Origin of the sequence: Pseudonocardia yunnanensis (assembly GCF_039534065.1) — a bacterium.
GTDB lineage: Bacteria > Actinomycetota > Actinomycetes > Mycobacteriales > Pseudonocardiaceae > Pseudonocardia > Pseudonocardia yunnanensis.
Genome location: NZ_BAAAUS010000034.1, coordinates 1 through 57,671, shown reverse-complemented (window position 1 = coordinate 57,671; position 57,671 = coordinate 1). Strand labels below are relative to the sequence as shown.

The following is a 57,671-nucleotide window of genomic DNA, read 5'->3' as shown; positions in this document are numbered from 1 at the left end:
GGACCTGTCCGTTTCCCTCCGGGCTGCCGGCAAACGCAGGCAGGGTCCGCACCAGATCGGGTGGCAGCCCGATGCCGTCCTCGCTCGTGGGGTTGACCGCCAGCCAGATGTCATCCGACGGCCAGTTCGCGGCGAGCTGCGCGATGGGCATACGAATCGCGGTGCCCACCTCCGCCCCCGCCGACCGCAGGGCCTCCTCCGAGGTGAAGACGGGGACGTAGCGTCTGCCGTCATGCTCGATGACGGGCAGCGAGATCGCTCCTTCGGGTGGCTCCTCGCCGTCGGGCGACGGCGCTTGCGGCAGCAGCCCGATGGTCGTCGCGAGGCCGCGCAGAATTTCGGTGGTATCCGCGGCCCGGCCGGCAGCGGTGTCGTTCGTCGCGGCATCATCCGGGGTCGACGTCATCGTCTCGTCCTTTCCTGAGAAGGCGCTTCACGTCGTGCAGCAGAGACGATTTGTGCGGTCACGTACGCAGAAAGAGAGTACCGCCGACGATCGCGGGCTCACCTGCAGGCGGAATACGCGTTGGCCGAGTTTCTTTACGCCGGACGGCCCAGTGGCCGCGTCGACGGGCTCCCGCCCGATAGCGGCGCGGGAAGCGCGCCAAGCGGTCGCCAGGGCCTCACAGGACCCCGGCGACCGCTGGGACAACGGGCCTAATGGCTCACGCCGCGACGGCTGTACGCCCCCACGGCGATCGCCACGCCGATCGCCGCCACGACGACCTGCAGAATGATCTGTATCCACGGGATGCCGCCGTTGGCGTTGCTGTAGCCGAATGCCTGGGCGATGAAGCCACCGATGAAGGCGGCGATGATGCCGATGACGATCGTCAGCCAGATCGGAATCGGCTGACGGCCAGGCACAACGAGGCGCCCGAGGGCGCCGATGATGAGCCCGACAATGATGGCAGAGATGATGCCGGTGATCGCCATTTTCACTCCTGTCGTTGGAACCGACGGGATACCCGATCCGCTGATTCCTACTCACGTTCACCGACCGGCACCGGCAATTCCGGGGACGAACGGGACAGATGTGCAGGAGGTGGGCGATGGTGGGGTCAGAGGTCAGACGGCGCGCCAACCCGTGAGCGGGAACGTCCCGCCGCCACCCACGACGACCGTGCCGGTGAACCGGTCGCCGTCGACCGCCCCCTCCACGGTGAGGTCGATCCGAATCGGCTCGGTCATCCGTGCGGAGAAGTCGAGGTGGCTGCCCTCCACGGTGCCGTCCACGATCGGGACGGTGGAGCCCTGTTGCTCGTTGGTCATCGATCCGGTGACCGTGCCGTCCGCCGTGTGCAGGCGCAGGACCACGGACTGGCTGCCGGCGGGGTGCTCGAAGGTGAGGTTCCAGGTGCCGTCGGCGCCGGTCCGGCCGCTGCTCTCGCGAGTCGGGCCGGTCGACGGAGTGGTCAGGTTCGGCCGCAGGCCGGCGTGCCGGCCGAGGGCAGGCATGCCCGCCCTCACCTGAACGCCGACGGAATTCAGGAAGCCGGCCATCATCCGGTAGTAGCCGATGACGAACAGGAGTTCGATGATCTCGGGGTACTCACGGGTGGCCGTGAGGTCCGCCCACGTTCCGTCGGAGACGAAGACGTCCGCGCAGACGTCGTCGACGGCCCGGAGCACAGCGTCGTCAGTGGGCGCCCAACCCGAGTCGGGGTCGGAGAGGGCGTCGATCTCCGCCTCGGTGGCCCCGGCACCGAGGGCTGCAGGCACGTGGTTGGCCCACTCGTAGGGCGCGTCGCACCTCAGCGCGACCCGCAGGATCGCCAGCTCCCGCGTCCGCGGATCCAGCAGCCCGTCGAAGAGCAGGAATCCTCCGAGAGGTTGGGAGGCCTTCAACAGCTGGGGATGGCGCGCGAGCACCTGAATCACGGTGTCGGCGCCGATCCGGGAGATGGCGCGCTGTTCGTCGTCCATGTGCTCGAGGTCGAGGGGTGGCACTCGAGGGTTTACGGCGTGGGGCATGCCAACTTCTTCCGTTGAGGTCCGGCGGGAGCGGGTCGGTGTGGTCGGGCCGTGTTCACGCGACCCTCACCCCCTATACACGCGTCCGGTTAGCTTCACCGACGGATAGCAGCCTACACAGGCGTGTAGTCAGGCGATACGGAAGCAAGGATGTTCCCGAAGCCATTTGCGGCCGAGCGTTGCGCGAGCACCGCGGCCTGGGCGGCCCGAGCTCAGCTCCCGAGAAGCTTCGCCTTGGCGGCCGCGAACTCCGCGTCGTCGAGCAGCCCGGCCGTCTTCATGTCGGCCAGGCGCTGCAGCTGCGACGTGAGATCGTCCCCACCTCCGGCCGGAGCGGGCGTGGGAGGCGCTGCAGGAGGTGCCGTGCGCGTACTCGCGAGCTCGGCCTGCGCGGAGGCCTGGTCGGCCGGGGTCGCCTGCTGGTCCTGTTCGGCCTGTGCCTTGGCGTCGGCCCGGCGTCGCACCCGTCCCGAAACCGCCGTGGCGGTGCCGGCGATGACGGCTGTTCTGGCCATGGTCCCCAGCAGCCCGGGGCGGCCGATCCGTCCACGCATGATCTCTCCTGAGGTGAAGTCGCTCGGTCGGGCGTCAGGGCTGGTCCGGGACCGTCGCGAGAACCTCCTCGACGACGGCTCCCGGGATCCGGAGGTTCGCGGCGAGGACACCCCCTGACGCAACCACGGCCTGGCGCAGCGGCAGGGCCCAGGTGTGCTCGAACGCCAGGATCGCGGCGGAGTCCCCAGGAGGCAGGGACTCGGTCAGCTCCGCGATGTCCTCGTCGGAGACCAGGCCCTCTGCGTGGTCCAAGATCTCGAGTAGCGGTGCAGCGTCGTTCGCTGCACCGAGCTCGGCGAACTCGGTGAAGGAAGTCTTGCCCTCGTCGTCCTTGCTCACCAGAAGGCCGTCGATGACAGTGATGGTTCGCGACTCCACGAGCCTGCGCAGCTCAGGCATGATTCCGCCGGTGAACCTGCTCCCGGGGAACTCGATCACGAGCAGTTCGATGGGGCCCATGCCTGCGAGCCTGCTGTCGGCCCGGTCCTGCCACATCCCTCGCCGCGGGTGACTGCGCCTCGTCAGCGGGGACCGCGTGGCGAGGCAGCGCTGCACGCGGTGATCAGCTCGACGAATCCGGGTGGGGCAGGTCGACGAGCTGGTCGACGAGCCGCCGGTACTGGCCGTCCAGGTGATGCTGGACCTCGTGCAGGTGGAGTCGGTCCACCTCGAGTGCGGCGCGCAGCGGCTCGGGCAGCAGCCGGGCGAACGCGGCGGAGACGGCATTGCGTACCGGCGTGCCGATGTCGACCCCAGCCTTGTGCCCGTCTTCGTGATGCCTGGTCGAGTAGGGAGCGGTGGCGGTGGACCAGTACAGCAGCCGGGTGGCCAGCTCGATCAGCTCGGGCACGGGCAGCGGCTGCCCGGCCAGGTAGGCCGCCACCGCGAGTCTCTGGGCCACACCGCGGACGTGATGCGGCACTCTCGCGTGCTTGTTCAGAGCCCGCTTGCCCCAGTAGTAGTCCAAGCCCCGCTCCAGGTCCCGGTGTGCCGTGCGGCGGTCCTTCCGGGACAGCCGCACGTCCTTGATGATCGTGTCGAGCTCCTCCTCGGCGGCCGTGATCACCGGCGCCAGCGCGTCCTTGGTGACCGTGGGTTGCGGAGCACGGGCCAGCGCGGCCAGGTAGTGCTGGTCGAGGTAGTGGGCCACCAGGCCCGCCCAGTCCGGCCGGTCGGTGAACATGCCCACGACGCGGGCCCGCTCGCGCTCGTGATCACCGATGAGCCGCCACCCTTCGTCCCAGTCGCGCTTGCCCAGCTCGTCGAGCACCCGAGTGGGCACCCAGCCACGAGCGATGTGTCGCTCCAGGAAATAGCTGCTTGCCGGTGGGCCGGCCGCGCGTTCGGCCAGCTCGGCGATCAACCAGCGCTGCTCGCCGGCGAAGCCGTCCCAGCCGGCGAACAGCGCCTCGGTGAGCACGTGCAACGCCCCGAACGGGTCACCGGCGTAGACCACCAGCGCCTCCGCCTCGGTGCGAGCGAGCGCGTCCACCTCCCGCCCCGCCGGGTCGAGGATCGGGGCTTGCAGCAGACGGAACCACACCGTCGGGACCGGCTGCTCGGTCGGTAGCGGCCGGCCGCGCAGCAGCGCGACGGTGTGCTCGACATAGCCGCGCAGCGTCGCGTACTGCTGGTCGAACCCGGCCGGTGCGGACACCTCCCTGCCCAACTGCTCGGCCCACTCGTCACGAGTGGGCTCGTTCAGCTCGCCGGTGTTGGGCAACTCGGCCTGCCGGTCGGTCGCCAGCGGTGAACCGAGCGGGATGCGGGCGGCGGCGAACAGGTGCGGGCGCAGTGCCCGGAAGGCCACCCACCCCACACCCGGCGCCGCCGGTTCAGCGCGCACGGTCGGCGCAGGCGGCTGTCGGTCGGAGGGCACCTCGACGCGAACCAGCCGCTGCGCACCGCCGTAAGGCGTCTCCGCCCGCAACAACGCGCTCAGCTCGGGCGACGCGGTGCCGACCACGGCGGCGGTGGCCAGCTCGCGGACCCGCGCCAGCTCCGGCGACTCGGTATGGCGGCCCCAGGTGACGTTGCGGACCGTGAGGTAGATCAGCTCGGTGTCGGTCGGCCACACCCCGGCCCGCTCAGTGGCGGCCCGCAGATAGCGCAGCTCGACCTCGATCTCCCAGCGGCGCGGGCCGCCCGCATCGCGTTCGGCCCGGCGCAACGCCTGCGACAGCGACCGACGCTCGTCCTCGGTCACCCCCTTCTCACCCGCGAGCAGTTGGTGCAGCCCGGCCAACGCGTTGTCGAACTCCGCGCGCAGGTCCGGCTCGGGCAACTCGGGAAGCCGCGCCTCGTCGATGGCAGCGGTGTGGAACTCCGCGGCGTAACGCAGCGCCAGCTCCCGCCACGCCGGCAGCTCGGCGAACCGCGCGATGATCTCGGCCTGAACGCGCTGGTAGTCCCACCCCAGAATCACCCGCGCGGACGGGTTGTGCACCGCCAGCTCACGCAGCTCGCTGCGGGCACGGGCGCTCAGCCAACCGGGCCGGTCCTTCCACGCCTCACCCGGATGATCCGGGCCGTCCACCATCCGCTCGGCCAGCACCGCGAGCACATGCGCCTGCGCCGGATCGAACCCGAGGGCCGGGGCCAGCGCCGACTTCACGACCTCGTGCAGCAGCCCGACCTCGTCGCTCGCGAAGACCTCACGCACCCCGTCACGCTCGGCGTGCCCGGCATCAGCGGCCAGCCCGAAAACCGGGTCGACCGACAACCCGGCGGCCACATCGGCCAGCCAGTGCAACCGCACCGGCCCGACCTCGCGCCACCGCTGCCCCAGCGGCCGCCCACGCAACAACCCGATCGTCGCCCGCACCATCTCCCCGAGCAGCGCGGCCTGCTCGGACGCCGACGCCGGCGCCGAGGTCTCGCTCAGCCGACGCTCCAACCGCTCGGCCAGCTCCCCACGGGCGACCATGGACATCTCATCACCGGTCAACAGCGCGCCGTGCCACCACGCCTCCAGCTCGCTGCCGTGCGGCTTGCGCAAGCCCGCGCCGGACCGCAGCGTGTCCGTCCAGCCGAGCCATTCCGCGGCGATCGGGGCGGCGTCCGCGTCGTGCCGGGCCCCGGCGTGCTCGGGGTGCTCACCGAGGTGGAACTCGACCTCGTGGGTCAGCAGCCGTTCCCACCACCGCTGCACGCTGTCGGGGTCCAGCGCGTAGCGCGCCGCGATCTGCTCCGCCACGGAACGGGTGATCACCACGACACCGCGCTCTGCCCAGCCGAACGCGACCACGCCCGCCACCGGGAACTCGCCGTCGCGGACCTGGACCCCGACCGACATCCCGGGCGGAGCGCGAGGCATCGCGAGGGTCAGCTCGTCCAGCGGCGTCATCCGGTCCTCGGACGCCCGCAACGCCTCGACCACGCGCTCCCGCGCCTCGTCGGTCAGCGGGTGCTCGGCCACCGCGCCGCCGCCCCGGCCCGCATCCGGAATGCCGGCGAGGAACGCGGCGATGAGTTCGGGGCTGAGGAAGTGGGCAGGGCCGGAGGCGCTGCCATAGCTCTGGATACCGGCCACCGCGCCGTCGGGGTCCAGGACCGGGCCGCCGGACAGCCCGGGAGGCCCTGCCATCGCCGCGGTCAGGTGCACGTCGTTCTCGGTGACCGGACCGTGGTTGAGCATCCACCGACCACCCGGGTAGCCGGCGGTCGTCAGTGGGGTGCCCGCCGCAACCGGGGTGTCGCGCAGCCGGGCGGCCGGGCGCCCGAGACCGGGCACCGTGAGCACCGACAGATCGACCAGCCCATCCTGCACCGGAACACCCGCCTGCAGGGTGTGGGCCAGCGACTGCTGGGCAAGCTCGGCGTGCACACCGAACTCGCTCGCCCGCAACGTCGCGACTGCGCTGACGGCCAGCCCGTCCACGCGCAACGTGGCCGGGTCCACGTCGAACACGGTGTGCGCCACGGACAACACGGTTTCCGGGGCGACCACCACGCCGCTGGCCACGGCGTCCAGCTCGGTGTCGCGAACCTGGCCGGTGACACGCACCACCGAGGCGAGCGCCTCGGCGATACGGTGCGGCGCCGGCTGGGTCGTAGTGGCCATCCCGCTGGGGTAGTAGTTGACCAACTCGCCGTGCGAGGTCACCAGCGTCAGCCCGTGTCCGGCCACGTCACCGCGGTAGACCCGCAGGTCGCCGATGTCGTGGACGGGGGCGCCGGATGCGTGCCAGGCCGTGGCGATCAGCTGGAACGTCGGGATCTCCCGCCATACCGCAGGCTCTTGGTCGCGGTGCAGCCGCCGCAGGTCGGGCAGGCGCCGCACGGCGTGCCCCAGCGGGTCGAGACCCGAGTCCCGGCTCGGCCCGATATGCAGCCCCATGATGAACAGCTCGGGGTCGCCACCCGCAGTGGCCCGCGTCAGGCTGATCACCGGGCGGCCGTCGCGAAGTGCCGGACGGAACCCGGCCTCGGCCGGGGCGGCGAGCACCGACGTCCATGGGACCAGGTGCGGGTGGGCCGCTATGGCGGCCGTCAGGGCCTCCGCGTCCACCCCCAGCCGGTCGACCATCTCGAACAGGCGGCCGCTCCAGCGTGGCTGGGTGGCCAGGTACTCCACGATCAACGCGCCCAGCTCTCCGGACGGACCCGCCACCGCGCCGGGTTCGACGACGCCGGGACGGTAAGGACGGGCCGTCAGCCGCAGCAGCTCGCGCCGCGCGGGCAACGGCATCGCCTGCACCGCCGCCTCGGGCAGCTCCGGGCTCACGATACGAACCAACTCCCGCTCCGCGATCAATCCACGGTCCGAGCGGGACAGTCGGCGCGCGGCGGCCAGGGTGGCGGGGTCGACGAACACCGCGCGAACCCCGTCCCGGTCCCGGGTGACGAAATACAACAGCGCCAGCTCACGGGCACCCGGAGCGCGGATCAGCTGGTCGAACCGGCGCCGCAGCCCGGGCAGCACATACACGCGCACCCCGTGTGCAGCCCAGCGACCGCGCGGGTCCGCCCGCCGGTAGTCACGATCGCCAGGGCTCAACGGGGCACCCGGGCGCTCGCGGTGCAACTCCCGCACCGCCTGCTCAGCCGCCACCAGCTCCCTCTCGTCCAGCGCGGTGGGCTCGGCTTCGTGCAACGTCACGGCAATCGCGCCGTCCCGGTGGGTGTTCGGCCCGGTGGCCGGGGGCAGGGCCTGCGCAGGCAACCGGAGGTCGGCAGGTATCGCGAAGCGGATCAGCCGCGTCGAATCGCTGTACTGCCGTTCCGGGCGCAACAAGAGACTCATCTCGGGCGACGCGGTGCCGATCAGCACCTTGGTGGCCTGCCAGCGGACCGCCGCCAGCTGCAGGGAGTCGGTGTGCAGGCCCCAGGTGACGTTGCGGACCGCCAGGTATACGAGCTCGGGGTCGGTGGGCCAGACCCCGGCCCGCTCGGTGATGACCCGCAGAGAACGCAGATCGACCTCGATCTCCCACCGGCGCGGACCGCCTGCTTCGCGTTCGGCCTTCCGAAGCGCCTGGGACAGCGAGCGACGCTGTCTCCAGGTCAGGCTCTTGTCCCCGGCGACCAACTGCTGCAGCCCGGTCAGCGCACTGTCGTACTCCGAGCGCAGGTCGGGTTCGGACAGCTCGGGAAGCCGCGCTTCCTCGATGGCGGCCGTGTGGAACTCCGCGGCGTAGCGCAGTGCCAGCTCGCGCCACTCCGGCAGCTCCGCGAACCGACTGCTGATCTCGGCACGGACCTGCTCGTACCTCCACACCAGCAACACCCGCGCCGGCGGGTTGCGCACCGCCAGCTCGCTCAGCTCGGCCTTGGCGCGGGCGGTCAGCCAGCCGGGCCGGGCCCTCCACCGTTCACCTCGATGGTCCGGACCGTCCACCAGCCGCTCGGCCAGCACTGCGAGCACGTGCGCCCGTGCCGGCCGGAACCCGGCGGCCGGGGCGAGCGCGGCCTTGACGACCTCGTGCAGCAGCCCCACCTCGTCACGCGCGAAGACCTCACGCACCCCGTCACGCTCGGCATGTCCGGCGTCGGCGGCCGACCCGAAGATCGTGTCGACCAGCCTCCCGGAAGGCGTGTCGGCCAACGAGTGCAGCCGCGTCGGCGCGACCTCGCGCCAGCGCTCACCCAGCGGCTCTCCGCGCAACAAGCGCAGGGTCGCCTGCACCATCTCGCGCAGTAGTCCGGCCTGCTCCACAGCCGACGCCGGTGGCGTGGTCCGGTTCAGCCGCCGCTCCAACCGATCGGCCAGCTCCCGGCGGGCGACCATGGTCATCTCGTCGCCGGTCAACAGCGAACCGTTGAACCACGCGTCGATCTCGCTGCCGTGCGGCTTGCGCAACCCTGCCGAAGGGCGCCGAGCCGTGACCGGCCGGGCGAACCATTCGGCGGCGATCGGGGCGGCGTCCGCGTCGTGCCGCGGCCCGGTGTGTTCGGGGTGCTGACCGAGGTGGAACTCGACCTCGTGGGTCAGCAGCCGCTCCCACCACCGCTGCACGCCGTCCGGGTCCACCGCGTACCGCGCCGCGATCGCCGCAGCCGTCGACCGGGTGATCACCACGACACCGCGTTCGGCCCAGCTGAACGCGACCACACCCGGTGCCGGCAGCTCTCCGTCCCGGACCTGAACCGACACGCCGGGCGGAGCACGAGGCATGGCCGAGGTCAGCTCCTCCAGGGGCGTCATCTGTTCGTCGGACGCCCGCAACGCCTCGACCACCTGCTCCCGTTGGGAATCGGTCAACGGGTGTCGCGCCACCGCCCCGCCGCCCTGACCGGCGGCGGGAACACCGGCTGCGCGCAGGAATGCCTCGATCGCGCCGGCGCCCACCGCGGCCTGGATCGGTGTCCGGATCCGCTTGTGGCGGATTCGAGCGTGGTAGAGCCCGGCCACCCGTTCGACGAGGACACCCTCGTCGTCCTGTGTGCGGGTGATCAGCGGACCACCCGAGTTGCCGGGGCCTGCCCACGGCCCGACGAAGAACAGATCGAGCTTGCGAGCGGGTCTCATCGGTACGGCAGGCGGCTTGGCCGTCAGACCTGCGCCGATCACCAGGTGCCCAGCCTCGGTGCGGAGGTTGTCGACACCACCGGCGGACGAGCGGACGGGAAGCTGCCGCCTCGGGAAACCGATCAACGTCACTCGTGCGTCCCGGCCGTCACGGTCGAGGTCCGGTGCCGTGAGCCGACGGGACTCAGCAATGTGGACGATCGCCAGGTCCAGCTCGTCGGCCGCCTGCACCAACTCCGGGTCGGTCAGGCCGCCTGCCGCGCTGCTCGCCCGCAGGTGGGCCGCGATCGTGTCGGCCGACGGACGGGGCGCCACGCTGCCGGGTGCGGACCGCACTCCGGCGGGCGTGGAGAGCTCGACCCACAGCTGCTCCGCGTCCGCGACGACATGCCGGTTCGTCAGCACGACACCGGTGCGGCCGTCAGAGGACCAGAGCAGCCCCGAGCCGACGTGCTCGTACCCGTCCGAGCCGTGGATCACGATCCGAACGACCCGCGACAGGATGCCCGGCGCCACCTCGAGTTCCGGCGCCAGCCACGCCGGCCGCCCGAACGCGTCGCCTACCGGCGTGAAGGCCGGTACCGGGAAGTCGGCGGAGTCGCCGTACAGGTGGCTCAGCGGAGTCAGGTCGGGCAAGGGCGAGGCGGCATGGATCTGCGATTCCGCCAGGCCGGGCATCGCGGCGTGCAACAACTCGTGGTCGAACAGGGCACGCCGGGCGTCGAGGTCCAGCACGTCGGCGCGCAGGGCGGCCAGTACCCGGGTGTCGGTGTAGAGCCAGCCGTCGCCCGAGGTCCAGACCACCAGACCGCCACGGATGCCCGAGGCGTGGGTGGCCTCGATCAGCCCGTCCAGCGCTCGCAGGCCGTTCGCCGGGTTCTGCGAGAAGTAGTTGCCGGTGAAGCCGCTGATCCGCACAAGATCCGGGTCTCCGGCCGCGAGCTCCTCGACCACCGGCAGACCGGCGATGCGATGTTCGACCGTCACGTGGTCGTCTGCGCCGAGGCTGCCGTGCGAGATCAGTGAGGGCCCGCCGGTCATCGTGCGGATCGGCAAGCGCGCTACGTCGTACTCGGCAGCCAGCGCAGCTGCGTGGGCGTCGTGGCGATGCCCGGTGTGCTCATCACCATCGATGTGGAAGCCCAGCTCGTGGCCCAGCAGCCGAGCCCACCAGTCGGCGAACGCCGGGTCGGCCGCGATCAGCTGTTCGACGATCCGCGCCACCCGGACCGGGACGACGATCACGCCCTCGGGGGCGTGCTCGCGGTGACGCCAGCCGAACGCGATCAGCGAACCACCGTCACCGAGGTCGTCCTCGGTGATCCGCACCAGAGCCGCACCCTGCGGCGGGCCGCGGGCCAGGTTCGGGAACTCCTCCCCCGACAGTGGACGGGCATCCCACAGCGCGGCCGGCAACCGCGCGATCACCTCACCGCGAACCCGGCCGTCCATCCCGCCTGCCGCGACCGGCCCGCCGCCACCGCGGCTGACGATCCGCTGCCCGGACCCCTCGGTGATCAGCTCCAGATCCCCGGCGCCCTCGACGGCGTCGTTGACCAGTGTCGGTCCGATACCCAGGGCGCCCAGCGCGGCACCGAACGGGATCGAGTCCTGGTCGCCGGCCGCGATCAACGCGCGCAGCTCGGCGGCGAGCTGGTCAAGGGCCGCGGCCCGGTCGGCCTCCGCCGTGGCGTGCAGCCGTTCGAGCTCGGCCCGGGCCGCATCGGCGCGTTCGGCGAATGCGGTGATCTGGGCGGTCCGCGGAGCCTCGGCCAACAACTCGAACACGTGATCCAGGAACTGGGTCAGATCACCGCCGAGGGTGTCCAGCACCGCCCACACCCTGGAGCGCAGCTCGCCGGAGAGCTCGTCGATCAAGCCCTCCACGTCGGCCAGGCTCTCCTCCAGGGCGCGCGCCACCACCGCCGGGGACGGGGTGGGCCTGCCGAAGTGCTGTCGCCGCCACTCCGGCGGCACCGCACGGCCAGCCTCGCTCCAGACCCGCTCACCGAACCGGACGGTCAGCTCCGGCCCGACCCCGTGCACCCGGCCTGCTCGCTCGGCGACGATGGTCATGACGACCCGGCCATGGGCGTCGAACCCCGGCCCGCCGGACGCGCCGCCACCGAGCATCGCGATCGTCTCGAGCAGCCCCCGCCGCGCCGACGCGACCGGGCCTCGGCTGACCAGACCGATGCCGCGGGGGAAACCGATGAACGTCAGCAACTCCCCCGGTGCTACCGGGCTCGCCCGCACCGGCACGGCCGGGCGATCCAGCCCCCACACCGTGAACTCCGCGACGTCGAGGGTCGGCAGCCGAGTGCTGCTCGGACCGAGATCGAGGTAGCTCTGAGCCGCCGTCGCCAGCTCGGCGAGATCACCGTAACCGGCCAACGGCACGCTGCGGACCTCGGCGATGGCCGACCGGCCGCCGGCAAGCCGGTCGACCGTGTAACCCGCGCTGATGAGCTCGCCGACGTGGTAGGCGGTGCGCAGCCTGGCCGGGCTGGACTCCGTGGCCGCTTCGACCACCCAGCCGGTGCCGACGATGTCGCCGTTCGCGTCGCGGATGGCGACCACGCCGCGCCGGGACGCGGCGAGCACATTCGGGTCCACCAAGCCGGCCGGGCTGTCCTGGGCGACCGGGTAGAACCCGACCAGCAGATGCCGGCCGGCGTCCGCCTGCCAGGTGACCAGCTCGACGTCTCTGGTCCGCACGCCGCCCTGCCACTGCAGCACCGCGACCGGTTCGTCGAACCTCACCCGGGCCACCCGCAACCCACCGGACTCCTGCAGCGCGATCGGTGCCGACCGGGTGGCGGTGGCCACCATCTCCAGCAACCGCGCCGGCCGATCGCTTTGAGGTAGCGCCGCAGGCAGCCACCACCGCGCGCTCGCCACCAGCGCGGCCACCGCGTTCGCGGCCGGGGACAGCACCACGTTCCCGTCCCGGCTCAGCTGCTCGCCGGTGATCACCACCGTGCCGAACGTCGTGTCCAACCGCCACACCGGCTGCCCGTCAGCAGCCCGGGCCGCGGTGAAGCCCACCTCGCCCGCAGCGGACAGGTCGGTGCCGAACCCGCGAGCGAACTCCAACCGCTCCACCAGCCGCTCGGCCGCCTCCGGGCGGGCCGCGCCGTCAAGTCCTGGCCAGAAGTCCTCCGCCAAGCGACCAGCAGCCAGATGATCCTCGATCTCGTCGAGCATCCCTTGGGTGACCACGAGCGCCCCGCGAGCCCGCCAACCGAAGACCACCAATCGGCCGAGGGCGTCACCGAGCCCGTCGAGCAACGCCCCCGCGGAGTCGACGTCCAGCACCAGCACCGGCCGCCGGGTCGCCCCGAACGGCCACAGCGGGTTCACCTCCGCCAGCGGCCGGAGGTGTCCCCGCTCCGCGAGCACCGGCAGCTGTGCCTCGACGACATGCCGCGTCGCCCTCGACATTCCGCCGACAGCCGCCACGAAGCTCCGCGCGTCGACGTACTCCGCGGCGAGATCAGCAGCGTGGCTGTCGTGGCGATGGCCGATGTGCTCATCGCCGTCGATGGGGAACTCGAGCTCATGGAGCAGCAGCCGCGCCCACCAGTCGGCGAACGCCGGATCGGCCCCGATCAGCTCCTCGACGCTGCGCGCCACCCGCGCCGGGACGACGATCACGCCATGGGGGGCGTGCTCGCGGTGGCGCCAGCCGAACGCGATCAGTGAGCCGTCACCGAGGTCGTCCTCGACGATCCGCACCAACCCCACGCCCTGCGGCGGGCCCCGCGCCAGGTTCGGGAACTCTTCCCCCGACAGCGGACGCCCACCCCGCAACGCGGCCGGCAACCGAGCGATCACCTCACGGCGCACCCGCTCGTCCAGCCCACCCACCGCGACCCACCCATCGCCGTGGCCGGAATCGGGAGCGATGGCGTTCCGGCGGGCGCGTTCGACGAGCTCGTCGTAGAGCCGGTCGTCCAGGCGAAGCAGGTTCACCCGGACCTCGTGCAGGTGCAGCCGGTCCAGCTCGAGGCTCTCGCGCAACGGCTCGGGCAGCAGCCTGGCGAACGCGACGGTCACCGCGTCCCGCACGGGTGCGCCGACGTCGACCGCAGGCCGGCGGACGTCCTCGGTGTGCCGGGACCGGTAGGGGGCGGTGGCGGTGGACCAGTGCAACAGCCGGGTGGCCAGCTCGATCAACTCGGGCTCGGGCAGCGGCCGACCGGCCGCATCGGCCGCCACGGCGAGACTCCGGACCAGGTTCCGCACGCCATAGGGCACGTGGACGTTCCTCAGCGTCAGACCCCGCCCACCCCAGTACTGGGCCGTGGCCTGCACCATGGCGCGGCGCGCCGCCCGGCGGTCGCGACCGGACATCGGCATCGCCCGGATGACCTTCTTCAGTTCGGCCTCGGCGTGACCGATCGCCGGCCCGAGCACCTCCTTGCCGACCTCGGGTTGCGGCCTCGGGGTCCACCGGCTCACCGGTGTCGTGGACGGGTGCCACACCAGCGCGGCCGCCAGGCCGGCGAAACCCACGCTGTAGAGCAGGTCGAGGACGTCGGGCGTCGTCTCCGGGAAGATCCGGTGGCCGAGAACCGCCAGTCCCCACCGGGTCTCCGTGACGGCGTTGACCGCGGTGGCGGCCGCAAACACGGCCGGGATCCACCGGCGATGGAACGAGCGCAGCTGTTCGCGGGTCAGATAGCCGCTGCCCGACCGGGCGATCTCCACGGCCCGCCTGGCGTAGACCGCTGCCACCGCGACGAACGCTCCGCCCTTGAGGTTCTTGGCGTGCGAGAAGAGATCGAACGGCTCCGGGAGGTGGCCACGCAGCTCAGGGACGTTGGTGACCAGCACTTCCAGTGCCAGCCACGCGGCGGTAACCGCCACGACCGCCCGCGGGCGGAGCTCGAAGCGCCCGCCGCCTCGTCTCGTGTCCTCGCGCACGGCGCGGATCGCCCGCACCACCGCCGCCACCCCGACAGCGGCGACGGCCGCGCCGACGGTGACCGCGAGCACCGGGGCCCACCCCGCGACCGGCTTGGCCGCCACCGTCGACGCCGCTGCCGCGGCCCCACCCAGCGGGCCGACCAACAGCATCAGGGCCGCCCCGGCACCGACGGTGATCGAGCGCAGGACATGAGGCACCGTCGTGGTGCGGGTGGCGCGCAGACCACGCAGGGGAAGACCTGACGGCGGGGCACGCGGTTGCGCGGAGTGCTCGCGGGTCCGCGGCGCCGCGGGACGGGACTCGGTGGTGCCCGTGGCGCCGACCCCCGCCAGGCCGCGCGCGTCGAGCAGTGCGGCGGCGAGATGGTCGGTGTGATCGGCGTGGCCGAGTCCGCGCAGCCGCGTGCGGCCGCTGATGTGGAACGCCATCTCGTGCGCCAGCAGTTCCCGCCACCAGGTCCTGGTGAGCTGGCCTTCGGCCAGATGACCAGCGATTTCGTCCAGCCGCGCCTTGGTCATCACGATCGCGCCCCGCTCGGCGCCCGAGCCCGCCGGGCCGTGCCAGCCGAACGCCACGAGCCGGGACAGCACCTCGTCCAGCCGGGCGAACTCGTCGCCGGTAAGAAGCGCCGGCAGTACCCGCCGCAACGCCTCGACGTCCAGGCCGAGGATCGGTGCGGTGCGCAGCGGGCCGCGCGGCAGCCGCACACCCAGCGCGCGCGGCGACGTCAGATGCGGGGCCAGCTTCGCCAGCACCGCCTCGATGAACAACGTGTCCGCGTCGCTCCAGTGCGAGGTGGCGACCGGTCCGTTCGGGCCTGCGGTGGCCGGGCCCGCAGGCCCGAGGGGGACGGTCAGGCTCGGCAGCGCTGCGACCGTGAGGTCGTCGAGGCCGCCGGCGGCGATGACGCCGGCGACGCCCTTCGGGTTGTCGAGGCCGGCGACGGCACCGTCGACGAGCCGGGTGACGACCGTTTTGGCGTCGGTGAAGGCGGCGGCGTCGAGCTTCTTGGCGAGGTCCTCCGGCTCGGGCATGTACCGCCAGAGGCCGTCGGTCGCGAGTACCAGCAGCCCCGGCATGTCGGGCCGGAACGTCGTGATGGTGGGTTCGGGCCGGTAGTCGCCGGCCGCCCAGCGGGTCATGATCCCGCCCTCGGCGAGGGATCCGCCCCGGCTGTCGTCGGTGGTCATCCGCGCGCCGCGCGGCGTGGCGGCGTCCCGCTTGAGGTAGTAGGCGCGGGCGGTGCCGACGTGGATGATCGTGATCGTGCCGTCGGTGCTGTAGTAGGCGGCCGCGTAGGCGACGGCCCCGTGCCCGGTCTGCGGGGTGTAGTGCTGCACGAGCGCGGCGATGCCGGCGTCGTGCGCGTCGCGCAGGGCTTGTGTGGGGGTGCGGCCGAGCCCGCCAGGGCGGGTGATCTCGTTGTGGAAAGCGGTGGCGAAGCGGTTGGCGGCCAGACTCGAGTTGGGGTAGCTGAACACGCCGTCGACCACGGCGGCGACCCGGTCACCGCCCGGCAGCGTGACGAGGGTGGCCGCGTCCTGGTTGGTGGGGTTGCCCCGGCCACGTCGGGTGGCCGCGGCCAGCATGTGACCGCCACGGACCTCGTCGCCGTAGGGGTGCTCGAGCCGCTCGTGGTGCGGGATGACCGGGGAGAACGCAGGGTCGGGCAGGGTGACGGTGGCGAACACGTCCTGGTGCTGGGCACGCAGGTTCTTGGCCGCCACCCGCGCGTCCTCCATGACGTTCCAGCCGCCGATGGTGCGGTAGAGCTTTCTGCGCCACGCGTACTCGCGGTCGATGGCGTAGCGCGCCAGGGCCAGCCTGGCCTTGGCCAGCACCTCGTCGCGCGCGGAACCGGACAGCCGTTCGAGCTGCCCACGGAAGCCGTCGAGTTCCTTGGTGATCTCGCGCAGCCAGTACTCGGCGGTCGGCGGGAACCGGTCCGCACCCGGGGCGTATTGCCGGGCAGCGATGGCGGCGCTCAGCGTGCGGTCGATCTGGTGCAGGTACGCCCCGACCTCGGTGAGCCGGGCGGCGGCGTTCTCGCGGGCCACGGCAAGCGCGGCGTGCGCCTCGACCTGCACGGCGCGGGCGGTGTGCAGGAACTCGGCCGCCTCGTCCGGCAGCCGACCATCCACGCGCTGGGCGGCAAGCAGCTCGCCGGCGCGCAGAGCCCGGTAGTAGAGCCGGTCGGCACGGTCGGCCGCCCGAAGCAGCACCAGCAACCGGCGGCGCTCCACACCCGGGACCACCGCGTGCCGCCAACGCGCCACCACCAGGTCACGAACGCCGGCGGCGAAGCGGACCGGGGCCGCGGGGTGGTCGGCGGGCAACGGCCAATCCCGACGACCGGCGGAGTGCCGCAGCTGGTAACCCAGCCCCGTCAGGCGCCGCCACGTGATGCCGGCGTCGTCGATCCACCCGTCGCGCCAATGCCGGAACGCCAGGTCCCCGTTGCGCAGAACCTCGCGCAGCGCGGCGTAGGCGTCCTTTGCCTTCGCCTTGGCCTTCTTCTCGGCCTGGGTGTCCCCGCCCGACGGAAGCTGCCCGACGGTGAGCGCGGCCAGCTCCGCACCACCGGGCAGCACCTCGGGGTTGGCGCGCACCGCGTGGCGCAACCGCGGGCCGGCCGCCCGCCACAACTCAGCCAGCTTCTTCTCGGCACGGTAGCCACCCGCCGCGTCACCGCTCAGCGCACCCAGCTCGGCCAGCGCAGCCAACGCCGTGTCCCAGCCGGTGCCGCCGTACTGCGCGGCCAACCGCTCAGCGGTGACCGGACCCTTGCGGCCGGCGATCACCAGCAGCCGCTGCAGCAGGGTAGCCGGCGCAGCGTTCGGAGCAGTCCGAGTGGCGGTGGCTATCGCATCGGCCCAACGCCGCTGGTTCCACTCCCGCTGGATGGCGCTCAGCTCCACCTCGATGCTGAGAAGGCCCGCGGCCTGCAACAGCTTCATGGCAGCAGCCAGCTGCCGCTGCTCCTGAACGCGCTGCTGGGTAGCACCACGCTGACCGGCCGCAAGCGCCCGCTCCTCCTCAGCCGCGACATCAGCCGCGCTGCGGGCGCGCTGTTCAGCGAGCTGGGCAACCGCCTCCAGCGGCTCGCTGCGAGGCTTGCTCATGCCCTCCACCTCGAACTCCAGCGAGCGCAACGCAGCCCGCGCCCGCCGCAGGTTCGGGTGTCTGAGCTCCTTCTTCTCCAGGTGGTACTGCTTGATCTCCTCCAGCAGCGCGCGTCGCGGGCCCTCCAGGTACTCCTTGCGCAGCGTGTTGCGCTCCTTGAGCGCCTTGGCCAACCGATCCGTCCAGACCCGGCTCGCCGCCGCGTGCTCCGGCGCCGGATCCGCCTTCGCCCACAGCGCCAGGCTGAGCATGCGCTGGAACTCCACGACCTCGGCGTCGGTGGTCTTGCCGACATCGCGCAGGTGCTTCGCGACCCGGGTCAGCGCGTCGGGATCGGCGGCCAGCACCGGAACGACCAGCTTGATCGTCCCCACGTGGTCGGCCCGCCGGTCCCTGGCCGCCGCCCGCTCACGGGCCAGGGGCAGGTCGATCTCCTGGGGCAGCGGCTCCCACTCACCCAGCGGTTCGCGGATCTCCGCCGACATCCGCGCCCACAGCCGCGCCGCAACCTGCTCCGCGAGGTTCTGGTTCAGGCGGCCCTTCAGCTCGAACTGATCGAGCAGTGCGTCCAGGTCCTTGCGATAATCCATGACCCGGCGGTGCAGCCGGTCGCCGATCCAGAACCACCGGGACGGGCGGGCCGGGGACCGCAGCGCGCGCTGACCCCGGTAGCCGTAGTAGCCGTTGCGGTGCTCGTCGGGGTCACGGAGCAGCCTCCCGATCAGCCACACCGACACGGCCGCGACCCCGAACCGGGTCAGCATCGCAGTCAGCGAGTCGTTCGCCTCCACCCAGGGCCGGGCCACCCAGGCCAGGTTGATCGCGAGCGAGGCCAGCCCGGCCAGGACCGGGTCGACCGACTTGCGCCACAGCAGCCGCGTGTCGACCGGGGAGAAGTTCTTGTAGTCCAGCCAGGCGATGAGCCGGTTGCGCTGCCGCTTCGCCCTGTCCTTCGCGTTCGGGTCGGCGGCGTGCTTCTGCTCCTGCTTCGCCTTGCGCTTCGAGTACGGGGCCATGATCCGCCCGACCCAGACGTTGACGTACTCCGCAATCACCGTCGGCATCGCGTAGACGATCACGGCCACCACCACCGCGTTGGCCAGATCACGCACCGCGGCCGGGGCCACTCCGCCGGCCAGCGTGCTGATCACCAAGGCCACCCCGGCCGACAGCAGTCCGGACACGAACGCCTTGTTCGTCCTGGTGCGCGCGAGGTCCTTCTGCTGCGCAGCCGCACCGGCGATCCCGGCCCCGATGGCCACGATCCCCGGAACCAGCCATACGGGCGACGTGGGATAGAGCACGCGCAGCAGCCCGAGCCCGGCCGCGAAGAAGTAGGCGAACCCGGCCGAGAGCACAGCCGCCCGCCGCGGGCGGGTCTGCATGCCCGACTCCTGGTTGGCGTGCTGCCGCCGCAGCACGTACCGGTAGACCAGCCCGGCCGAGACCAGCGGCACCATCACCGCCTTGAGCCCACGCAGACCCGGCCGCGTCAACCACGGCCACACGGTCGTCGTCCAGAGCTGGAGCAGCGGGCCCACCACCACCGGGCCGCCGAGCCCGGCCGCGAGGCCAACGGCCGACCAGATCCCGATCCGCACGCCCTGAGCGCGCAGCCCACGGGCGATCGCGCCCCACGGCGGACCGCGGGTCTGCCGCGGCGTCCACACCGCCCGCGCCGCCGCGACCAGCCCCGCCGCGGCCACGACCGCTCCGATCGGGCCGGTCACGACGCCCGCCCCGACAAACCCCAGCTGCGCACCTCCGAACAGCCCCACACCCACACCGACGCCGAACCCGGCCATCCGGGCCAGAACCGTCCGGTTCCGCTCGGCGACCGGGACATCCAGACCCGCCCGAGCCTTGAGCCGCAGGCGGTACCCGGCCAGGCCCCGGCCCCGCGCGGCCCGGTCCAGTCGGCCGGCCGCCCGCGCCGCCGCCACGCCCGCGTCCGCCGTGATCCGCGTCGCCTCCGCCCGCCCGGCGGCCAGCGCCTGCGCGGCGGCCCCGTGCGCGGCCACCGCAGCGGCCAGGCCGGGGAACGCCTGGGCGAACGTCGCCCGCACCGCGGTGACGGCCTGCCCGAACGTCAGACCCGCGGCAGGAATGCCACCCGGCGGCATCGTCTGGGTCGGGTCGAGCCGGGCCGCCCGAGCCATCAACCGGCGCGCGGTGTTCTCGGGCAGCCCCAACGCCTCCCCGACCCGCTGGTCCAGCTGTTCGCCGGACAACCGCGCGCCCGCCGGTGCGGCCGAGTTCACCACCGACAGCCACCCGACCCAGCCGAGCTGCTCGTCGGTCACCCGCCGCGCCGCGGCCCGCTGCTCGCGGCCCATCAGCCGCGCAGCGCTCCCGACCGCGGCACGCAGCCGCGCCACCGCGCGGACCTGCGCGCGCAGCGCCTTCGCGGCCCGCCACCGCTCGACGACCGACTGCCGCGCGGTGCCGACGGCGCCGCGAACGGCCTGCCACCGGTTCACCACCCACTGCCGCGCCGTGCCAATGGCGCCGGCCACGGTGTCCCGCGCCGTACGCAGGGCGTCCCGGACGGCCCGGAGACCGTCGGCGATCCGCTGCCAGACCGCGCGCAGCGCATCGCGCACCGTGGGCGGCGTGGCGGGCAGCCCCTTGACGTCGAGCTTCGACAGGCCGGTCGCACGGCGCACCGGCCCGGTCCGCACGCCCGCGTTCCGGGCGGCCACCGCCGCCTCCCGGACCTGCTGGTCGCGCTGCGCGCGCGTCGCGGCCACCTGTTGGGCCGCGCCGTCCAGCGGCACCAGGGCCTGGCCCAGCGCCATGGACCGCACGGTCACCGCGGCGCGGGCGGCGTCGAGCAGCTCGTCGGCCGAGACGCCGGTATCGGCCACAGCCTGGCCGAGCGTCGCAGGCAGGGCCACCGACCCGGCCAGCGCGGGGTCGGCCAGCCGCGCGCGTACCCGCTGCGGGTTCACGCCCAGTGCGTCCGCCAGCCCGTCGGCGATCTCATCGTCGGTGCGGCCCAGCTCACGCAGGCGCTCCGCGACCGCAGGCACCCAGCCCAGCCGCTCGCCGAGACCCTGCTCGTGCCGGCGGACCGCCTCCCGCAGGAGGTCCTCCGCTGCCAGCGCGCCGGTGAGCGGCTCGTTCGCCTCCGCGACCTTCTCGCGCAGCTGCCTCGCAGCCTTGCGCTGACCCGGCCACCAGACCATGCCTGCGGCCAGCACGCCCGGCTCGGCCACGCCGTAGCGGACGGCGGCGAGGCTCGCCACCAGGCCGCCCGTCAGCAGCACGACCGTCCACACGGTCGTCCGGTCGGAGGGGAAGCGCATCCACCACGGCGGGCCACGCGGCTGCTGCCGCGGTTCGATCCTGCGCGGCCCCGACGCCCGCGACTCCGCGACACCACTGGAACCGGCCGGCGGAGTTGGCCGCCGCTCGGGTCCACCGGCGGCCGGCTGCGGCCCGCCGCCACCGGAGCCCGGCCCACCACCGGACGCCGAGGGACCCGACCCACCCGGGGTGTTGTCGAGGATCTCCTGCACCTGCTCGCGGCCCAGCCCCGTGGCCGCGGCGATCCGGTCGACCGGCACCCCGCCCCGGGCCGCCGCGCGGACCGCGGCCTCCAGCGTCGCCTGCCGCTCCGCCTGGCGGTCGACCAGCGTGCGGCCGGCCTGCCGGATGTTCCCGGCCGCGTCCCGCAGCCGCCCGTCCAGCGCGGCCAGGGCGGCGACCAGCCGGTCCTGCCGCTCCTGGAACGTGCCCGTCGGCTCACCCAACCCGGCCGGGGCCGGACCGCCGGCGTCACCGGCGAAGAGCCGCACCTCCGCCGGGTCGACCCCCAGCGCCCGCGCCACCGCACCGTCACGGGCAGCGGCCGCCCGCGGGTCGGCGAGCGTCGAGTCCGATCCACTGTAGAGCCAGGCCACACCGGTGCGCTGCAGCCCTGCCAGCTCGGTGTCGGCCGCGGCCACCCCGCCGCGCGCTGCGGCCAGGTCCGTCCGGGCCGTCGCGACAGGCCCGTCCAGCCCGGCGACGACCGACCGCAGCACCCGACCCGCCGACCGCCGCCGGCCGACAGCCGCCAGCGCCTCCCGCCGCTCGTTCACGACGCCGGTGACCCGGTCTCGGGCCGCCCGCAGCCCGCCCGGTACAGAGGCCGCCCAGGCCCGCGGGCGGCTCGCCGCCCAGTGGGCCTTCAGTGCCGCGGGCCAGCCCCGGACCGCACCGGTCGCCGCGTCCCGCCGGGCCCCCACGAAGTCACGCGCATTCCGCAGGCCCACCGGCACCTGCCCCAGCCACGCCTTCGGCCGGCTCGCCTGCCACGCCGCCGTCAACCCTGCCGGCCAACCGCGCACCGCGTCCCACCGGGCACGCAGGAAGTCGCCGGTTCGGCCGCGTGCACCGCGCAGCCCGTCCGGCACCTGGCCCAGCCAGGCCCGCACCCCACTCGCCTGCCAGCGGGCCGTCGTGGCTGCCGGCAGGCCACGGATCGATGTCCAGTGCTTGTTCACCCCGCGAACGGCCGCCCGCATGCCGAAGAATGCGGCGACGGCGCCGAGCGCGATCAGTCCGCCGACGCCCAACCTCGACCACGGGAGACCCGGCCCAGGCTGCGGCGCCGGCGGCGTCGCCGTGGGAGTCGTGCTGGGCGTGGGCGTCACACTCGGCGTCGGCGTCTGGCTGGGTGCGGGTTTCGGCGTCTGGGCCGGCCGGCCGGAGTCGCCGGGCTCGGGGGTGCCCGGTGTGCCAGGAGTACCGGACCTGCCCGGCGTGACGAACCGCTCGCCCACGTCGATCTGGTCGCGGCTGCTCACCGTCGGGAACCGGTCGCCCTGCGCGCGCGCCAGCCGGTCCGGGTCGATACCCAGGCGCGCCGCGATCTCGTTGAAGGTGTCACCGGTCTGCACGCGGTAGGCGCCGTCCCAGCCCGCCGGGACCCTCAACCGCTCGCCGACGTCGATCCGGTCTCGGCTCGCCGTGGTGGGGAACCGGCCCGGGTTCGCATCGACCAGCGCCTGAACCGACACACCGAGAGCGCGCGCCAGGCGGGTCAGGTTGTCGCCCGCCTGCACCCTCACCTGCTGCACCGGCGCCTGCACCGCGACGACCGTGCTCGGGGCGCGTTCTGCCGCCTCCGCCTGGTGGGCCAGACCGCCCATGAGGGACAGACCCAGCACGCCGAGCAACGTGACGGTCGCCGCGCCCACGCCGACCCTGCGGGCGCGGCCGTTCGGCACGGTCGGGCCCCTCGGGGCTCCCTGCCGCAGGAACCGGTGCACCGCCGCGGCCGTGATCGCCGCGAGCGTCGCGCCGGCCAGCACCAGAGCGCCGACGGTGAGCGGGCCCGCACCAGGCACCCCGAACGTCAGGAGCTGCGAACCGAGCACGCTCGCGCCGATCAGCGCGACCAGCGCCCGGCCGCGAGTGACGAGGGTCGTCAGCAGCGGTGCGCCGATGACCACTCGGTCCATCCACCGCCGCGCGGCCAAGCCGGTGGCGGTGGGTTCAGTGGCGTTCGCGACGGCCGGCGGGCCGCGGTTCCGGACCAGGCGGCTCACTGCGACGGCTGCGCCACCCAGCGCGGCGCCGGCGACAGTGAGCACCGCGACTCCCGGCGCGGACGCTCCGCCGAGGACGGCCAGCGCGCCGCCGGCAGCTCCGGCGATCGGCGCGGCGACGGCGAACATGCGAACCGGGAACCCGCGCGGAGCGGGGGCGGCCGGGTCCACAGGCGGATCGCCGTGCGTGGCCCGGACGTGCGCGTCGAGCATGAGCAGCGCTACCTGCTGGGCGAACCGGCCCGCGGACCCCGGCGTCCGCAGCGCACCGGAGCCGTGCGCGACGAGCGTCGCCAGATCGCGCTCGGTGAGCCCGCCTGCGCGCGCCCGGACCAGCAGGTCGAGCGCCCCGACGGGCAGCAGCGCGCGCTCGGCAGCCGTGAGCGTCCCGGCCTGGGCTCGGGCGATCAGCACGTCGGCGGACACGGCGAGCCGGTCGATCCCGGTGATCGTCCGCAGCTCCTCGATACGGCCGAAGGTCGCTGTCGCGCCCGGGTCCCGGGGCAGCCCGGCGGCGATACGCAGTGCCGCGAACAGGTCGTCGTGGGTCCAGTCGGTGGTGCGGGCCAGCTCGGCGGCCACGTCCCGGTCCAGGGTGTCGACGCGCACCGGCACGGTGACGTCGGCGAGCGCCGCGCGCACCGCACGGGTCGCCCCGGCCGGCATCCCGAGGTCGGCGAGCCGGTCGACGGACAGCGCGGCAAGCTGGGCGAGCGAGGTGACGCCGGCCTGCCGCAGCGTTCGGTACACGGGCTCGCGGTGCCGGCTCGGCAGCCGGTCGACGAACTCCTCGATGCGGTCGGCCCGCTGCCACAGCGCGGCCCGCTCGGCAGGGTGCACGCCGTGGAACTCGACGGCCCTCAGCGCGTCGCGGACCTGTTCCCACGACGCGTCCGGCGCCGAGGCGAGGATCCGGTCCCGCTCGGCCACCTCGGTCCGCACGTCCCGCCCGGCCGGCTCCCGGGTGCCCAGCAGCGCGTTGTTCTGGGACGCCCGGGTCAGCTTGTCGAGCACCGTGCCGGGGTTCGCCTCGTCCATGCGTAGGAACCAGTCGAGACCGGCGGGCCCCTCGACCGGAACGCCCAGCCGCTCGGCGATCTGCTCGCGCGGCAGGCCGGCGGCGTAGTCGAGGAACGCCTGGAGCTGGCGGTCGCTCAGGCCGGCCAGGCGCAGCCGCTCGGCCGGGTCGGCCCGGACCGCCTGCACCGATCCGGCCTGCCGCCGCTCGGCCAGCACCTGCGTCGCCACCGCCACGGTCGCGGCGAACGTCTCGTGGTCCATACCCAGCCGCGCGCGCAGCTCGTTGCCGCGTTCGAAGGAGTTCGCCTGAGTGGCGAGCGCCTGGAACTGCGCGGTCGCGTTCGCCAGGTCGGCGGCGGTGTACTGGTACGGCTGGAAGGAACGAGCCGGGATGAGCGCCGCGACGGCGCGAGCGGTGCGCTCGGCCTTGCGCGACTGAGGAGCGTGCTCGACACCCCGCGGCGCAAGAATCTGCAGCGCCGCGTTCTCCCGGTCGGTCAGCCCGGGGATTGCGTCACCACGCCGGGCGGCGGCGAGCTGGGCCAGGTCGATACCGGCCGGGTTGGTGGGCAGCGCCAGGTCGATCCCCGCGCGCTTGCCGAGCACGCTGCGGGCCGGCGGGCCGCTCTGGCGGTTGCGGCTCGAGCCGGACCGCTCGGTGGCGACCCGGGCCGGACCACCCGCACCCCGCTCCTGGCGGGCGACGAGCTCGGCCTCGTGACGGGCCATGCTGAACAGCGCGTCCACAGCGGTGCCGTCCAGCGTGACGTCCAAGGCCTCGGCCCTGCGCGTCGTCGCGGCGTACTCGCCGCGCCCTGGCTGCTGCAGGATCGGGTCCTCGAGCGAGCGGTGCAGCGTCGAGGTGCCTTCGTCGGTCTGCCGCCCGGCCCGGCCCCGTGCCTGCATCTCGATCCGCAAGGACGCCGGGAACTCGGTGAGCACGACGTGCAGGCCGCCGGCCTCGTTGAGCGCGGCGTGCTCCGCATCGACCTGGGTCCGGGCCTTGACGCGGGCCTCGTCGAGCCGGGTTCGGTAGGCGGCGCCGTCCCGGGCGGAAAGGCCGGGGTGCTCGCGCCCCAGGATCCGGTGGGCGAGGGCCTCCACGTCGCCGCCGAGCTTGATGTCGACGCCCCGGCCGACCCGGTTCGTGGCCACCGTGACCTGGCCCCGCTTGCCGGCTCGGCCGATGTACTCGTCCTCGACCTTGACCGGGGTCTTGGCGGTGATCAGGTTGTGCTCGATCCCGGCGGCGGCGAGGCGCAGGGAGAACAGCTCCGCCTCGCGGATCGACCCGGCCATCACCAGGATCGGACGGTCGGGCTGGTTCCGCATGGTGTCGACGACGTCCTGGAAGACGCCGTCCCACTTCTCCTTCGCGGTCCGGTAGCCCACGGTCGCGTCGATCCGCTTCTCGCTCCGGGCCCGGATCTCGACGACGTTCTTGCCGTAGTTCTCGAGGAACGCGGCACGACCCGCGGCACCACCGGCCGTGCCGGTCATCCCGGCGAACGGGCGGTCACCGAGGAAGTCGGCGATGGTGATCGAGTCGGACATCCGGGACGGGCTGCCCACCATGGAGGGGCCACCCTCGGCGAACTCGATCGCCTCCTGGAGCCCGTCGTTCCAGCGCCGGCCGTCCAGCCGCTGACCGTGCTCGTCGACGATGACGATCTCGTCGCCCTCGCGGATGTAGTGGACGTCCTTCTTGAGGATCAGGTCGTGCATGAGGGCGTTCTCGACGCGCCGGACCAGCGGTCGGTTGCGCCACGAACGCAGGTTCCGGCCATCGTCCATGGACCGGATGACGTCGAGGCCGGCGTCGTTCAGCCGCACGCCCTTGCGGCCCACGGTGTAGTGCTCCGGCTCCAGCACCGAGGCGACCCGGGCCGACCACGCCAGGTCCGCCAGCGGCGCCTTGCGCCCCCTGCCCGCCGTCGCCAGCACGTGCGGAGTCAGCGCCTCGTCGAGCAGGACGAGGTCGACCTCGTCGATCAGTCGGAACCCGCCGCGGTCCTGGTGGATCGGCCGGCCGAAGCCCCGCCGGCTGCGCAGCGCGTCGAACAGGTACTCGCTGACCATGCCGACGGAGATGTCGGCGTTGTAGGCGTCCCGCTTGCCCAGCAACGACCGCTCCGGCAGCACCTCGCCGACCGTCAGGCCGAGCCGGTCGGCGATCGGCTTGAGCTCCTCGACCACCTCGCGGACGAGCCTGCGGTTCAGCGTCATCCACTGCACGCCCTTGCCCTCGACCGGCCGGCCCAGGGCGTCGCGCGCGTCCAGGCTGCGGACGACGGATGCGAGGGACCCGGTGAGTGACTTGCCCTCACCGGTGATCATCTGCAGGAAGTCCCCGCGGACGATCGCGAGGGCACCGGCTATCTGCTCGTCATGAGGCGACTTCCCGTTCCGTCGAGAGGCTTCACACGCGATCGCCGTGCACTCGGTGACGACCTCGCCGATCTTGCGCTCGTCCGTACGCACCTGGCGTGCGAGCTCGTCGTACCGCGCCCGCAGACCGTCGTCCGTGAGGGACCGGAGCCCGTCCCAGAAGGAGCGGACTTCGGCGACCGCCGACGCGGACGCGTCCTGCGTCCGGGCCGGTGTCCCCGTGCCCTCACCCGCACCCGTGGTCCGGACCGGCTCGCCGTGCGGCGTGCCTTGACCGGCGCGTGCGGGATCCGTCCGGGTGGGCTGCTCGGACGCCGTGGCGCCGCGCGTGCCCGTGGGACCGGAGGTGCTCCTGACCGTGCCGGCGGTGCTACCGGCCGTGTCCGGTGTCGTCGCGCTCGTGGCTCCCGTGCCCTGAGTGCGGTTCGTGTTGATCGTGTCGTTGCCTGCTCCTGGCTGTGGCTCCTCTCGGCTCGTCGAGCGGGTGACGTCGTTCGGTCGGGTCTCGCCCAGGCCGGTCCGCGGACCGCCCTGCGGCGTGCCCTGCGCGGCAGGGCCCTGATCCGTGCGGCCGGCATGATCACCGGTCCGGACGGAGGTCGCCGCGTTCTCCGGAGGCGACAGGCCGAGGTGGTCCGCGGCCGGGTCGAGGTCGGTCCGATGCCCGTTTCGTGTCGGCTCTGGTGCCGACTCGTCCATGTGCGGGCGCGGCCCGCCGCTCGTTCCGGGTCGGCCCGGGAGCGGATCGGCCCCACCCGAGCCCTTCGGCCGCGCCCCGTTACCGATCCGCTCGCCGGTGGGCACCTGTGCCGGGGGCGCCGGCTGGCTCGGGTTCGGCGCGGGCCGGCCCGGAGCGGTTCCGCCTCCGGGCCCCTGGCCCGACGGCGCCGAGCCGGGCTGCTCGGCGGTCTGCCCGGCCCGCGCCCCGCCGCGGGGTGCAGCCCCGACGTCGCCGGTCGCCGGGGCCCTGGCACCACCGCCGTTGACGGTCGGGGCGTCGCCGAGCAGGGGGTTCACCGCACCAGTCGGGTTGACCTCGCCCGTCAGCGGTTCGCGCGCACCGACCGAGCCGACCTCACCCGCCACCGGACCCCGCGCACCGACCGAGTTGACCTCACCGGGCAGCGAGTTACGCGCAGCGATCGAAGTGGTCTCGCCCATCAACGGATCGCGCGCACCGACCAGGCCGACCTCACCGAGCAGCGGGTCCCGCGCACCGATCGCATTGACCTCACCTGCCACCGGACCCCGCGCAGCGATCGAAGTGGTCTCGCCCATCAACGGATCCCGCGCACCAACCAAGCCGACCTCACCGAGCAGCGGGTCCCGGCCACCAACCGAGCCGACCTCACCCGCCACCGGACCCCGCGCACCACCCGGGTTGACCTCACCCGTCAACGGATCCCGCGCGCCGACCGGGTTGACCTCACCCGTCAGCGAGTTGCGCGCAGCGATCGAATTCGTCTCACCCGCCCACGGATCCCGCGGACCAACCGAGCGGACCTCACCGAGCAGCGGGTCCCGACCACCAACCGAGTTGACCTCACCCGCCAACGGACCCCGCGCAGCGATCGAAGTGGTTTCCCCCGCCAACGGGTCCCGCGGACCAACCGAGTTGACCTGGCCGACCAGCGGGTCGCGCGACCCGCCCTGGTAGTTGGCGACGTCGTCGGCCAGCGGGGAGCGGCCGGGAAGCGGGTCCTGCTCCGCGCGGCCGCCGCGGTTCAACTCGCCGAGCTGAGCAGGCGTCAGCTCCTCGATCGGGGTGCCACGAGTGACGACCTGCTCGCTGCCGGACCGCTGTGCCGGGGTGACGTCCGCGCCAGGCGCGAGGGCGGGCCTGACGGGAGCGATCCCGCCGCGCAGGACCTGGTCGGCGAGGACCACGTCGTATGCCTTCGCGACGCGGTTCTGCCGAACGGCGTTGGCGGTCTCGTGGCCCAGGTAGCCGAGTGGGGTCAGTCGGCCGGGCGAGGTGGGGAGGTCGATGCCCCAGGCCCGGACCGACGCGCCCTGGCGGGCCGCCTCGAGCCCCTCGGCGCTGACGGTCCGGCCGAAGGGCAGGTCCAGCGTGCGGTAGGCGCGCGCCGTGTTCAGCAGGCCGGAGAGGCGCACGGGATGGGCGGCGGTGAGACGCTCCGGGAGGGAGCCGACGTGGATCGTGCGACCGAAGATCCCGCCCTGCTGGATCACGCGGCCGGCGTAGGCCGAGGTCTCGAGCGCGCTCCCGACGCGGCCGAGCGTGCTCGCCCCGGCCATGTGGTAGATCCCGGCGGCGGGCCGGCCGTTCTCGACGGCCGCCACGCCGCGGTTGCGCAGGGCGGCGGAACCGGCGGACGCGGCCCGTGCAGCCGGTGCGACCACGCCCTTCGAGACTCCGCCGACGACGGCCCGCCCGACGGCGAAGTTCAGCTTGTAGGGGGCGAAGGCGACGTTGCCCGTCGCGTTGGCGACCCGGAACGTCCTGGCGGCAGCGACGTCCAGCTTGGGCACGGCGCGCTCGGCCATCCGGCCCGCGGAGGTCAGCGCGCCACGGAGCCCGGTGGTCGCGGCCGAGTCCGCGGCCAGCGCACCAGCCGCCTTGGCCCCCAACGAGACGCCCTTGATGATCGCCCCGGACCCCGCCGCGACGAGCGCCACCGTGCCCACGTCTTCGAGGAGCGTCGACACCGGCGCGAAGTAGTAGTCGTCCCCGGCCTTGCCCGGGTCCCCCCCACCGCTCCAGCGGTCCCAGAAGTTGACCGCACCCTGGGCGATCCCACCGGTGAACGGCCGTTTCTCTGCATACCCGCCGAGTCCGTCACCCAGTCCCTCCGCGGTGACCCAGCTCTTCAGCTCGGTCCCGACCGAGGTGACCAGCCCGGGCACCGCGTGCACGACGACCGATCCGGCGTCACGGCCCAGGTTCTTGAAGAACCCTCCGGGGGACTTCTTCGTCTCGACGTCGAGGACGGAGTACTTGCCGCCCAGCTCCTCGACCCACGCCTCGCCGCACGGGGATGCCTTCGAGCACTGCGTGTTCTCCTCCCGGCCCGGCGCCTTGGAGTGCAGGTAGAGGGTGCCGCCGTCCTCGACCTCGCCCCCGGATCGGGCCGTCTTCGGGGTGGCGAACCCGAAGCACAACCCGCTGCCGGATGAGTGGCAGTCCGCGAGGGTGTCGCGGTTGGAGTCGACGTGTGTGCGGAACTCCCCGGAGCAGGAGTTGTTCGAGTCCTCGCAGAATCCGGAGGCAACGGCCTGACCCTGCCGCTCCTGATCCCCACCCGCGGCGAAGGCGCTCACGCTCAACGAGCAACTACCGGCACTCGCCTGCCCGCAGCTCTTGCCCGACGCGGCGTTGCTCTTGCCCGACTCGTGATCCGCCGACGCCTTCCCCGAGTACGAGCAGCTGATGCCCTCGCTGCCCTGGCACCAGGTCACCACATCGACCTTGTGCTGCTCGGCGTTGACCTTCACGCTCGCCGCCACCGAGCACGCGCCGGATCCAGTCGAACCGGAGTCGGAGCAGTTGGCCCCGGCGGCGCCGCTCAACCTGCCGTCGTCGCCGGTGGCCTCCCGCTTCCCGGTGGCCGAGAAGGTGTAGCTGCACGCTGCGGCACCACCATCGGCACCACTTGCCTCGCAGCCGGCGCCGGACGCCACCTGCTCCGGAACGGTCGTCGGGGGCGCCTGGAAACATCCGTTCGGGCTGGTGCACTTCGGGGGGTACTTCGTGTACTCCGCCTGGTACTTGGCCACCGACACCGACGAGCAGCTCCCGCCCCCGCCCGGCTGCACGCAGTCGGACTTGCCGGTCCCGGTCACCTTGCCGTCCGGCGACTGCGCCCATGCCTCGGTGTGGGTCTCCGAACGCGAGCACACCGCGCCGTCCGCAACGGAGCAGTCGGTGAATGCCTCGACCCGCCCGGTCTCGGCGTTGTAGGCCACCGACCCGGTCAGCGCGCACGTCCCACCGGCGCCGGCGCAATCGGCGATGGCGCGCCCGGTGTGCTTCGCGTCCTTGCTCTGTTGCGTCACCTCGCCGGAGACGTGCGCCTCCTGGCTGCACCCCGCACCCTTCGGGTAGCAGCTGGTCTGCACGTTCACCCGGGCCGGGACGAGAACCTGCTTGCCGTCCTTGTCCTTCTCATAGCCCGCCGGGACGTACTTGAACTCCCCGGAGACCGAGCACACCCCCGAGGTCTTCACACAGTCGGCGCGGCCGTCACCCGACACCGTGCCGTTCGTCGGGCCGTCCGGCGTGGCCTGCCCCGGCCCGGACACCTGACCCGTGAAGTGCGTCTCGGACTTCGAGCACTTGCCGGCGCCGCCCCCCGTGCAGTCGGCGTAGGCGTCGATCCGCCCGGCCTCCTGGTCGAACCCGCCGCCGACGACCGTGGAGCACCAGCCGGTGGTGCCGGCGCACTGGGACGTCGCGGTGCCGGTGATCTTGCCGTCCGGGGAGGCGATCTTCGCGTCCGCGCGCGAGGTCTGCGTACACGACCCGCCGCCCGTGGTCTCGCAGCCGGTGCCGATCACCAACGTCGGCGGGACCGGGTTGCCCTTCGCGTCCTTGCCCGCCGGCTCGTACTTCGCCACCCCCGCGATGCCGCACGAGCCGACCCCGCCCGAGCAGCGCACCTGACCCTTGCCGGTCAGCTCCCCGTTCGGCGACGCCGCGTCGATGTCCAGGTTCGCGTAGCGGCTGCAGGAGCCGCCCTTGGTCGCGCAGTACGACGTCAGCTCGAGCTTGCCGGTCTTCGGGTCGTAGTGCGCCGTCGAACCGGTGCCACAGAACCCACCCGACGCACCGCCGCCCGAACAGTTCCCGCCCGAGTTGCCACTGATTCCCGGGCCGGCCGCAGACGACGCCGACCGCGTCGCGTAGTGCGTGGAGCACGCCCCGGTACCCGAACACCCGGCCTGGGCCGTCGCGTGCTCGGCGTCGACCTCCACCGTGGCATACGAGCCACACGACCCGCCCGAACCGCCACCCGAGCAGTTCGCCCACGCCTCACCGTGCTGCCCACCCACCGTCTTCGACGCCTCGGCGTGGCTGGAGTAGGACACCGCACAGTTCGCCGCGCCCGAACAGCCCGCCGACGCGTTCGCGTACCCCTTCCCGGCGCGGGCCTGCGCCCACACCGACAGCCCGCCGCCACCCGGGCCCGAGCCCCCGCCCGAACCGCTCGCCGAGGCGTGCGCCCAGCTGCGGTGCGTGCCGTCGTCATAGGACGCCGAGCCCGACGCACTGGCCGAGTACGAGTAGCGGCAGTTCGCCGCGCCCGAACAGGACGCGCCCGCCGACGCGTAACCGGGGCCCGCCGACGCCTGCGCCGACACCGATACCCCGCCGCCGCCCTGGCCCCCGCCCCCGGAGCCCGACGCGTTGGCATACGCGCGGTTGCTTCCGTAGGCGGCCGACGCGGACGCCCGCGCACTGTAGGAATGGCGGCAGTTCGCCGCACCCGAACACGACGCGCCCGCCGTCGCATACCCCGGACCAGCCGACGCGTGCGCCGACACCGCCACGCCACCGCCGCCCTGGCCCCCGCCCCCGGAGCCCGACGCGTTCGCGTACGCACGGTTGCTTCCGTAGGCGGCCGATGCGGACGCCCGCGCACTGTAGGAATGGCCGCAGTTGGCCGCACCCGAACAGGACGCGCTCGCCGTCGCATACCCCGGACCGGCCGACGCGTGCGCCGACACCGCCACCCCACCGGCGCCCGTGCCGCCGCCGCCCGAGCCGGACGCACTCGCGCTCGCCCGGTTGCCGCCGTACGCGGCCGACGCGGACGCCCGCGCACTGTAGGAGTGGCTGCAGCTGACGCCGGCGCTGCCGGTGCAGGACGCCGAGGCCTGCGCGCTGCCGGGCCGCACCGACACCGCAGCGCTGGTCGCGACGTACCCGCCGCCGACCGTTCCCGAGCCCGACCCGGACGCGTGCGCACGGGCACTCGCGCCGCCCGCCGCGCCGGAGGCAGAGCTGCTCGCCCGGTAGCTATAAGTGCAGTTCGAACCCGCGCTGCCCTGACACGCCGCCGCGGCGATCGCCCCGCCGGAGTCGGTCTGTGCCGACGCACTCGTGGCGCACCATCCGCTGCCGGCCCCGCCCGTGCCTCCGCATCGGGCGTTCGCCGCGGCGCGGTTCCCGGCGGTTCGGCTGCTCGCGCTGCTCGTCGAGGAGTAGCTCTGCCGACAGGTCGAGCCATCGCCGCCCTGGCACGCGGCGGACGCCTCCGACCCGTCAGCGGTGGCGCCCACCCCGCTGGCGCCGGTGCACCGGCCGCCTGCCCCGGCCGTGCAGTCGGTGCGGGAGGTGGCCGTGGTGGTGCCGCCCGGCGCGGCCGCCTGTGCGCTGCCCTCGGTGTGGGTGCGGCACGCGATGCCGGTGCAGTCGGCACTGACCTGGGCGACGCGGTCCGCGGCGTACCCGCTGGTGCCGACCTGGCAGACGCCGGCCGCCGCGCAGGTCGCGCTGGAGTTCGCGCGCACCGCCGGGCCGCCGACGGCCGTGGTCTCGCTCGACGCGCGGGTCGCACAGCCGGTCGCGGTGCCGTCGTCGCAGGCCGCGGTGACCGAGGCGGACGTGACGGCGAACCGCTCGCCGGCCTTCGCGCCCGGCGCGGTGGTCGAGGTCTCGGTGGTTGCGAGGATCTGCGCCTGGCACGCGGTGGTGCCGACGCAGCGGGTCTCGCCGGTGGCGCTGCTCCGGCTCTGCCGCCCGTTCGGCCCGGAGGCGACTGCCGTGGTCCCGGTCGCGAAGCCGGTGCAGCCGGCTTCCGGGCAGACGATCTGCGAAGCGGCCTGACCGGCACCCGAGACGCCCGGGATCGGCTTCGCGTTCTTGCCCGTGCCGGTGCTCTGGCCGGAGTCGCGCTGGGCGGACGCGGTCGCGTCACTGCTCACCAGACAGCCGCTCTCGGCGGCCGCGCAGCCCGCGGTCGTCTGCGCACGTCCCGGCGTGCCGTCCGTGCCGCCGGTCGTGACGGCAGCACACCCGATACCGGCGCACTGCGCGCTCGCGCCCGACTGCGACAGGGTCGCCGGCGCGTCCGTGACCGGCCGTGCGGCCAGGTCGGCGGCGTCGGTGGCGGCCTGGCGTGCCTGTATCGCTGCCTGGGCAGCGTCGGTGGCGGCCTTCTTCTGCTCGTCGGTGGCATCCGCTCGCCTGACGACACGCGCGGCGTCGGCGGCTGCCTGCTCCGCCTGCTCGGCCTGGGTGGCCAGCTGCTCGGCGGTGGTGTTCTGCTTCTCCGCGATGATGTCGGCCACGACCTGGCCGGACCCCGCAGAGGAGTCGGTCTGGACATGGCAGCCGCTCTGGTCACTCGTGCAGCTGCCGCTGGAGCTGGAGGTGCCGGTCGCCGGAGGACCGCGCGCCCCGCCGGCCCCGTTCAGCGTGTTCGGGCCATCGGTACCCGACGCGGACGTCCGTGCGGTGCCGGTGCAGGTGATCCCGCCACCGGCGCAGTCCATGGTGGCCGAGGCCATCGTCCAGCTCGACGCACCCGGCACGGTCGGACCACCGGAGTTCGCGCTCGACCCCGGCGCCACCGGTGCCGGCAGCGTCGCCGGCTGGTCCTGTCCCTCCGGGGCACCCTGCTGCGGGTCATCCTGCTGCTGGTCACCAGACCGGCTCGACTCGTCGGACGGCCCGATGCTGCCCTCGCTGACCGTGGCGTTCGCGGTCGAGCGGGCATGCACCAGCGGCGCAATGATGTTCGCGTCCGGGCCGGATGAGGCGCCCGAGTTCGTCACCGCCTGGCAGACGCCGCCGGCGACGCCCTCGCAGGTGCCCTCGCTGTGCGAACCGCGGGGATCCGGCGACACCGACGGATCGGTCGCGGTGGCCTTGCTGGTTACCTTCCCGTCGCAGCGGGTCTCACCCTCACAGGCCAGAGCCCCACCGGCGGCCGAGGCCGCGGACGGTCCCGGGGTCAGCCTCGACGTGTTGACGGGCTTCGGGTCGCCCTTCGCGTCCACCTGCGGTTGGTCACCGGCCAGCGCCAGCGCGGCACCGGACCCGGTCGAGGCGGTCGACACGGACCGCACGTCGCAGCCGCCGGTGCCGCCATCGCAGGTCGCGCTACCGGTCGAGACACGCGGCGCTCCCCCGTTGACGGCGCCGTCCCAGGCCTCGGTGCTGGTGTTCACCGCACCCGAGCAACCCGCGTCCGCACACTGCAGGCTCGCGCTCGACGACGCCGTCGAGCTCGGGCCGCTGGTCGGCTGGCCCGCGACCGGCAGCCCGGTCTCGGGGTCGGTGACCACGAAGTCCGGGGCGGAGGACGCGGCCGAGGTGGCCTCACCGGCACACCCACCGTCCGTGACGGTGCAGTTCGTGGTCGCGCGGGTGCCGCGAGCCTGCGGCGACACCGCCGTGTCCCGGGCGCTCGTCTCGGCCACCGCCGTGCCACCGCAGGTGCCGTCCGCGCCGTCGCAGCGCACCTGCGCCGAGGCGTGGGAGACGCTCACCGGTCCGGACACCGCGGTCACACCCTCGGCGGCATCGGCGGGGTCCCGGTCGGCGACCGTCGTGTCCGTAGCAGTGGAGCAGTTCCCGCCCGCGCCGTGCACCGTGCAGTTCGTGGTGGCCGTGCTGTCCCGCACGCCGACCACGTCACCCGAGGCGGCCCCGGTCGTCGTGCTGGCGGCGGCACCGCGGCACTCCGCGGCGGCGCAGTCGGCCTGCGCCCCGGCCGTGCTGGACGCCGCCAGCTCCCGCCCGGGCGCGCCATCCACAGCGGCCCGCAAGCCCTCGGTACGGGCGGCGGTGTCACTGACCTCGGAGACCGACTCGGCACCACAGGTACCGGCCGCGGTCTCACACGTCGAGGAGCCGCTCGTGGTCCGCACCGCCGGCTTGGCACCGGCAGCCACCGCACCGGTGACCTTGCCGTTGGTCTTCGTAGCCGCCTTGCCCGTGCACGCCGCGCCATCCCCGCAGTCGACATTCGCACTCGCCGTGCTGGCAGCGAAACCGTCACCGTCGGTCGTGACACCCGGCGCGCCGTCATCGAAAGAGGCCGACCGGACGGCGGCCCGCTCATCGGTGGCGCTGCCGACCCGGGTGCCGCTCTCAGCCCCGCAGTCCCCGCCGGCCGCCGCACAGGTGGCCTCACCGTTGCTCGTGCGCTCGGCGCCGGCCGCAAGGCCCGTCGCGGTGCCGGTGGTGGCGGCCCGCCCGTTCCCGGTGCAACCCGCGCCATCGCAGTCGAGCGCGACGGCCGCAGTGCTCGCGCCACCGGCATCCCGGTTCCGGGCGGTGCCGCCGTGGCCCGAGCCGGACTCCGACGAGCAACCCCCGCCCGTCACCGTGCAGTTCGCGCTGCCGGTCGTGGTCGCCTCCGGCGCGGCCGGCTTGGCAGCAGCCGCCGCGGTGCCGGTCGCGGCACGCTCGGTGTCGGCCCGATCGGTCGCACTGGTGGTGGAGGCCGCGCGGCCGGTGCAGCCCGTCGCCCCCTCGACGCACCGGGTCTCAGCGCGCGCCTGCGCACCGTCGTCCGACCGACGGTCGCCGACGTCCACGGAGCTGGACGTCCCGCACCCCCCAGCAGCCGCCTCGCAGTGCGCGGTGGCGCTCGCCCGACGGGTGTCCTCGCCCTTCACCTCGTTGCTCGGTGCCTCCACGGCGTCCTGCGCCCCGGTGGTCTCCCGTGCCGCGGTGGTGGAGGCGAGCCGGACATCCGCCCGGTCGGTCGCCGCACCCGAGCTGGAGGTGTCACACACCCCAGCGCCGGTCGCACACCCTGCCTCGGCCCCACCGGAGTCGGCATAGGTGTTCATGTCGCACCGACCGGTGCACGAGGCCGCCGACGCGGTCTTCTCCCGTTTCACCGTCGCCGGCGCGTCCACGTCCTCCCGGGACGGGCCGCTGCTGTCCCCCTGGCAGGCCCCGGCGCCGGTCCGGCAGGCGGTCGCCGACCCCTCCGGCGTCGCGCGGCTGCTCTGCCCACACCCGGACACATCACCCGTGCAACGCGCGGACGCGGTGTTGACAGTGCCGTCCTCCGCACGGCTCGACGTGCTGCTGCCACAGCCCTGCCCAGCCCCGGTCAGAGTGCAGGACGCCGAACCCTTGGACTCACCCGACGAGGTCTGCACCCCACACCCGGACGACACCCCGGCCAACGCCACACACCGATCAGAGTCCTTCGCACCATCGGCGCTCTTACTCACCGAGCCGCACTCGACGAACGCCCCACTCGACCCACACCCCGCCGCCGAGCCCTCACCACGAACACGGCTCGGCACCGAACCCGACACATCGTTATCGGTCGCCGCCATCAACTCATCGGTGGCCTCATACACCTCAGCACGCTGCGCCTCGAACTTCGCAACGTTCTGCGCATGCGCCTTCTTCGTCACCGTCCCCGCGGCGACCTTCTTCTCCTCCGCCGCCAACCGCTTCTCCCCAGCAGTCAGCGCACGATGCCCATCAACAACCTCATCAACCAGCTCAACCCGATCCGGCGACAGCTCCGCGCGATCCGCAGCGACCTGCTTCACCAAATCCTGATGCTTCTTCTCATCCTTCGCATACGCGGCCTTGGTCACCTCACCCGAAGCAACCTTCTTCTTCTCCGCCGCCAACGCCGCCTTGCTCTGATCCACCCTGATCCGGCCCTCGAGCACCTGCTCGGTCTGCTCCGCCGAATCCTCGTACTCCCGCTCACCGAGCCGACCTGAATACCGGTCGTCGGCCTCACCCGACGGCGGAGCACGCGACCCCACCACCGAAGACACACCCGACCGCAACAACGCCGCCTCGGTGCAACCCCGAGCACTCCCAGCCGCACACTCCGCCGGCGACGACTCGGCACCCCGCACCACACCCGCGGCCTTCCCCGCCGTAGCCGTCTTGGCCATCGCGGCCGTCTTCCCCGCCGCCGCGGTCTTCGCCGCCGCGGTCTTCGCCGCCGCAGCCGTCTTGGTCGCCGCCGCGGTCTTCGCCGCCGCCGCGGTCTTAGTCGCCGCGGCCGTCTTAGCCGCCGCGGCCGTCTTCGCCGCCACGGTCTTCGCCGCAGCCGACTTCGCCGCAGCCGTCGTCTTAGCCGCAGCGGTCGTACCCGCGGCGACCGTCGTCGCCCCCGCGACCGTCTTACCCGTCGCCGCAGCACCGGCCGCGACACGATCCGCCGCCGCACCCTTGACAGCCTTGGCAGTCGCCCCCACGGCACCGACTCGAGTCAGCTCCGCGGCCGCCCCCGTCACCGGCTTGGCCGCGGCCCGACCGTCAACCGCCTTACCCGCCCCCGCAGTCCCGACACGCTTCGCCAGACCCTCAATTTCTTGCCGCGCGGCAGCCGAGCCCTTTTCACCCGGCTGCACAGAAGCCTTTCCACCCTGCGTGGCCGAAGTCGTACCCGCCGGCTTCCCGACGGCCGTCGTCTCCACCGCCTTCTTCGGCGTGACCTTCCCCGCCGCTGCGATCGCCGGCGCTGCCTTCTCAGCCGCTGCCTTTGTCGACGTTGCCTGCTTAGGCGCTCCCGGCTTGGGCACCGCTTTCCCGGTGGCAGCGGCGTTCTCGACCCGCTGATTCGTCCCTCGGGGAGCATCGCTCGAACCCGAGACACCATCCTGCCCACCAGACGTCTTCTCCGACTGAGAGTTCGACTTCGGGGCTGACTTCGACTTGGGAGCCGGCTTCGAATCCGACTTCGACGTGGGAGCCGACTTCGGCTCAACCTTCTCCCCGCCGGACTTCGCCTCCACCTTCGGCGCCGACTTCGAGTCCGACTTCGCCTTCGGGGCCGGCTTCGACTTCGGGGCCGACTTCTCGCCGCCGGACTCCTTCTCCGACTTCGGCGCCGGCTTCGAATCCGACTTCGACTTGGGAGCCGGCTTCGACTCAGTCTTCACCTTAGGGGCCGGCTTCGAGTCCGGCGTCGACTTGGGAGCCGACTTCGGCTCAGCCTTCGTCTTGGGCTCAGCCTTCGTTTTCGGCTCAGCCTTCGTCTTCGGAGCCGGCTTCGACTCGACCTTCTTGGTACTGGACTTTTCCGCCGTCGACCCGGACTTCGAACTCGACGACTTCGCGCTCGACGACTTCGCACCGGACTGCTTCTCGGACTTGCTCTCCGACTTCCCCGTCGACTTCCCAGAACCAGAGGAGCCCGAAGAACCAGAAGAACCCGAACCACTACCACCCGCAGATTTGCTTTGACCTCCCTTCGACACAACCTGCTGAGCAGCTACCGGAACAACCACCGCCGCAGACGCAGGCGACGCCGCCAAGAACGCCGCCCCCACCCACAGCACCACCACCGCACCAGCCAGACCCACCAGCCAACGCAGCACCCACAACAACCGCTCCACCGGCGAAAGCCGCAACCGCACAGGCGCAGCAGCACGCACAGCAGGGCCCACGGCCCCACCATCGCGCACCGACACCACACCCATGACCAACGACTCCTGACGTCACCGACGAGACAGCCACACAGACACCCGCACCAGCAGGCACATGGCAGAAAAAGGGGAAGACACACAGAAAACCCGCACCGAGGGGACCGCACGTCGCGCCCGAGGCAGCGACCCGCGAACAACCCCTCACCACCACTTCCACGCTGGGTCCGGCCCGTCGCGACACGTCAGCAACCGGCACGAACCCCGTGAAGTGATCGACAAGGACGATGTCGTCCCAAGGTGAACAACAGGGGACGTCCCGGCTGCCATCGCGGTGACACGACGATGACCATTCGGTACCGGCACCACCGGACGCAGTGCCCGACCGACCGATCGTCCACGCAACATGGATGGCGACAGGTCGCCCGGCCGGCCCACTGCGGACCACGGTGGGCGCGGTCAGCCGGGTCGTGCAGCTGCGTGATGAGCTATGGAAGCCATCCGAGTAGGAGCCGTAGTGAGCGGAGGCTGAGGCCTCGGTCTTCATCGCCGCACAAAAGGTTTCCGAGGGTCGGCGTGCGTTCCGGTCGAGCTCTTGCTCAGCAGGATCCGACGCCGGTCACATCCCCGTTCGGCATTCTCTGCCGCGCTCGGAGTTCCCCGACTCCGGCCTCGGCAAGGCGCCTCGATGCGTTGCGCCGACAACCGGCGAGCGCGTGGACGAATGCGGCGACGACCGACGGCCACGCATCGCGACCGTTCGACAGCGACTCGACAGCAGCCGCGAAACCGACGTCGCCGACCAGTCCCGCACCGATGCGGACCGGACACAGGAGCGCGAAAAAATGGCCCGACTCGTTGTCGCCCGAGTTCCCGATCATCTCGCCGAGGGTCGCCGGGGGGCCGGCGCCGCCCGCGCTGAACTCCGCAGTCATCTCCGAAGGAAACCGACGCTGAACGCCCCGCCGCGCCACCCCTCGTCGCCTGCCCGGGCGTTACCCGGTGCGCACGTTCGTCCGCCACCAATTATCCGGCAGGCTCATCCGTCCTGAATCCGTAGGCCACCGGCCCAGGCGCAAGTTGAGCCGGCCCTCATCGCTCGTCCGCTCCGCGTCCCGAGACTCGACGTGGCCCATTCGACGAACGTGGCGGCCTCGATCTCGGTGATCTCGACATGATCCTCGTCGTTGTGGCCGAGATCGTGCAACGCGAGATATTCGGTCGGCTCCCAGCGGAGATTGCAAGGTGATCTCGCGTCCAGTGCGTCCAGTGCGTCCAGTGCGTCGAGGGTCGTGGGACGGAGCGTGAGGAATGGCGTGGCGGAGGCATTGCTCTCCACGTCTCCCAGCCGGATCATCACGCCGTTGAGATCGACGAACTCCTCGATGTAAACCCGCCGCCTCGTTCGTAGAGGATGACCAGCGTTCGTAGGGGTCCGGCAGATCGTCCTCGTCCCTGGCCGGGAGCGCCGCCCAGCGCACAGCCGCCCGGCACGTCCTCGCGACGGAGGAGGGGCTGACCTCCTGGACGAACTCGTCGAGTTCGGCGGCGACGTCGTCGGGCGGCCTTAGCGTCGGGTCGACTTGCTCCGCGATGTCGAAGAACGGCCACGCGACCTCCACCCCACAGCGCCGTGCCCAGAGCGCCGCCCGGCGGAGGTACTCCCGCATCAGCAGCCCGCGCGAGTTCGCGTGATCGAAGGCCATATCCACATCGGACGAGTCGACGGCACGCAGCCGATCGAGCACCACACGCGAGGGAGACGTCACCAGAGGCCCAGCCGTCGAGTCACCGGTACGGACCCGTGCGGCCCGGATCCGGACGTGGCCGAGCCTATCCGGTGGCGGCTGCGGGCTCCGCCTGGTCGGCGGTCACGGCCGCGATCAGTCGGCGCTTCAGCCAGGACGTCGAACCACCATGACCGCCTGAGGCTGCGGCCGATAGAACGACTCGATCTCCGCCAACTCATCGTCCGTGCAGTCCATGACGATTGTGAGCTCCGAATTGCGCTTGACCGGATCGAACGTGCACAACACGGCCGTCACGCCACGGCGATGAGCGGCTCCTCGCCAGACATCAATCCCCGACCCGTCGCCGCAATTCGTGTCCTCCACGGTCAGCTGAGCCGGGCCAGATAGTCGTCCTCGGCGGGGTAGTCGAAACAACCGGTGAAGGAAGCCGCGTCGAGCCCTGGGGGCAATTGGGCGTCACCGTCCATGTGGGACTCCTCAACCAGCCAGTGCACCGAGTCGGCGACGCTGGTCGCGTAGTCCCCGACCGGCTGATAGCCCAGCGCGTATGCGGCGCCCATGTCCAGGACGATCGGCGGCAGTGTGTGCCAGGGGTGCTCGCCGAGGCCACGTGGCGCGGCCTCGTCGAGCAACACCTCCCGCCACTCGTGGCCGACGAGGCCGGCGACCGCGCGGGAGATGGCGAGCCCATCAGGTGCGTCCGGGTCCGCGGCGTTGAGGATCCGTCGCCCGGGTCGTACGGCCACCGCCTGCACGAGCGCCGCGAGGTTCGTCGCCGCCGAGGTGTGGTCCGTGCCGGCGCCACCAGCCGCCAGCAACACGACGGGCCGCCGGTCCAGGGCGCGCTTGACGAAGTACCACTCGCGCGGCATCCGACTCCCCTGGCCGTGGATCTTCGACGGCCGCAGCACGGTGACCGGCAACCCGCTGTCGAGCAGCACATGCTCGGCGGCGACCTTGTTCGCGCCGTACCCCTCGCGGGAGTTGTAGTCCATGCAGCCCGGCGCCATGGTGGGCTGCTGCTCGGTCACCGGCCCGGTGAACCGGGGCGGCATGTCCGAATTGGTGTGACGGCCGGCGCCGTCGACGTACACCGCCTTGGTGGAGATCATCACCGTCGAGGTCGCCTGACGCGCCAGCGGGACGAGCAGCTCGGCCTGCGCGGCGGTGTAGCAGATGCAGTCCACGAGCAGGTCCGCCCCGTCGCCGGCCGCCGCCGCGAGCGCGTCGGCGTCGTCACGGTCGGCCGCGACGAAACGCGCTCCCGCCGCGGCGAGGTCGGATGGGAGGTGGCACGGATCGCGACCCGTGACGCTGACCGTCCACCCGTCGGCGAGCAACCGTCGCGCCACCGCCCGACCCACCAGACCGGTCCCACCGACGATCAGAGCCTCCGGCATCCGATCAACTTATCCAGCCGGCGGGACGGCCCACGCCTCTCGTCATCCGAACTGGCCGGGCTGGTAGTCGCCGGCGGGCTGCTGGACGATGACGTTGAACCGGTTGAAGGCGTTGATGACGGCGATGATGGACACCAGAGCGGCGAGCTGGTCCTCGTCGTAGTACTTGGCGGCATTCGCCCAGACCTCGTCGGTGACACCCCCCGCCGCGTCGGCGATGCGAGTGCCCTGCTCCGCCAGCTCGAGGGCAGCGCGCTCGGCATCGGTGAACACGGTGGCCTCTCGCCAGGTCGCCACCAGGTTGAGGCGCACCGAGGTCTCCCCGGCCTGCGCGGCGTCTTTGGTGTGCATGTCGGTGCAGAAGCCGCAGCCGTTGATCTGGCTGGCACGGATCTTCACCAGTTCCTGCGTAGCGGCCGGCAGCGTCGAGCCCTCGACCGCCCTACCTGCTGAGGTGATGTGCCTCAGGACCTTGGCTGCGACCGGGTTGCCGAAGAGGTTCAAACGAGCGTCCATGGTGCACTCCTGTGCCGTTGCTGCTGGTTACACCTCCATGACAGGGCAGCTCGGCGACTTGTGACGGGAGCTGGCGTGACGTGCGTCTCCCCCGTCGCAGAGCGTCTATTCGCGCAGACGGTGGCTGTGGAGCAGACGCTGAACGGCCGCCCGAGACAGCAACAGCGCGAGGATCAACAGCGTCACAGAGAAGAAGCCGCCGAGGCTGACGCTGTCGCCGAAGACGAGGTCGACGGCCTCGAGGACGAGGAATTTGCTCCCGAAGAGGACGACCCAGAGCAGGACCGCCGCGATCACCTTGCCGCTCAGAGTGGACGCTGCCCGCAACCGTGCCTTGACCCGGTTCTTCGCGGCGACGACGACCTCGAGAACCCCCTTGAGAAGGACGGCCGTGAGCAAGGACAGGGTGAACGTCTCGGTGAGCACCTGGGGGAAGTACTCCACGAAGAGGTTCAGGACCACCACGTAGACGAGGACGTCGACCACTGCCGCCGCAACGCGTGGCTCCAGAGGTGTCGCTGCGTCCTCATCCTGGACAAACACCGGAGCACACTAGCCGTCCGGCAACTGGCAGGCAGGCGAGCGCGAGACGGAAGACTCGTGTCAGATGCTGCGCAACACCGAGACGATGACGCCCAGCACAACGGACTCGTCACCGTCGATGACGTCGTAAGCCGGGTTGCGGGGCTCGAGGTAGACGTGTCCGTTGCGTCGGCGGTACACCTTGACCGTGGCCTCGCCGTCGATCATTGCGGCGACGATCTGGCCCGAATGGGCCTCGGCCTGCTGACGCACCACGACGGTATCGCCGTCGCAGATCGCAGCGTCGATCATCGAGTCTCCGCGGACGCGCAGAGCGAAGACGTTGCCGCGCCCGGCGAGTGCGCGAGGCAGCGTCAGATAGTCATCGACATGCTCCTCGGCCATGATGGGGGTCCCCGCCGCGATATCGCCCACCACGGGCACCGGCACGGAGTCGTCGCCGCTCCTGCGCTCCTCGGGCTCCTGCAGGAAGATGCGCACGTCGATCGGTCGGCACAGCGCCGCACCACGCCGGAGGAAGCCCTTTTCCTCCAAGCTCGCCACGTGCTTCGACACCGACGACTGTGACCGCAGCCCGACGGCATCGCCGATCTCGCGCGTGCTCGGCGAGTACCCGTACCGGACCACCCAATCCCGGATCGCGACCAGGATCCGCTGCTGGCGCGGCGGCAGCGTCGAGGTGTCCAGGTGCTCGAACGCATCAAGATCATCGGAGACGGGCATCTGCGGATGGTAGAGGCGGGCATTCGACGCAGCGGACACCAGGCGCGCCGCTCGTAGTCGGACCGGCCGTGCACCTTTGTCCAGTGGTCTGCTGACCGATGACTAATGCCGCCATGCGGGGTCTTCAGCACAGTGAAACCAGTCCGGATCGAGACCGCAGGAGATCGAAGTGCCGGCTTCAGTGCTGTACATGTCGATGTCGCTCGACGGATACATCGCGGCTCCGAACGACGAGCCGGGCAATCCCGGGGGCGACGGCTTCGGCCGGCTGCACGAGTGGGGCGTCACACCCGACGGGGAGGGTTTCCGGACGGACGGGCCCGCCGGAGAGTTGATGGATGAGATGAACGCGACCGGCGCGATTGTCGCGGGACGACGAACTGCGGAGCAGGTCGATCACTGGGGCGGTGATCATCACGGCAGAGGTGTCCCGATCTTCGTGCCCAGTCACCGGCCGCCCGGCACGACCGTCGCGGACTATCCGCTGGTGACGTACGTGACCGACGGGATCGAAAGCGCGATGGCACAGGCGAAGACCGCAGCCGGGAACCGGAACGTGATGGTACATGGCGCGTACACGGCGCAACGGGCGCTCGAGGCCGGAGTCCTGGACGAGTTGCAGATCCATCAGATCCCAGTGCTGTTCGGCGCCGGCCGCCGCGTGTTCGACGTGCTGCCATCGCGCGTGGAACTGAAGATCGTCCGGGTGATCGACACGCGGGAGGCCACCCACATCCGCTATCAGATCCGCCGCTGACGGCGAGCCGCATCGTGATCGTCAGTGGTTGTCCCTCCGGTGGTCGAATCACCGGCTCCATCGAATGATTCTGCTACGGGCAAGGAAGATCGTGTGCGCACAGTTCTCGCGGATGTGTGCGTAGAGCTGATCGCGGAGGCGCTCGCCGCCTACACGACTCCTTGACATGGGACGGTCCTTGATGCGCGTTCGTGGATTCCTGGCTACGACGGTTGTAGTGGGCGGCGTACTCGTGGGTGCTCCCGCGACCGCATTCGCACAGACTCTCGTGCCGTGCAACGGGCCCGCGCTGCAAAGCGCGGTCGCCGCCGCCAACACGGCCGGTGGGGGCACACTGAATCTCACCGCCGGCTGCACCTACACGCTCACCACACCGGACGACGGCGAGAACGGTCTGGCGGTCATCACCACCCCGGTCCGGATCAACGGCAACCGCGCCACGATCGCCCGTTCGTCGGCCACGAACTTCCGATTCTTCCAGGTCGAGGGATCAGGCAACCTCACCCTGGACACCCTGACGCTGAGCAACGGCCGCGCCCGCGAGGGTGGCGCGATCCACATCTCGGACTCTGCTCGGTTGACCCTCTCGGCCAGCACTCTCACCGGCAACACCGCCCGACTCGAGGGCGGCGGCGCGATCATCATCACCTCGAGTGAGGCGACGGCGATGATCAGCAACAGCACCCTGAGCAACAACACCGCTACCGATAGTGGAGGTGGCGGTCTCTCCAATGTCGGCGGCACAGTGACCTTCAGCGGCGGTGCCGTGACCGGCAATCATGCGGGCGTGGGCGGTGGAATCAGCAACTCCCGAGGCTCCGTCACCCTGAACAGCACCCGCATCCAGGGCAACGATGCGACTTCCGATTTCGGGACCACGTTCGGCGGCGGCGTGGTGAACGAGGACGGCACCATGACCTTGATCGGCAGCCACGTGCTGAACAACACCGCCAGCGGCCTGGACGCCGCGCTCGGCGGCGGCGTGTGGAGCGCCGGATTCTTCGCGAAGCTCAACATCAGCAACAGTGTCATATTGGGCAATTCCGCGACCGGTGGGGACTCTTTCGGAGGCGGTATCTACTCGGATGGCACCACCGCCCTGAACGGCACCGTGGTGCTCTCAAACCGAGTAGTGGGCAGCGACCTCGCCGACGCCGGTGGCATCTACCGGCTCGATGGCACAGTCACGCTCACCGCCACCGCCGTGGCCAACAACCAGCCCAGCAACTGTGGCAACCCCAGCACAGTTGCCGGCTGTTCCTGAGAGCGGGTCGGGGCAGCGCGTCGTGCTCAACCGCGGATCGCCTCGATCGCGCTGAGTGCAGCAAGGACGATCAGGACGGCTGCCGCCACGCGGATCACCCAGCGCACCGGCACCACCCGCTGCAGGCGGTGGCCGCCGAACACCGCGAGCGCGGACACCGCCCACAACGCGAGGAGGGCGCCGAGCCCGACGGCGAGCGGGTCGTCGTACCGCGCGGCGAGCGTGGCGATGATGATGTGCGACGGGTCGCCCAGTTCCGAGAGCAGGGTGACCCCGAAGCTGGTGGCCACCACGCGCCAGCGCGTCCCCCGAGTCTCCCCGAGGGTCGCGGCGTCATCATCGTCATCGTCGTCCTCGCGGAGCAGCAGTACCGCGCCGACGAGGAAGGTCACGGCGACCGTGGCTTCGAGGACTCTCTCGGGCAGCAGCGCAACGAGGCTCCCGGCTGCGACCGCGATCCCCACCTGCACGGCAAAGGCCGCGGCGACGCCCAGCAGCACCAGTCGTGCCGGGTATCGGCTCGCGAGGACGAGCGTCACCAGACCGCTGGTGTCTGCCAGCTCGGCAAGGGCGACGATGCCGAAGGTGATAGCGATCACAAGCACGGTATTCAGCTACTCCCTGCGCGCGGGGACCACAACCGGGCTCGCCACCGTGGCCCAGCCGGGGGCCGGTGGTGACACACCTCCCCTACCGGGGACTGCGCAGGCTAGCCGCCGTTGTCGGCCGGCGGGGCGACCGGGATGGCCGGGGCCGGTGCGTCGTCGTCCGGCGCACCCGGCACCGCCGGTGCCTCGATACCCGGCTGCTGCGCGTCATCGTCGGCACCTGGGGCGTCGTCGACCGGAACCAGCCCGAACACCGAGAAGCTGACGACCCAGTAGGCGATGTACCCCGCCAGCAGCACCACTCCGTGCCAGCGCCGGAGGTGCCCGGTGAAGAGTACGTACGCTGCGAACCCGTTGATCACCACGAGAGCCGGCAGATGCCAGGTGAAGATCTCCGGGGTGATCAGGAGCGCGCCGCCGGCCAGGGCGATGATGCCCACCTTCGCGGTCACCGAGAACACGACGCTCCCGATGACGTTGCCGACACCGATCGCGGGGGCGCCCCGCCGGGCCGGCTCCGCGGTCAGGAAGATGTCCTCCAGGGAAAGCACCACAGTCGCGATCGTCGCCCCGAACACAGTGCCGCTGATCGCGAAGTTCTCCAGGATGCCCGCGGTGCCCTCGGACATGGCCCAGGCACCCACCACGAGGCCGATGAGCGCGAGCAGCGCCAGCAAGAGCAGCATCCACCCAGGCCGGTTGACCGCCTTGGCCTTGCCTACGTCGCCGGTCTCGTAGAGATCACCGGCGCCATGGCCCCCGGTATGTCCGCCACCCCCGGACTTCCCACTGACGCCGGCGCCGACGAGCTCGGGGCTGTCCACCGCCTCGAGCACTTCCGAGCTTCGGAACGTGGGCACCGCCCGCCGGGACTCGCGGTAGCCGATGTAGGCAACGAAAGCCACGAACAGCAGGATGAGAACGATCGCAGAGCCGACCCCCAGGCCTCCCAGCAGTGCAGGCCCGATCAGCACCAAGGGAGCGATCGCGAACAACACGATGTAGTCCTTCGGGATCTCCACCCTGCTGGGCGCGACGATGGCTGCGATCGCGAGCACCAGGCCGGTCATCGAGATGACGGTTCCGAAGACGACGCCGAGCGCAACGTCTTCGAGGCCATCCAGATTGAGCACCACACCGAAGGCGAGGTCGTCGAACTCGATCCCGGTGAACAGGATGGCGAGCAGGAAGAGCGAGATCGCCAAGCCGCGTGCAGCGCCGACCAGGTAGGTGATCAGCTTCTCGGCACTGTAGATCAGCAGCGCCGCCCCGGCGGCGAAGATCAGGATGGACGTCATCCGGTTGCTCCCCCTTGAGCGAACGGACAGGCCGGTCCCCCGTGCCCCGGCCTGTGACAGTCAGTTGTCGATCATCTCGTCACCGGGAGTGAGCAAAGTTCCGGCGCCGCATCTTCGATCGTCGCAAAGCATGATCCGCCGAGCGACCGCCATTCGAGGTGTCGGAACGGCCCGTTCGTGGACTTGCGTTCTCGGTTTTGCAGGCCACTTCGCGGCCTCGTTTCAAGGTTCGAGCGCCGTGCTGCCGGCCAGGTCAGCGGCCTGTCGCACGGAGGGCAACGGCCGCGAATCCGGACCCTGGATCAGATCGGCATCTCCGGTTGGAGGCCGAGCCGGATGCGCCCGACATTCTCCCACGTGCGCTCGTACTGAAGTGTGACGTGGGTGCGGATCATGTTGAGGTCGCGGAAGTAGCGCTCGATCCGTTGGCCCTTCTTCGAGGCGCTCGATCCACTGGTGCGGAAGACCGTCTCGACCGCCTTGGACGCGAGCTCGACGATCTGCTGCTCGATCATGACGAGACGGCGGTCGTCCTCGTCGCTCACGAGTTCACCGGTCTCCATCGAGCGTCGCGCCAACTCCGTCCACTTCTGTCCGACCTGGTGCAACGTCGCCTCTGCGGTGTCGGCGTACGCCGTCGCCTCTCCCAGCAGCCGCTGGAACACCGGGAGCTCGGAACGCCGTGGCGACATCGGACCCCACTGGTGCCTCGTAGTGAGGTTCTCGATGTACTCGTCGATCGCCGCCTGTGCGATGCCGACGCAGACCGCGGTCGGCTCGGAAATGAGCAGGGACGCGAGCGACCCGTAGAACGATGGGCTGGAGTGCAGGCCGCGCCCGGGGAACGCGGCGACGGGGTGGAAGGCGTTCGGCCGCGGGGCCGTGTGGCGCTCGGGGACGAAGAGGTCCTCGACGACGACCCGCCGCGAACCCGTGCCGCGCATGCCGAGCGTGTCCCAGTTGTCGATGATCTGGTACTGGTCCCGACGTATGGCGGCGGAACGCGTCTCCACGACCTTGCCGCCCGGCTCCGTCACGACGGCCACGTGCCCGTTGAAGTGGGTCGCCACGTCACAGCCGGACGCATAGTCCCACCAGCCGGTGATCCTGTACCCGCCGTCGACCTTCAACGCTGAGGTCGGGATCGCGGAGCCCGGGCAGCGGACGTCGCCGTCCCCGAACAGCTCGATCTGACCCAGCTCCTCCAACGAACCGATGAGGACGGTGTGCGTGGCCGTGAGTGCGTAGACCCAACCGCTCGAGGGGCAGCCGCGCGACAGCTCGACCGCGACATGCAGGAAGGTGTCGAGATCGAACTCGTAGCCGCCGAATCGTCGCGGCTGCATGACGCGGTAGAAGCCGGCGTCGAGGTAGTCCTGCAGCGTCGAGTCGGGAAGCCGCCCGAGTCGCTCGCACTTGTCCTGGCGCTCGCGCAGCTTCCCGCGCATCGCCGCCGCCCTGGCGATCAGCTCACCCGGCGTGAGGTGGGGCTCCGGCGGATCGATGGAACGACGATCGGCGTCCTGCAGCGTCATCAGCTTCTCCAAGGTCGGTCATCGCAGGCCAAATTCGCTACCGGGTAAATCCGGCGCCGTTATGAGCGCGTGTCACCAACGCGCTTTTTCTGCGCGGGAGGGCCGGGATCGTCCGAATCCGTTCCCTTCCCTCCCTACCTAGCTACCACCGACATCCTAGGCCGAGTTGCACTCCGCACTGCCCGCAAGCTTGGGGTTATGGATATATTCAATCAGGGCGCGTCCTATTCGCCATCATGACTGTCTCGGCGATGCTGGCGAGGTTGTGCACATTCCTCCCCGCCCCCACCGAATCGAACGACCGCGCGCCGGCAAGGGGAGCGAGCGACGTGGAGGAGGTCATCTCCGCAGGTTGCGCGGCCCCGGCGCGCGGTCTCTCAGTCATCCGGGGAGTCTCTGCACTGATCAACGCGTTGCACCCCGCATGAGCGCTAGGGATTCCGTGGACATCGTGCACGCCTTCTGGGCCCAGGTGTGGAATGCCCACGACGCAACCGCAGCAGACCGCTTCGTGGTCGACGACTTCTTCATCGTCTCCGGCGCAGAGACGATATCCGGCCGCGAGAACTTCAAGCAGTGGATCGAGGAATTCCTCGAGAGGGTCCGCGAGCTGCACTTGGAGGTCATCGAGTCGTTCCAGAGCTCCGACGGCAGCCGGGTGGCGTCGCGCTTCTTGTTGACCGGGAAGAACAACGGAGCGCTCGGCACGACGCCCGACCAGCGCGACATCGCGTTGACCGGCACCGCGGTCTGGGCGGTGCGCGAGGACGGGAAGCTACTGACCAACTGGGTCGAACGCTCCTCGTGGCACTACATCGACGGCCGGTAGGAACCGCCACCCTGGCTACCGTGAGGCTGCTTCAGCCCTCTCGGGACAGGGCATCCCGCACGGCCTCTTCGGTGCGCGCGACGACGGCCGTACCGTCGTCCGCGGTGATGATCGGTCGCTGAATGAGCTTCGGATGCTCGGACAGAGCCTTCACCCATCGCTCCCGCGAACCCGCGTCCCGGGCCCACTCCTTGACCCCGAGCTCCTTGGCGACGGCCTCCTGGGTCCGGGTGATATCCCACGGTTCGAGCCCTAGCCGGTCGAGCACCTCCCGGATCTCGTCCTCGCTCGGCACGTCCTCCAGATAACGGCGCACGGTGTAATCGGCCCCCTCGGCATCGAGCACCGTGATTGCACTCCGGCACTTGGAACAGGCCGGATTGATCCAGATCTCCATGCGGCCCACGGTATCCGCGGCATGACCTCTGCCCGCATGCCAGACCGTGCGAGGTCGATTCCTTCGGTGGGCCGTCAGGGCCGTTCGTCGAGGAAGGCCATCACGGCGTCCAGGAACTCCGCCGGCCGTTCGACGTTCGCCATGTGCACTGTGGGCAGGACGGTGAACCGTGCGCCGGGGATGGCAGCGGCGAGCTCTTTCCCATGACCGGCGGAAGTGACGGTGTCGTGCTCGCCCGCGATGACCAGCGTCGGGGCGCAGATGAGCGTAGCTGTGCGGCGCAGGTCGTAGTCACGAACCGCAGCCCAGCTGCCGGCCACGCCCTCGCGCTGCGTGGCGAGCAGTGTGCGGCGGAAGCCCTCGACAACCTCGCTGTCGGCTTGCAGCATCCGGGCCGGGAACCAGTTGTGCAGGAACATGTCCGCGGTAGCTCGCATGTCGGGGGCCTCCAACAGCTCGGCGATCGGCCGTTCCCACTGTTGCGGCGGGCCGAGGTACGCGGCGGTGTTGGAGAGCACGAGGCGGTCGACGCGCTCCGGCACATGGATCCCCAACCACTGCGCGACGATTCCGCCGAGAGACAGTCCCAGCACGTGCACCCGTTCCAGGTCCAGCGCGTCCAGCAGCTCCACCACGTCGCGCCCCAGCCGGTCCAGCGAGTACGGGCCGCTCGGGACGTCGGAGCCGCCGTGGCCGCGCGCGTCGTAGCGCAGCAGCCGGAAGTGCTCGGTGAGAGCCGGCACCTGGCCGTCCCACATGTGGAGGTCGGTTCCGATGGAGTTCGAGAGCAGCAGCACCGGCTTGTCCTGCTCACCGTCGAAGCGGTAGGCGATGCGCACGCCATCACCAGTGGTGATGGAGGTGACGGTCCGAGAGTCCATGGCAGTCAGCCTATGAACATCCTCGCAGACTGCTATTACAAAGATCAGACGTGCTCTGTAGGCTGCGTCGACAATGTCCAGCTTCACGCTTCACGAGTTGCAATGCTTCGACGCCGTCGTGAGCGATGGCGGCTTCCAGGCCGCCGCCGAGCGGCTGCACCGCTCGCATCCTTCGGTCTTCGCGGCAGTGGCCAAGCTCGAGCGCCAGCTGGGCCTGAGCCTGTTGGACCGCTCGGGCTATCGAGTGCACCTCACCGAGGCAGGGCAGGCCTTCCACCGCAAGGTGCGCTTCCTGCTGCACGAGGCCGAGGAGCTGCAGACGTACGCCACGCAGTTGGCGATGGGCGAGGAGGCAGAGCTGCGCGTGGTGCTCGGGGACCTGTGCCCATTGCCGCCGGTGCTGGAGCTGCTCAGCCGCTTCTTCGCGCAATACCCGCAGACGCGACTGCACCTGCAGTTCGAGACGGTGACCGGCCCCTGGGAGCGGCTGCTGGAGGACGAGGCCGACCTCATCGTGCACCGCGTCCCCAAGAGCGACGTACGGATGGAGTGGATCGATCTCGGCCGCGTGGCGATAGTGCCGGTGGTGGCGCCCGGTTTCCTGCCCTTCCCCCCGGCCACCGACATCACACCGCAGCGGATGCAGGCCTTCACCCAATGCGTGATCCGGGACTCGGCCCGGCACCCGTCCGAACCAGGCCATTTCCTGGTCGAGGGCGCGCCCCGATGTTCCGTGCCGGACCACCTCATGAAGAAGGAACTGATCCTGCACGGCATGGCGTGGGGGCACTTGCCGCGGTTCATGATCGAGGCGGAGTTGCGCGACGGACGCCTGCTGTCCGTCGCCGGACGTCACTTCCCCGGCGTGGTAGAGGAACTTGCGGCGGCGCGCCGTCGCGACAGGCCCCACGGCCCGGTCGCGGACTTGCTGTGGGACTTCCTGTCGCTGCACAGCAGCATTGTGGAACCCTAGTGCTGCCGCAAAGGGGCTTTGGACAGCAGTACGGCTCCACACTTCGTGGGCTCAGCCGATTCCCAGGTCCGTGCGCATGGCCTTGCGCAGATCGAAAACGTGCTCTTTCGCCTTCCGCAGCATGGAAGTAGCACTCTCCAGCGACTCGCCGGGCTCCCCATGGCCACGCTCGATTCGGCGCACCATCTCGTAAATCTTCCAGAGGATGTGGTTGGCCTTGGTCGCCAACGGCAACAGGTCGTCCGGCAACACGAGCTGCGCTTCGCCCCATTGCTCCCGCATGGCATCACGGGCGGTCTCCATGGCGTCATTCGTCCGGCCCGTGTCGACACATGTGCGGAGGGCGTCAACATGGAGCATCAGCGTCGAATGGAACTGCCAATCGGCCATATTCAGTGCGACGTAGCACGCATGACGTTTCTCGAAAACAGCCTGCTGTCTGTTGCGGCCCTCTTCGGCCCGCCGGGTGCGATGATCGTGCTCCAACTCAGCCATCCGGGCACGCGCGCTGACGTGCTGGGTGAGTAGCCCTGAGAGCAGAGTTCCGATGACGCCAAGGGCAGCGATAATTGATGCAGCGAGCGGACTTCCCACACATCCTCCCTCGTCAAGATCGGGCCCATAACCCAGCGTGCGCCGACCGGCACAACCTCGCGGTCCGAGCCTGTCGCTCGGGGGGAGGCTAGCAACCAAGGGAGATCAAGGCAGTCTTCGCCAATGGAGTACGGGACAGTCGTCACCGCTCAAGGGAGAGATTGGTGTCGTGCTCCTCGATCAGGCCCGAGGCACCACTCATCACCGCCCAGAGATTCGTACTGCACGCTTACAGTGACAACGCGAGAGCGACGAGGATGAGCGCGGCCTGGCTGATTAACGCGATCGTGAACTCGATCTCACCCTGCGTGCCTGCTCGATCCGGAACAATCACACGCCCTGTTCGTCCACACCGCAGTGCCATGCACCGAGAGCTACGACAAACTGCAACTGCGCTCGTATGTCCGCGTATCTGCGCGGTCGTGCACGCGGTCAGTTCGCCGCCAGTGCCCGTTCGAGCGTGGCGTAGCCTGCCGGTTCCCAGGTCGGCTTGCCTCCGGGCAGACCGAGCCTGCCGTTCCGTCCGATCCCGATCAGGCCCAGGGCCCGGAGTACAGCCCAGCCGCGGGCCCGGGCGATCGTCGCCTCGTCGGCCTGCCCATAGGCGTCGAAGAACCGACTCGCCGCGCCGGCAGGCAACAGGATCCAGGCGGCCGAAAGATCAGTCGCGGGATCGCCTGCGCACATCTCGCCGAAGTCGATCACCCCGGCGAGCATCCCGTCCCGGACGACCACGTTCGCCGGATGCAAGTCGCCATGCAGCCAGAGCGGTGCGCCCGGCCAGACGGGCGCTGCTACGGCCTTCTCCCAGACTTCCCGCGCGCTGTCAGCGCTCGCGTGGTCGGCAATGACCTCGAACCCGCGGTCGACCCCTTCCTGCAGTCCAGCCAGAGGGATGCCGCGCGTGGGGTTGGCCGCCGCGCCTGCGGGCGCCTGGTCGTGCAGCGCACCAAGAAACTCCGCGAGGATCTCGGCCGCATCGATGCGGGTGATCGGCGCGTGATCGGCCGGCTCACCCTCGACCCAGCGCGCGATCGTCCAGGTGTGCTCGAACAGGCTCGAAGGTTCACCGATACGCACCGGGGTGGGCGTCGGCAGCGGCAGGCGCTTCGCCAAGACCGGCAGCCACGTCTGCTCGGTGCGCAGCAGAGCAGGCGCGCGCTCGGTGCGTGGTAACCGCACGGCCAGCTCTTCGCCGAGTCGCCACAGCTGGTTATCCCAGCCTCCGTTGACGTCTCGGAGCTCGAGGTCTGCGAGATCCGGATGCTGATCCTCTAGCAGCGCCCGCACCAGGTCCTGTTCGAACGTGGCCTCGTCCACGAGCCTCCGATCGCTGCATGCGCGGGCACGCTAGCACCGGTCGATCACGCGGACGGAAGTCACGCACAGCCCCGACCTCCACTCTGCCGCTCGGTTGACATCGCTGACACGCCCCCGCCTGGCGCTGGTAATGGCGTACACGGGGGTCCAGATCAAGTTTCTGCACGCCCACGGACGTGAATGTCAAATTGCCTTCGCCTGCGGAAGCAATTCTACCGCAAGATCCAGTGTTTCTTGTCGTTCCGGTGGCAACGCGCTGAGGTGCACCCGATCGACACCTAGCTGCGCCAGCCTCGTCATCACGCGAAGGAAATCCTCTTGCGTTCCAACCACATAGAGCAAGTCTTCCGCGAGAGAGGACGGAGAAGATTGCGAGAACGATGCAAGAGCCCGACGCCGCTCTCCGATCTCCGTTACGTCGTTCGATAGCGACACGAAGACGGTCGCCGAGAATTTCACAGTATTCTCCGCCTGTTCCGCCGAGCGGAGCGCAGTCTCGATCATCGCGGAAACTCGCTCGTCGTTATTGCAATAGGCACCGCCTAAGACCGGGCGCCCCGCACGAATCGTATGCAGCAGGTCGACCCGATTGGCCACCGCGCCGGCAAGCGCGAGGAGGCGCGGCCCCGAACCCCCGATGACAATATCGGGGATGGTCGGCACTTCGGGCCATCGCACGTCCGAAGCCACTCTGTAGTACTTTCCTTCAAAGTCTATTCCGCCATTGGATTCGAGCATCTTCCGGCAGATCACGGCCGCTTCGGTCAGCTTGTCCACACGATCCCTCGGGGCCAGAAATTCGTAGCCGAACGCCTCGTGCTCGGGCTCGTACCATCCGGCGCCTAGCCCTAGCTCGGCCCTCCCGTTGGAGATTCGCTGCAACGTCAAGATGGCCTGGGTCAGCTCCGCGGGGTGGTGAAACCCGATATTCATGACGGTCTGAGTGATGCCAACCACTTGGGTCGCTGCGGCTACTGCGCCTAACGTGACAAGGCTATGTGGTAGCAGATACTCCGTCCCCAACGTGTTCGGAACAAAAAAATGATCAACAGCGCAGACTCCATCGAATCCGAGACTTTCCGCACGCACCGCTTCGTCAACAGGATCCCAAAGAACTGGAACTCTGTAAATCTTCACGTCTTGCGCCTCCTGTCGCGCTCCTCGTTCGACGGAAAACGGGCCCTGGATGTCGCTGACGACAATCGCCTTCAATGGCTGCGCGAGGCGTGGACGGTCGACAGGTCATGGCGGACACCGGTAGGCACTGGAGTATCGATACAGTTGCTGCGGTCATCCCCAGGCCGAGTGTATAGGACGACCAACGTCTCAACACTTCTGGATTTCGATGGCAGCTATTGACAATTTCGAAGCGTCGAAACCGTCAGACCAGATCGCGTCATGACCGCCGTCCGGCCTGCGCTTGGTATGAGCGACGGTGTCGACCCGGAACCCCCGATCCATTCGAGAAGATCGGCGAACCGACAGACGTGACGACGTCGAAGCGCACGAGCTGACGAACCGACCCCGTCCGCCTCGCCTCCATGCCGCAACTTGACGAAGGCGCAACGGTCATGGACAAACTGTTCCCGCTAGGTGACGCGGGATACCGCCGTCAGACCCACCGTAAGATCGGTGATCATATGTCTGACCTGGGTGGAGCTGAGGGGATTCGAACCCCTCACCCCTTGACTGCCAGGCTCGGCTGGGACGTGCGGGGCCGTCTACGACCGTTCCTGACCTGCGCGGCGATCCTCGTCACTGTCGTTGGGCGCGTGCCGTCGTCCCGGTCCGCTGCTATCAGGAGTGGCTGTCAAGTCTCGACTACGCGTCCGCCTGCCAGCTGCCCAGCTCTGCCGGGCCAGTCGATCGCGTCCAGGAATCTCTCCATCTCGACGAGCACCCGGCCGAGTACGGCGACCGAGTCGGTGAGCGGACCGGGAATCTGCAAGCCGTGGTCAGCCCCTTCGATCTCCAGCACGTGCCGCGACAGCCGGCGCGCCTGAGCGCCGTCCCACATCGCGTCCGCGGTGCCACCCACGACCAAGAAAGGTGCGGTCGCACGACTCAAGGCGCGGGCTATCCACGGCAAGGTCAAGACCGGCGTGAGCCACACCGCCGGTATATGACGCTCGGCAGCGAGCGTCGCGGCGTTGGAACCGAGAGATTTCCCGATCAGGAGCGGGTTCCCGCCGACCGCGTCGAGCCGAGGACCGACTTCTGCCCGCACCCAACCTTCGATCTCTGGCTGGAACGGATCCGGCGGTTCCTGAGACCACGCCAGTCTGTGGACCGTCGCTCCCCGCCTCTCGGCGACAACACCGGCGTACATGAGGAGCCCAGCCGCCGGCCCGTACCTTCCGCCCGGTACCACGACGGCGTCGGTCATGTCAGCGACCTTACGACCATGCGAACTGACGAGGCCAGCTCGTCCACGCGACCGCTTCGGCGCCTCTCTGTGTCAGCACCGGGGCTACTTTCCCTCGGTCGTAGGCTGAGTCGTGGTGGGTCCGGGAAGTGACTTGTCCGAAGAGTCGGCTGTCGGGGTTGAGCCGGCCGCGCTGGACTGCAGAGTCGCCCCCGGATGTCCTCCCGGGCCTGCCGCGAGCGCGTCACGCACCAACCTCCGGTAGACCACATCGGACAGCCGTCGCTTCAGACACCGCAGCGCTTCCTTGTGGCTCTTCCCCGCCGCCCGCTTCCGCCGGTAGTAGGCCCTCCCCGGGGTGTCGTGACGTATCTGAGTGATCGCCATGACATGCAGCGCGTAGTTCAGTTGCCGATCCCCAGCGCGCGAGAGCCGGTGCCGAACGACGTCGCCGGAAGACACCGCGATCGGCGCGGTGCCGCTGTAGGAGGCCAACGCCGCCGCCGAGGCGAACCGGCGGATCGATCCAACCCGAGCCAAGATCTTGCCGGCCAGCATCCCGCCGATCCCGAACAGCTCGGTCAGCCTCGTTGCCGACTCCCGGACCGAGGTGATGATCTGCTCACCGGTCGCGGCGATCCGACCATCGAGCCGACGGACCTCACCGACCAGCTCGACCGCGAGCCGCCGCCGGGTGACCCCGAGAACATCACGCTGCCGGACCCGGCGTAACAAGCCGGCAGCCTCATCAGCGATCAGTCCCAGGTCAGCGCCACCCGGGAGCAGGTGCGCGAGCAGCACATGCAGCCGATTCACCGTCTGGGTGCGCATCTTGACCAGGTCGTCGCGGTGCTCGGTCAACGCCCGCAGCGCCATTGCGAGCTCGTCGAACTGCACCGCCACCAGCCCGGCCGCCGTCCACGCAGCGACACCCACCGAGACGGCGTCAGCCTCATCAGTCTTCCGGCCATGACCCGTCGAGAGCACCCGCACCCGCGCGGCCAGCTTCGCCGGCACGTCCAGCACCGCCAGCCCATCAGCCAGCAACCGCGTCGCCAGCGGCGCACCCAACCCGCCCGCACCCTCGATC

General features: G+C 71.1%; 27 protein-coding genes (1 of these 27 running past the window's edge). 6 read left to right on the top strand and 21 right to left on the bottom strand.

The annotated features are described in order from the left end of the window. The 6 genes from ABD743_RS28985 to ABD743_RS28960 all read right to left on the bottom strand — a co-directional run. Window positions 1-406, bottom strand: partial view of an SseB family protein gene (locus ABD743_RS28985; protein WP_344725530.1) — the 5' portion only. 11 nt of this gene lie to the left of the window's left edge; only the first 406 of its 417 coding nucleotides appear in the window; the start codon lies at window positions 404-406; its stop codon lies beyond the left edge, outside the window. 251 nt (window positions 407-657) lie between these two features. Further along, entirely contained in the window at window positions 658-936 is a 279-nt protein-coding gene (locus tag ABD743_RS28980) for a GlsB/YeaQ/YmgE family stress response membrane protein (protein ID WP_344725529.1), read from the bottom strand. 132 nt (window positions 937-1,068) lie between these two features. Beyond that, a complete protein-coding gene (locus ABD743_RS28975) occupies window positions 1,069-1,974 on the bottom strand; it encodes a carboxymuconolactone decarboxylase family protein (RefSeq protein WP_344725528.1) in 906 nt (301 codons plus the stop codon). A 212-nt stretch (window positions 1,975-2,186) separates the two neighbouring features. Beyond that, complete coding sequence (locus tag ABD743_RS28970; RefSeq protein WP_344725527.1) at window positions 2,187-2,528, bottom strand: SHOCT domain-containing protein; 342 nt, start codon at window positions 2,526-2,528, stop codon at window positions 2,187-2,189. A 34-nt stretch (window positions 2,529-2,562) separates the two neighbouring features. Further along, window positions 2,563-2,988, bottom strand: a complete 426-nt coding sequence (locus ABD743_RS28965; RefSeq protein WP_344725526.1) for a DUF6325 family protein — start codon at window positions 2,986-2,988, stop codon at window positions 2,563-2,565. A 103-nt stretch (window positions 2,989-3,091) separates the two neighbouring features. Then, window positions 3,092-37,657 (bottom strand): preprotein translocase subunit SecA, encoded by a 34,566-nt coding sequence (locus ABD743_RS28960; RefSeq protein ID WP_344725525.1) that lies wholly within the window; start codon window positions 37,655-37,657, stop codon window positions 3,092-3,094. 175 nt (window positions 37,658-37,832) lie between these two features. Between ABD743_RS28960 and ABD743_RS28955 the strand changes: the two genes are divergently transcribed. Both ABD743_RS28955 and ABD743_RS28950 read left to right on the top strand, forming a co-directional pair. After that, window positions 37,833-38,021 (top strand): hypothetical protein, encoded by a 189-nt coding sequence (locus ABD743_RS28955; RefSeq protein WP_344725524.1) that lies wholly within the window; start codon window positions 37,833-37,835, stop codon window positions 38,019-38,021. 96 nt (window positions 38,022-38,117) lie between these two features. Next, window positions 38,118-38,648: a hypothetical protein gene (locus ABD743_RS28950; protein WP_344725523.1), complete on the top strand. Its 531-nt coding sequence runs from the start codon at window positions 38,118-38,120 to the stop codon at window positions 38,646-38,648. A 778-nt stretch (window positions 38,649-39,426) separates the two neighbouring features. On the opposite strand, the gene ABD743_RS28945 is transcribed toward ABD743_RS28950, so the two are convergent. The 5 genes from ABD743_RS28945 to lexA all read right to left on the bottom strand — a co-directional run bounded on the left by ABD743_RS28945 (window position 39,427) and on the right by lexA (window position 43,760). Further along, a complete protein-coding gene (locus ABD743_RS28945) occupies window positions 39,427-39,762 on the bottom strand; it encodes a hypothetical protein (protein WP_344725522.1) in 336 nt (111 codons plus the stop codon). 1,181 nt (window positions 39,763-40,943) lie between these two features. Further along, entirely contained in the window at window positions 40,944-41,978 is a 1,035-nt protein-coding gene (locus ABD743_RS28940; RefSeq protein ID WP_344725521.1) for an NAD-dependent epimerase/dehydratase family protein, read from the bottom strand. A 42-nt stretch (window positions 41,979-42,020) separates the two neighbouring features. Continuing rightward, a complete protein-coding gene (locus ABD743_RS28935; RefSeq protein ID WP_344725520.1) occupies window positions 42,021-42,494 on the bottom strand; it encodes a carboxymuconolactone decarboxylase family protein in 474 nt (157 codons plus the stop codon). Between the two features lie 105 nt (window positions 42,495-42,599). After that, on the bottom strand, window positions 42,600-43,037 hold the full coding sequence (locus ABD743_RS28930) for a hypothetical protein (protein ID WP_344725519.1): 438 nt from the start codon (window positions 43,035-43,037) through the stop codon (window positions 42,600-42,602). Between the two features lie 60 nt (window positions 43,038-43,097). Then, complete coding sequence (gene lexA, locus ABD743_RS28925; RefSeq protein WP_344725518.1) at window positions 43,098-43,760, bottom strand: transcriptional repressor LexA; 663 nt, start codon at window positions 43,758-43,760, stop codon at window positions 43,098-43,100. Between the two features lie 190 nt (window positions 43,761-43,950). Here lexA and ABD743_RS28920 point away from each other — a divergent pair, with 190 nt between their 5' ends. Together ABD743_RS28920 and ABD743_RS28915 are read left to right on the top strand one after the other, a co-directional pair. After that, window positions 43,951-44,517, top strand: a complete 567-nt coding sequence (locus ABD743_RS28920; protein WP_344725517.1) for a dihydrofolate reductase family protein — start codon at window positions 43,951-43,953, stop codon at window positions 44,515-44,517. Window positions 44,518-44,785: 268 nt separating this feature from the next. Then, window positions 44,786-45,781: a hypothetical protein gene (locus ABD743_RS28915; protein WP_344725516.1), complete on the top strand. Its 996-nt coding sequence runs from the start codon at window positions 44,786-44,788 to the stop codon at window positions 45,779-45,781. A 26-nt stretch (window positions 45,782-45,807) separates the two neighbouring features. Here the strand turns inward: ABD743_RS28915 and ABD743_RS28910 are convergent, their stop codons facing one another. The 3 genes from ABD743_RS28910 to ABD743_RS28900 form a co-directional block, all read right to left on the bottom strand. Then, entirely contained in the window at window positions 45,808-46,386 is a 579-nt protein-coding gene (locus ABD743_RS28910) for a TMEM165/GDT1 family protein (protein ID WP_344725515.1), read from the bottom strand. Window positions 46,387-46,490: 104 nt separating this feature from the next. Then, window positions 46,491-47,687, bottom strand: a complete 1,197-nt coding sequence (locus tag ABD743_RS28905) for a sodium:calcium antiporter (RefSeq protein WP_344725514.1) — start codon at window positions 47,685-47,687, stop codon at window positions 46,491-46,493. A 302-nt stretch (window positions 47,688-47,989) separates the two neighbouring features. Further along, window positions 47,990-49,222 carry an acyl-CoA dehydrogenase family protein gene (locus tag ABD743_RS28900; RefSeq protein WP_344725513.1) on the bottom strand — a complete coding sequence of 411 codons (1,233 nt, stop codon included), beginning with the start codon at window positions 49,220-49,222 and terminating at the stop codon, window positions 47,990-47,992. A gap of 442 nt (window positions 49,223-49,664) precedes the next feature. On the opposite strand from ABD743_RS28900, the gene ABD743_RS28895 reads away from it, so the two are divergent. Next, window positions 49,665-50,051 (top strand): ester cyclase, encoded by a 387-nt coding sequence (locus tag ABD743_RS28895; protein WP_344725512.1) that lies wholly within the window; start codon window positions 49,665-49,667, stop codon window positions 50,049-50,051. Between the two features lie 31 nt (window positions 50,052-50,082). Here ABD743_RS28895 and ABD743_RS28890 read toward each other — a convergent pair whose 3' ends face one another. Next, window positions 50,083-50,448: an ArsC/Spx/MgsR family protein gene (locus ABD743_RS28890; RefSeq protein WP_344725511.1), complete on the bottom strand. Its 366-nt coding sequence runs from the start codon at window positions 50,446-50,448 to the stop codon at window positions 50,083-50,085. A gap of 74 nt (window positions 50,449-50,522) precedes the next feature. After that, a complete protein-coding gene (pcaD, locus tag ABD743_RS28885; protein WP_344725510.1) occupies window positions 50,523-51,329 on the bottom strand; it encodes a 3-oxoadipate enol-lactonase in 807 nt (268 codons plus the stop codon). A 73-nt stretch (window positions 51,330-51,402) separates the two neighbouring features. On the opposite strand from pcaD, the gene ABD743_RS28880 reads away from it, so the two are divergent. Further along, the gene (locus ABD743_RS28880; RefSeq protein WP_344725509.1) at window positions 51,403-52,302 is read left to right on the top strand and encodes a LysR family transcriptional regulator; all 900 of its coding nucleotides are present in this window, start codon (window positions 51,403-51,405) and stop codon (window positions 52,300-52,302) included. A 51-nt stretch (window positions 52,303-52,353) separates the two neighbouring features. Here ABD743_RS28880 and ABD743_RS28875 read toward each other — a convergent pair whose 3' ends face one another. From ABD743_RS28875 to ABD743_RS28855, 5 genes are all read right to left on the bottom strand, one after another. Beyond that, window positions 52,354-52,896 (bottom strand): hypothetical protein, encoded by a 543-nt coding sequence (locus tag ABD743_RS28875; RefSeq protein WP_344725508.1) that lies wholly within the window; start codon window positions 52,894-52,896, stop codon window positions 52,354-52,356. A 432-nt stretch (window positions 52,897-53,328) separates the two neighbouring features. Beyond that, window positions 53,329-54,216 carry an aminoglycoside phosphotransferase family protein gene (locus ABD743_RS28870; protein ID WP_344725507.1) on the bottom strand — a complete coding sequence of 296 codons (888 nt, stop codon included), beginning with the start codon at window positions 54,214-54,216 and terminating at the stop codon, window positions 53,329-53,331. A 183-nt stretch (window positions 54,217-54,399) separates the two neighbouring features. Next, window positions 54,400-55,353 (bottom strand): LLM class flavin-dependent oxidoreductase, encoded by a 954-nt coding sequence (locus ABD743_RS28865; protein ID WP_344725506.1) that lies wholly within the window; start codon window positions 55,351-55,353, stop codon window positions 54,400-54,402. Window positions 55,354-56,026: 673 nt separating this feature from the next. Next, on the bottom strand, window positions 56,027-56,602 hold the full coding sequence (locus tag ABD743_RS28860) for an alpha/beta fold hydrolase (protein WP_344725505.1): 576 nt from the start codon (window positions 56,600-56,602) through the stop codon (window positions 56,027-56,029). Between the two features lie 84 nt (window positions 56,603-56,686). Further along, a partial coding sequence (locus ABD743_RS28855; RefSeq protein ID WP_344725504.1) for an IS110 family RNA-guided transposase occupies window positions 56,687-57,671 on the bottom strand: 985 nt, incomplete at its 5' end.

Bases quoted from the DNA above. Each gene is read 5' to 3' on its own strand.
- ABD743_RS28980 (WP_344725529.1), bottom strand. From the start codon at position 936: ATGGCGATCACCGGCATCATCTCTGCCATCATTGTCGGGCTCATCATC.
- ABD743_RS28975 (WP_344725528.1), bottom strand. From the start codon at position 1,974: ATGCCCCACGCCGTAAACCCTCGAGTGCCACCCCTCGACCTCGAGCAC.
- ABD743_RS28970 (WP_344725527.1), bottom strand. From the start codon at position 2,528: ATGCGTGGACGGATCGGCCGCCCCGGGCTGCTGGGGACCATGGCCAGA.
- ABD743_RS28965 (WP_344725526.1), bottom strand. From the start codon at position 2,988: ATGGGCCCCATCGAACTGCTCGTGATCGAGTTCCCCGGGAGCAGGTTC.
- ABD743_RS28945 (WP_344725522.1), bottom strand. From the start codon at position 39,762: ATGACTGCGGAGTTCAGCGCGGGCGGCGCCGGCCCCCCGGCGACCCTC.
- ABD743_RS28940 (WP_344725521.1), bottom strand. From the start codon at position 41,978: ATGCCGGAGGCTCTGATCGTCGGTGGGACCGGTCTGGTGGGTCGGGCG.
- ABD743_RS28935 (WP_344725520.1), bottom strand. From the start codon at position 42,494: ATGGACGCTCGTTTGAACCTCTTCGGCAACCCGGTCGCAGCCAAGGTC.
- lexA (WP_344725518.1), bottom strand. From the start codon at position 43,760: ATGCCCGTCTCCGATGATCTTGATGCGTTCGAGCACCTGGACACCTCG.
- ABD743_RS28920 (WP_344725517.1), top strand. From the start codon at position 43,951: ATGTCGATGTCGCTCGACGGATACATCGCGGCTCCGAACGACGAGCCG.
- ABD743_RS28905 (WP_344725514.1), bottom strand. From the start codon at position 47,687: ATGACGTCCATCCTGATCTTCGCCGCCGGGGCGGCGCTGCTGATCTAC.
- ABD743_RS28900 (WP_344725513.1), bottom strand. From the start codon at position 49,222: ATGACGCTGCAGGACGCCGATCGTCGTTCCATCGATCCGCCGGAGCCC.
- ABD743_RS28890 (WP_344725511.1), bottom strand. From the start codon at position 50,448: ATGGAGATCTGGATCAATCCGGCCTGTTCCAAGTGCCGGAGTGCAATC.
- pcaD (WP_344725510.1), bottom strand. From the start codon at position 51,329: ATGGACTCTCGGACCGTCACCTCCATCACCACTGGTGATGGCGTGCGC.
- ABD743_RS28880 (WP_344725509.1), top strand. From the start codon at position 51,403: ATGTCCAGCTTCACGCTTCACGAGTTGCAATGCTTCGACGCCGTCGTG.
- ABD743_RS28860 (WP_344725505.1), bottom strand. From the start codon at position 56,602: ATGACCGACGCCGTCGTGGTACCGGGCGGAAGGTACGGGCCGGCGGCT.